A 57671-nucleotide genomic window follows, 5' to 3' on the forward strand; every position below is an offset into this window, starting at 1 on the left:
GATAGATCTAGCTTCAACATTATAGCTTCATATTCATAGGTTCATAGGATCAAAAATTCATAGATCAAACTTAAAGGTTAAAGTTCCAAGATTAGAATTAAAGCTTCAAGTTTGTAGCTCGTAGCTCGAAAATCATAGTGATAAGATCAGCGTTTCACGAAATTAGTAGTCCAACAAATGAGGTGAGATGGCAATGGCAAGCTCAGTGAAAAAAAACAAACAGACCGCCCCGCGGTATACAAGGGCAGAACTGATGAATCATGCAGAAGCCCTCTTTGCCGTTAAGGCAGAGGTGCTGTACGGTGCGCTGTACGAAGCGGCGCAAGAGACGTTTTCCATTGAAGAAACGCAAGAACAAATTAACCAATTTATGAAAGCGAAGGTGAAGGAATAATGGCAGGTGGAACTTGGGAACAAACGAATCGTCCGGTCCTTCCGGGCTTATATATGAATTTTCAGGCGGCAGCATCCTCAGCCATTCAAGCGGGTACGCGGGGAACGGTCGTTGTGCCAATCAAGGCCAACTGGGGTCCTGTAGGGACTTTTGTTGAAGTAGGGAGCGAAGCGGCGATTGAACGTATCTATGGGGCGAATGTGCTGGACAACGGTACGGCTTATACGTCCTTGAAGCTCGCCCTGTTGGGTGGGCCGAAGAAGTTGCTCGCTTATCGGGTAGCAAGTGCTGCGGCCAAAGCAGCTACGCTATCTTTGAAGGACAGCAGTGATGCCAATGTGCTGCAACTGGATGCGAAGTATCCGGGGGATCGTGCAAATGGATTCTACGTCACCATCCAGCCAGGTGTGATTGATAATACGAAACATGAAGTGCGCCTTTTTGAAGGTAACCGGATGTTGTATGCGCTCCTGACAGCGGATATTACAGCAGCTTCTCTGGCAAAAGAGATTAACGCGGATGAACGAAATGTCTGGGTGACAGCGCAGGCGATTGGCGATGGTGCAGGTGTAGTTGCAACTGTTGCGGGTGCGGCACTCAAAGGCGGCGTAAGTGGTAATGATGACCTAACCAATGCGGAATACATTGCTGTGCAGGGTGCACTGGAAGGGGAGCAATTCGACGTTTTGGCTTTGGATCAGGCGGCTGATGCACCTTTGCTTGCGAGCTTTGCGGCATGGGTGAAACGTGTGCGTGGTGAAGGCAAGCCGGTGATGGCTGTATTTGGCGGTTCCGCAGCGGATGATACCTCTGCTACAGCAGCACAAAAAGCAGCAGCGCGTTCACTTGCGCTCAACCATGAAGGTGTGATTAATGTCGGTACAGGCGTGCGCCTTGGAGATGCATTCTACAGTTCGGCGGAAACATCCGCCTATGTTGCAGGTCTCATCGCCGGACAACGTCTGAACCAATCCACCACCTATGCAGCTACGCCGTTCGATGATGTGACACGTCGCTGGACGCGTGCAGAACAGGAGCAGGCGGTACAGAACGGCGTATTTATTTTCTTCCATGATGGACGTCAGGTGAAAGCACTTCGCGGTGTAAACACACTCGTAACCCCGGCCGCTGGACAGAATAATGCTTGGAAAAAAATTCGTTCCATTCGTGTGTTGGACGCCATCAACACGGATCTGCAACGCTCCGCGGAAGATACGTATATCGGTAAAGTAAACAATACCGAAGAGGGACGTCAGGCACTGATTAGTGCCATGAAGGCCTATTTGGCGCTGCTCGCACAGAGCAATGTGATTGAAGCTGACGGTTATGATGTCATTCTTGACCCGGCGTATTATGGTGCTGCACCAGTTCTCAAACCGGAGGCAGATCAGGTATTCCTGCAATGGAATGTGAAGCTGACCGATGTAATGGAGCAGTTGTTTGGTACATTTTACGTGCAATAAGGTTGTGTGGAAGGAAAGAACTGTTCTTCTAAAATAATTACTATACGTTGAACTGATGCTTTACACGATAACAGCGATCGGAAGATTGTTCTGACTGCGGAGTTATACCGTGTAATATTTATTAGTTCAACCAACCCAAGGAGGAAAATATATGTTGGATGCGTCAAGAGTAATTCTCGGTACCCATGGTCAGCTGCATATCGATGGTGTGTGGCAGACAAACATTAACAAGCTGGAAGCGAGTGTGGAGATTGAAAAGCGTGAGCTGAACCTGGTCGGTAACGACTGGAAGGTGCACAAAAACGGCGCAAAAAAAGGAACAGGCACGATGACGGGCTACAAAGTCACTTCGGATATGATCCTGCGCGGCTTCACCAAATTCGAGATCATTTCGAAGCTGAACGACCCTGAATCATATGGACATGAGAGTGTACTGCTGAAAGGTTGCATGGTGGACAAAATTCAGCTTGCCAACTGGACAGCGGGTGAGGAAGTACCGGAGGAAACGGGCTTTACGTTTGAAGGATTTGAGTTACTGAATCCGATTGTGGCGAACTAAGTTTTGAAATAGACACGTGTTTGAGCTGGTTTGCTCAAGTGTGTTTGCATAGTTACTTCATATAGTATGAACACATTGCGGGCCGAGATGATCTCGGTCTCTTTGTTGTCTCTACAAGGCTTGGAAGATGGCATAGATGAACCCATTCGTGAAACAAGAAGGAGATAACCCCAGATGAGTATGAATGAAAATATGTCCGAAGAACAGATTTTGGATCAGTTGTTTGAAGCAGCAGAACGTTTGCCAGAGGAGAATGTGCGTATTCAGCGTCTGGATCTGCTGTTGACCTTGCGTGGATTGACATCCTCCAAAGTGGATCACATTCGCGAACGCTGTACCATTCGAAAAACGACCAAAGGCCGCACCGAGGAAAAGGTGGACACCGAAACGTTTAACGCACTGCTCATTTCTGAAGCAACGGTTAAATTGAAAGTTCGCAGCCTGGAATTGTCCGGCTGGGGGGACACCCGTATTACCGGCCGCATGAAGCTATCCGGTGGCGAACAGGCGGTACGTCGTATGTTGCTCGCTGGTGAATTGGATGCCGTAGGTGATAAAGTGCTGGAGCTGTCCGGCTTCGGTGTGGAGATTGAAGACCTAAAAAACTGATTCACTCCGGCGGGATGACTACGTTCCTGTATCACATGTGGGTACGTCATCATCTCCGGCCCGGAGAGTTCTGGTCTTTGCCACGCGGGGAGCGCTCGCTGTTAATTGCGTTCTCGGAAGAGGAGATGTCAGCGATAACTTCGCAAATGAATCGATAACGATATAAGACAGGAGGTGAAAAAATGGCAGAAATGATTGTAGGTCTATCCAAATCCAATGCGGAAATGCGGACAACCCTTCGATATCTGGATCAGATTCAGCGCTCAACGGAACGTCTGGGCAGAGTTCGTTATCAGAGTCTGATTAAGGTGAACAATGAATTGAGAACGACTGGACGCAGGTTGGAGCATATTTATAGTATGGCTGTGCGAATCAGCAGGCTGCGAATCACACCGACGATTGGGTTGATTGATAAGCTGAGTCCGGCACTGGATCGCGCATGGGCGAAACTGAACAGTTTCAGGGACCAGATGGTGACGGCTTCGGGAACAGTATCGCTTGAGGTTCGGCAGAAGATCGAAGTGGCGATGGGCAAAGTTGGGCCAACTGGCCCAACTATGGCTGTCATGATCCAGAACAACAAAAACATTACTAACAATACGAAGGAAGAAGAACCTAAAAAGTGGTGGGAAAACGTACTTGCAGCGGTCCAAGCATTCAATGATTTGAAGGATGCAGCCTTTAATGTAGGAGATATTTTTAAATTGTTCAAAAAGAAAAAAGAAGAAAGTCCTGCATCAGATCCAACCAGAAGTCCAGCATCCAAATGCTGCTGTTGCACAGGTGGAAAGATGGGCAAAAACCGTAGAGTTCGTTCACCGAATGCGGATGGTGGTGGATCAGATCGTGGAAGACGAAATTACCGAAGGGGTAGAATGTCTAGTAATCGTTCGAATCGGGGCCCATCTCCAGTACCCAATCCTGTACCTGATACTCCAACTCCTCCGGCCGATCGCAACCGTAATAGGGGAGGCGGTAGAAGAATACGAGGAAGCGGTAGATTAGGATTTGCGGATGGTGGATTGGGATCTTTAACCGACATGCTGGCTGGTAACGGATTGATGGATAATTTAAGTGGTGGCTTTGCGAAAGGTGCTAAAAGGCTACTCGGACCCATCAGCATGCTTGCTGATGTGGCAAATGTAGCGACAGCACCACCGGAAGAACGTGGCCGAGCTGTAGGTTCTATGATTGGCGGCACAGCAGGTACTGCGATTGGTAGCGCCATCGGTAGCGTTCTTTTGCCTGGCATCGGGACATGGGTTGGTGGTGCAGTAGGTGGTTGGGCCGGAAGTGCAGCAGGCGGCTGGATTGGAGACAAAGCGAAGGATATTGGAAACTTTATGTCTAGTGCTACCGAGGGTGTAGGTGATGCTTTATCGGGTGCAGCGGATTACGTCTCTGAGAAAACAAAAAAAATCACCGATGGCATATCCAGTTTCTTCGGCTTTGGTTCCAAAAAAGAAGAAAAGACGGTCTCGGCAGCAACAGTAGCTGCACCGTCGCAAGTACCAACAGGCCCGCAGATGGCACCTGCCTATATGCCACCTGCACTGACCATAACAGGCCCAGCCGCATATATGAACAGCAAGGTCGGTCAACCTACCTCTGCTGGATTCATGGGAACAAGCATGATGCAGAACCAAGCGATGGCGCTTGGTAACGGTGCGCAGACCAATGGAAAATCGTCCACGATGACCGTACAGATATCTGAAGATCAGATGAGCAGTCTGTCCGGATACTTGAAGGATTTCAAAACCGAAACTACCAATCAGATTGCGATAAATATTGCACCGGGAACGGTACAGGTGACGGTTCGTGAGAACGCAATTGATTATGACGCAGTTTCTCACCAGGTGGGGCAACGGATCTCTAACGAGTTCCGCCGCGCGATGCAAAATCGCAAAACGATTATGGCCTAAGCAGAAAGGAGGCCGCAGATATGTCTGTACTTGAAGATAAAGTTGGTCCTAACAAAATGTCATTTACGTTGAAGGATGGCAATACTCCATTTCAATTTCCGGTAAACCCTGAAGAAGTTAATATTTCCAGATCTAAGGGATATGAAACGGTCAATATGTTGGAGCATGGCGAGTTTGATTTTGCACAAGGGGAGAAGGTGAAGGAGATCACCTTCTCTTCTTTTTTTCCAAAACGATATGATCCGTCCTATTGCATGGATGAAAAATATTTTCTGGATCCACGCGTGGCGATGAATGTGTTGAACACTTTTCTCATATCCAAAAAGCCACTGCGTTTCATCATCTCCGAAACCGGAGTAAACGTTCCTGTATTTCTTGTTTCGCTTAATTCGAGCTTTCGCGGCGGGGAGACGGGAGATATTTATTTCGACCTGACCCTGCGAACCTGGCGGGATTCCAAAGTGGAAAAGGTGGGTTCAGGGGCAGCCGCAAGCAAGTCCGGTTCACGTACCGATCTGAAAAAAGGTAGCAAGACGTACACCGTCAAAGCCGGGGATTCTTTGTCCAAAATAGCTAAGCTTGAACTCGGAAATAGTTCCAAATGGAACGAGATTTACAAGCTCAATACGAAAATCATTGGCAGTGATCCAAACCGGATCAAGCCCGGACAAAAGCTGGTGATGCCATGACCTACAAGGTCATTGTCGATGACAAATATGACGTCACCAAGCTGGTGGAGACAATTACGCTGAAGGACTCGCTGGACCAGATTGCATATCAGGCCAACATCCGGTTGGCCGTATCTGCCTATTCCGGTTTGCCTTCGATTTCACCCGGCATGGCGGTGCGGATTAGCGGGGTTCCTTTTGGCGAAAAATCCATGGTTCACTTGCTGCATCCTGCGGTCATCTGGGAGGTGGAAAGCTCGAACAGCGGCACCAAGCGGCTGTCCCTCACGGTGTACGACCGGATGATCTATCTGGAGAAATCAGAGGACGAATTCCTACTGCCGAAGGATCAGACCGCTGTACAGCGGCTTAAAGCGTACGCCAAGGAATGGAAAATTCCTCTGGCTGCTCTGCCGGAGATCAAGACCAAGCTGGGTAAGGCGGTGTATCGGTCGCAGACCATATTTGCGATGATATTTGCCGATCTGAAAGAAACGGCCAAGTCCGGGGGAGACATGTATCATCCACGGATGACACCCGGCGGGTTGCAGCTCTTCCAGATCGGAAGTAATGCGAAGGTCTATGAGCTGGATCGACTGATTGATCTGACCCAGATGCGTACGCTTGAAGGAGCGATCACGAAAGTAAAAGTGATGGCAGCGTCTGAGTCCGGCGGTAGTGGCAAAGAGGTGCCTTCGAAAGTACTTGCGATTGAGCAAGGGGATACGGAGCAGCTAGGTACGTTGCAAAAACTGATCGAGGACGATCAGATAAAAACAGCTGCCGCCGCCAAGAAACTGGCAAAAAGCAAGCTGACAGGTATTCAGGAGACCTTTACAATATCCGCACCGGATGTGAATACGATCCGCGCTGGAGACGCAGTGTTGTTAAAAGGACTGAGGCTAATTGTCATGTCGGTCAGCCGTGATCTGTCTGCCGGGCCTGGAACGATGACGTTGGAACTGGGTACAGCTGAGATGGTGAAAAGGAGGTATTACCTTGAATAAAGATGATCCGTATGGGCATTTTGCCGACGTCATGCGGGGAGCGATGAGTACACATTCTCGTCAGGCCGTGAGCGGCATGGGCGCGGTATTGGGTACGATGACCTCATCCGGCGTGAAACTGGATGATTTCAAGCACGAGGTGCAGGATTATCTCGTGGCCGAGTTGCCGGGCACGCTTGGACTGCCGGAGCGCGAGACTGCTGGCGCGATCTCGGGTATACCTGACGTGGCAAATGGCGGTACGACGGGCACGGGACGGTTTCTTTTGCAAGAAGAGGAAGTGGAAGAAGCGGTGTGGTCTCTTGGTAAAGGATTAAAAGCGGGAGATCGCGTACTGGCGATGCGGGTGAATGGCGGTAATGACATTGTGGTGCTGTGTAAGGTGGTGAGTGCGCATGCCTAGTTTGTTCCCGGAAACGGGTGTGGTCTGGGGAGATGAAGAAGATCTGTCAGGGGCGGCATCGGAAGAGGTGCGCTTTGGACGAAGTTGGCGATTTGATTACGACGCAGGGGATTTTGTGCTGACCCCAAGTGGCAAAGTTGCCGGGGCTGGTGGACATGAAGCTTGGGTGCAGTGGTGCATTAAGGCTGTGAAAACGCCGCGGTACAGACATGTGATCTATTCCCGGAACTATGGTTCGGAGCTGGAGGATCTGGTGGGGCAGAGTGATAGCCGAGGTGTGATGGAAAGTGAGATTACTCGGATGGTGACGGAGACGTTGCTGGCTGATCCACGCACGGATTTGGTAGACCAGTTTGCGTTCGATTGGAATCGGGAACAGTGCATGTTCTCGTGCCGGGTGGCGAGTGTGCAGGAAGAGATGTTTATTCTGGAAAGTGAGGTGATCTGACGGGATGGCTGAGATTCCGCGTTATTTGGAGGACCAGACGGAGGAACAGATTATGCAGCGTATGCTGGATCGTCTGCCCGCGGATCTGGATAAGTCGGAAGGATCGTTTCTGTGGGATGCGGAGGCTCCGGTAGCGTTTATGCTGTCTGAAGCGGCTTTGTGGGCACAGGAATTACTTCGGCGGGGGTTTGCAAGTACGGCTGCGAGTAGTGATCCGAATTTTCGTTCGGAAGAGCTGGATCTGCGGGCGGGAGAGCACGGCATCACACGGCGAGCTGCGGTGGCGGCACAAGGTGCGGTGAGGTTTGTGGGTACTCCGGGTAAAGTGGTGCCTGCGGGTACGGTCGTGGCTACGCTCGCGGATGAAGTGTCTGCTGAAGCTTCGCTCGAATATGAGACAGTGGGACGTTTCGAACTGGATTCAGATGGTTCCGGGGTGGTAGGCGTGCGAGCACTTGTTGCCGGAAAAGACAGCAACGTGCCTGCGGGCACGGTAACTGTGCTCTCTACACCTGTAAGTGGCGTGACTTCTGTCACGAACGTTGAGGTGATTAAAGGCGGTGCGGATATTGAGGCCGATACGGCACTGCTGGAACGTTTTTATGCCAAAGTCCGCAACCAAGGAACCAGCGGCAACAAGTCGCAATATGTGCAATGGGCCAGTGAAGTACCAGGTGTAGGTGCAACGCGGGTTATTCCGTTATGGCAGGGGCCAGGCACGGTGGGATTGTATTTGCTGGACACGGACAAACGTGCGGCTGGCACAGATCTGGTAGCGGAAGTGCAGAAGTACGTTGACCCAACGCAGGATGGGCAAGGTGAAGGTGTTGCACCGGCGGGGCCAGTAGTGTCCGTGATGCCGGCCGAGGAAGTGCCGATGAACATTCAGGTGAAGCTGACGCTGGCAAGTGATGCGACACTCGCCGATGTTCGGACATTGATCGAACGCGGGGTGACCGCGTATTTGAAACAGCTGGCTTTTGCCGATCCACTCGTTCGTTACACCCGTATTGCCGCGATTCTATTGGACATTCCGCCCATTATCGACTATTCGGAGCTGACCGTGAACGGTGTGAGCGACCAGAATATCGAGATGACCGCGAGTCAGGTGGCCGTGTTGGGGGCGGTGGATGTGCATGAGTAGTGTTGGGCAGATGGTGGATGTAAGGTGCGGATGTGGAGACAGAGGCGGTGTAGGACAAGGTGGATGTGCTAGTTGTGTTGCTCCCGAGTGTGGAAGTGAAGAAAAAGGCGGGCAAAAAGGGCATTTGTATTGTTCAGAACGCCGCTTGGGAACGCAGTTGCATTTGAGCGAAGCTGTTCACGTTAATGTGAAAGGAAAGGAGGATGCGGGTCATGAGTGCTCCTTCTATTGTAGATGTTGGACTGACGAGTGAGAAAGGGCGGGAGTTGTTCTCGTATTTGCCCAGATATTACGAGACTTCACGCGTCATGCAGGCCGATATGCAGGCCAAAGGCACCGAAATAGATCTGCTGTACCAGGCGCTGGATGAGACATTGGAGCAGTTTTTTGTCCGTACAGCGACGTGGGGGCTGGACTTCTGGGAGCAGGAGCTCGGAATTGAGACGGATCGTCTTAAACCCGTGGAACAAAGACGTGCCGTGGTGGAATCGAAGCTGCGTGGTGCCGGGAAGTTCTCTGGCAGGCTCGTGGCGAATGTGGCTGAGGCGTATGCCGGGGGCAAGGTGGATGTAACTTTTCAGCCGGAAGCGTGGAGTTTTACGGTGAGTTTTGTGGATACGATGGGCATCCCGCCCAATATCGATGATCTCAAACGTGCGATTGAAGAATTGAAACCGGCCCATATGTCCGTGGAATATGAGTATCGCTATTTGGTCTGGGATGATCTGGACGACAAACAGAAGACATGGGACGAACTCGATGCCGCGTCCTTGACGTGGAATGAACTGGAGGTGTGGGCTTAATGCCACAGGAAACAGATCGACTAAAATTGCATCTTCCCTTGGGGAACGAAAGAGTGACCCGGGATAGTATTAATATGATTTTCGAAAAGATTGATGCTGGTGTTGCAACGCAAGCGGATTTGGATGCGCTTCGTGAAGCGGTGAGTCAGATGGAGATTCCTGATGCATCTTTGACGCAGAAAGGGAAAGTGCAGTTGTCCAGTAAGACGGACGGTACGTCCGAGACGGTGGCGGCGACGGAGAAGGCAGTGAAAGCGGCTGTGGACGGTGCCATTCCAAGACTGATTCCAGATACCCGTGGAGTAGCTACAAAGCCCAGCGATTATCGTAAAAACATCGCATACTCATTTAAATCAGGTTCAACGATTGGCTTACCCGCCGAACTCTATGTCGTATTACATGGATTGAAGGGCTGGAATGATGACAGCGGAGGCGTCACTCACGAATATGCTTCCGGCGGAACGACAGGAGGAATGTACCATCGTACTGGTACGACTGCTAACGATACCTGGGGGCCGTGGATGCAGATTGTTGATCAAGGTGCACCGTGGCAAAAGCGTAAGTTAACTGAAGATAATGGTCTTTCAATCAACGTCAGTAATGGGAATGCCAATAATTTAGTCGCTGCAGGGTTCTATGTTGGTGAGAATATTGCCCATGCACCAACAACCGCTAGTGGTGCATGGTGGTATATCGAAGTTCAGGCAATGTCTTCTGATAGTTGGGTTATTCAAAAAGCCTATGATTTATTTAGTGCAGGATCATTCAGAATGCGAATTAAAAGCAATGGAACTTGGACAGCATGGTCACAAGACCTTTTTCAATCTGTCCTTGATGCTAAGAACAGGCACATTATTTCATCTGCTGCACCTTCTGGCGGAAACGATGGCGACATCTGGTATCAATACTCATGATTAAAGGGGAGGAGAATAACGCATGGCTTTAGGCGCTAAGGTGGGTGGCACGTGGAAAATGCCCAATAGAGTGTCCGTCAAGGTTTCGGGGACTTGGCGGGGTGTCCAACAAATTTATGCGAGAGTCGGGGGAGTATGGCGCCCCATTTGGTCCACTGTACAGACTATGCGGAAAGGTTCCGTATGGGGCAGCAATTCATATGTGGCCAAACAATCGGACCATGTGGAATGTTACGCGTACAACCCAAGCACAGGAGGCGGTGAGGCGGCCGTAGTGACAAGCACACCAGTGGATCTGACCAACGTAACTAATGTTGTATTTGATTTTGCATTGGAAGGTTCATCCCACATCCAATCAGATGGGATTTTCATAGCGTCAACGGACCAAATGGGAGGCGGCGGTACATATAACGCCCGAACATATCGGGGTTCACTGACGACAAGGACCACAATCAGCTTGAGCGTTTCCAGCCTTTCCGGGTCCTACTATTTGCGGGCGCACGCTTCAAACAACAGCGGCGTATCCACATGGAAATGCGTTCGCCTTTACCGGATCTTGCTGGACAACAAAGAGATTTGGAACGCCAGTGTGGGAGGTTCTTACTTGTAATAAAGAGGCATGATCATGTACCTAAGACGGAGAAGTAAAGTCAGCGAGAAGTTCCATACACCGAAATTAATTGTATTTAATGGGACGGGGTTTGCGCCAATTACGTATTTCAAGTGGCAGGTCTGAACTTACCTCAATCTCACCAATAAAAAGGAGGTGAACCATGGCCACAAACCAACTAACCAGAGCCATCGCAATTACACTCACGCAACATTTCCCTAACATCCCGATCAATCCTACTAATAGCATCACCAGCCCCGTCCCGGAAACTATAGGCATCACCTACAGCTTGCTTTCCGCCCAACTCACCCGGGAACGCAGCGATCGCTTCGTGCAGTCCCATACCTTCGAAATCCGCTGGCTTGACGCAAACAATATCCCGGCAACACTGCCGGATGAGCTCTTCGAAGCCTTGGAAACCATCGACGTGGAGGGTACACCCTATCGCGCAACGGAGATGCGTTGGGAGACGGAGAACGACACACCACGAATGCTGGTGTACTACACCATGCGAACCACCAAAGTGTCGGAGTCCGCCTCTACCATGCAACAACTGGAGCAGCCACCTACCGCACTTAAAGCTACGAGAGAATAACTATATGATTTCAACGTAACGAACGTTGTTCTGACGTTGGAGTGGCTAGTGCCATTATTCTTTCTTAATTGAACTTAATCAATCAAATGAGGGGATATACATGAAAGGAATAGGAGGCGCATTGGCAATGTTTACGAAAAAAGAACCGGACCCTAAAAAAACGGAAACTCAACAGAAAAACAACCAGAAATACAGCAAAGCACAGTTCGCCGAATCCCGGCAACTCAGCCGGATCGAAAAAGATATTTTGGCAGCAGTGCTGCTGGAACAAGAAACATACACCTTGCAAGAAGCGCAAGAACACATCCAACAATTTATGAATGGGGAGGCACAATAATGGCTGGAGGAACATGGACGACACAAAACAAGGTACGCCCCGGCGTATATATGAATTTTGCATCGGAGGGCTCATTGCCGGGTACGGTAGGGGAACGGGGAACGGTGGCTTTGGCACTTCCATTGTCATGGGGACAAGCTAGCACAATCCTGACGGTACAAGCAGGTGAAGATGTACAAGCCAAGTTGGGCTATGACTGGACAGCACCTCAACTGCTCCTGATCCGCGAGGCATTGAAACGAGCACAGACATTGCTTCTGTATCGACTCAATGCAGGGACCAAAGCCAAGGCAACCTTGGACAAACTGACAGTGACAGCCCAACATGGCGGTGTGCGTGGTAATGATCTAGCTGTTGTAATCTCAGCAAATATCAATGACCCGGAACAATTGGATGTCTCGACTTTGCTTTCGGGTAAAGAAGTGGACAAACAAACTTCGTCCACCATCGAAGCTCTGGAATCCAACGCATACGTTACCTTTACTGGTGAAGGTGCTCTCACAGCTACAGCGTCACTTCCATTAACAGGTGGATTGGATGGTACAGTAACGAACCAAGAGCATGCTGATTTCCTCACCAAGCTAGAGGTGCTGGATTTTAACACGGTTGGTCTGATTTCAGACGATGCCACACTCAAGTCAGTCTACACAGCTTACATCAAGCGTTTGCGTGATACCGAGGGCAAGAAGGTGCAACTGGTTCTGTCCGATTATCCGGCAGCAGATCATGAAGGTATTATCAGTGTGAAAAATGGTGTTGTGCTTGCAGACGGTACCGTTCTTACGCCAAAACAAACGGTAGCTTGGACTGCTGGTGCAACAGCGGGGGCTAATCTGAATGAATCCCTGACGTTCCGTGCGTATGACGATGCCGTGGATGTGAATGGCAGATTGACACATACCGAGACAGAAGCAGCATTGCGTAATGGCGAGTTTGTCTTTACCGCGAGCAGCAACCGCGCAGTGGTAGAGCAGGATGTGAATACATTCCGTTCCGTAACACCGGATAAGGCACGTCATTTTGCCAAAAATCGTGTTGTCCGTGTTCTCGATGGCATCGCTAACGATATGAAACGGATTTTCGAGTCCTATTACATCGGTAAAGTGAACAACAATGAAGATGGACGCAGCCTATTCCGTTCCCAATGTGTTACTTACTTGAAGCAGCTTCAGGATATTGGGGCGATTCAAAATTTTGATTCCAAAACAGACATCACTGTTGCTCCGGGCAATGAAACCGACAGTATTCTGATCGAGATTCAGGTCCAACCTGTGGATTCCGTTGAAAAAGTATATATGAAAGTGAAGGTGGTTTAAGATGGCATTTTTGAAAGCAAGCGACACAATCTCCGGCCAGGAAGGCCGCGCATATGCAACGATTAACGGACAGACGGAAGAAATGTTCTATGTGAAGACGCTGGAAGCAACGGTGGAGAAACAAAAAGCAGAGGTCAAAACCTTGGGCCGCCGCGGTGTACAGCACAAAGCAACCGGTTGGTCCGGTTCAGGTTCCATGACGATCTTTTATACCACATCCCGTTTCCGCGAGCTTATGCTCCAGTACATGCAGAATGGGGTGGACACGTACTTCGACATTGAAGTGACCAACGAAGATCCTTCGTCCACAATTGGTAAACAGACCGTGACCCTCAAAGGCGTCAACCTCGACAGTGTGATCATGGCATCCCTCGATACCGAGGCGGAGGCGTTGGAGGAAGAAGTGAGCTTTACCTTTGAAGATGTCGATATGCCTGTATCATTCAATCTGCCGAAGTAATGTAGCGTGAAAGCATAATGATTTGAGATTTATAAAGCGTATTAATTAGCAGCGGGTTTGTAAAAGAAACCTGTTCAACATGCCTGTGTTACGGGCTATTTGGCGTGTCAAAATTCTGCTCTTCGCCGCTTCTTGCGGCGGGGAGCCTAACTTTAGAGGAGGAACAATACATGAGTGGATTGAGTATGTTTTTTGCCCAAAATGCAGCAACAGATACAACGGAGGAGTTTACCGTATCCCCCCGATTCAAAGATGAGAAAGGCGAGCCGGTTGCCTGGAAACTGCGCAGCATGACCGAGGACGAAAACCAGGAATGCCGCAAGGCAGCTACCCGCAAAATTAAGGGCAAGAATGGTGTCTACACACCCGACATTGATGCGAATGATTACATGGCTCGCCTGATGAGCGCAAGTGTAGTATTTCCCGATTTGAAAAACGCAGAACTCCAGCGTTCATATGGCGTGATGGGGGCGGAATCGCTTTTGCGGAAAATGCTGTTGCCTGGGGAATTTGCTTCGCTCGGTGAACAGGTTCAGAAGCTGAACGGTTTCAATCAGGACATGAACGAACTGGTGGATGACGTAAAAAACTAATTAAAGAGGGCGATTCCGAAGCGAATCTGGCTTATTACGCTCTCCATGAACTGAACATTTTGCCGCATGAGCTAATGGCCTTCTCCATGCGAGAACGAGCGGCCATCTATGCAATGATCTCCATCCGGGTGGAGGAAGAGAAGAAAGAACGGTCCAAGAGCCGCGCCCGGAAGAAATAAAAAGGAAAGGAGGGAGAAATGAATGTCCGATACAAGTATCAATGTAATCAATCCTCCATCCGTAAATAATTTAATCAATAACTTAAATCTAATTCAGGTAAAAACAACCGAAATTTTGAACAACTTCAATCAGATTAACCATGTTAATTTGAATCAATTTAACCAAACGAACATATCCAACCACTTTAATCAAATAAACCAGCAAATGAATGTAACGATTAATCTGATGGAAAAGTTGGAGGATACGGCTGATGATACAAGCAATGCTTTGGGTGATAATCTGAGTAAACTCTCTAAGTGGATGCAAATGGTAAAGTCCGCTGGAAGTGTTGTGTTAAAAGCTGCTGCTGAACAAGAAGACTTCAAATATCGTTACATGGTTGCCGCAGAAGATCCGGTGCTCGGGGAAAGCATCTATAATAAGTATCGAGATCAAGCCTCCAAGAGCGGTCAGGATGTCAATGATTCGCTTAAATCTTCTCTGGGCTTCTTGCCTTTGGCACAAAATACAGGGCAGGTAGATCAGTTAAATGAAATGACTCAACGACTGAGTATGTTGTCACCGGATAATAAAAGTCTGACCGATGCATCCAAGGCTATTGTTAGTGCCATGAATGGAAAAAATACAGACTTGGCTAGTCAATTTAACATCCCGGAGAGTGCATTGACCGGAGCTGGATTAGGTGAATTTATTCAGACGAAAGACCTTGACGGTTTTATACAGGGTTTGCAGACGGTTCTTGAAATGCAAGGTTACACACAAGAAGCCTTTGATACGATGCTGGATTCTCCATTGCAAAAATGGACGGCTCTCGTGAATCAGTTCAATGGGATACTATCTGAAATCGGGACAAGAGCTTTGGAAGTTTTATCTCCTGTGCTTGACCGATTAAACGAAGCCATAAGCTCAGGTCAGTTCAGTGCTTTCATCGAATGGATTGGTGGGGCCTTCGCAATTATTGCTCAAGTGGTGGCATTTATCGTGGATGGGTTCATCAATTTTGCTGCAGTTGTGCAGGAAAATTGGGCTATCATCGGACCTATATTAACAGCCATTGCTCTAGTGCTCCTAGCCAATATCATTATTACGCTCGGAGTTGTAATTGCTCAGGTTTATTCACTGGCTGTGGCATGGTTGGTAGCTAACTGGTCTATCTTGCTTGTCATTGGTGCTATTGCAGGACTCATCTTCATTTTGCAATTATGTGGCGTTACAGCTGGGGATATTGTGGGAGCGATTATAGGTTATTTTTATATGGTTTACGAGTATATGAAATCAATTTTTGCATCCATTCTGAATTATTTCATATCTTGGGCTGAATTTGTCATCAATGTATTCAGAGATCCAGTCTATGCATTCCAAAAGTTGTTTGTTGATATGGGACTCATTGTACTCCAAATTCTGTTCAACATTACAAAGGGAATTGAGGATTTCGCAGGTGGTTTCAAAGATCAAATCAACTGGATGATCGGAGGTATAAACAAATTAATACCCTATCTTAATAAGATTTTCGGGACCAATTGGGGCGGTATTAAACTAGTGGATGATGCTAACATTCATTCAATGAGCGGTAAGATACAGGGTTTAATGAGTGACCTTGAAGCGAGTGCTCCTGAGAGCCAGGAGGACGTTGTTAGCCTGTGGAGAATGGACGCTTCTGCGGACTATAAGGATGCATTTGATATGGGATTTGACAAGGGGCACGATTTGATGGATACCACCAAGGACCTATTCCCCAACGGCTCTGATAAATTACCCGGAAACTTCGGCGGCTCAACTCCCAAAACACCTTCTATGCCATCGATACCAACTGCACCTGCTCCCACCGTTGTTCCCAACAGCAACATGAGTAACATCAATAAAATCAACAATATCGGACAGGTGGACAAGATCGGTGACGTGGATGGCACAGTGGATGTAACTAGCGAAGACTTGAAACTGATGCGTGAGCTTGCAGAGATGCAGGCGATTCAGCGATTCGTCAGCCTTACTCCAACCGTTCAGGTCACCACAGGGGATATCAACAGCGGACATGATGTGGACAGCATCATCAGCAAAATTACCGATGGACTGAACAGTCAGATCGTCTCCAGTGCCCAGGGGGTGTATGGATAAGTGGAATATTATATTCAACTAAGCTTCAATAACCGCTCTGAATATATGTTTTTCCCGGTGACACCAGAGAGCATTGAGTTTTCGGATTCGGGAGACGGCAGTACGTTTAACGTTAGCGCTTTGGGTGAAATTAACGTGATCAAGTCGCCGAAGCTGCGTGAAGTCAGTTTCAGCGGGATTTTTCCGGCAGACTACAGCCCGTATCATCTGAACTATGATGCAAGACATCCGGCAATTCAGAAGCAGTTTTACCGTGATCCCTATGAATATGTGAAAAAGATCATCCGCTGGATGCAGACGGGCAGACCCGTCAGACTGTTCTTTTCCAGTGCAAGGTACACCATTAATATGGCGGTTTCCATTGAGAGCTTCGACTGGAAGGAGACAGCGGGTACGGTGGGGGATATCCAGTATGATATCAAGCTGAAGCAGTTCATTTTTTATGCCGCCAAAAAAGTAGTGCCACTCAAGGACAGCAAGGATACGGCTGCTTCGAAAACAAAAACCAAAGCCTCCCGGCCCAATGAAAAAATCCAGCCCAAGACCGTCACACTCAAAGCTGGAGACTCCTTGTGGTCTGTAGCCAAAGCCCATCTGGGAGATGGATCTCGCTGGAAAGAGCTGCAAAAGCTGAATGGCATCAAAGATGCACAACTGAAGAAGCTGCCGATTGGACTTGTGATCAAGCTTCCGTGAAAGGAGAGGGAATATGCAAGAGCAGATCAGGCTGGACGATAAGCTGGCAAACATGAAGGAACGGGTATTACTGGATGACAAGCAGGGCAACATCTGGGACATTAGCGAAATTGCCGGTGACATTACGTACAAAACCTCCCGCATCGGCAAGCCTTCCTCTCTGGAATTCACGTTGATCAAGGGCAGCCTGTACCAGAATAAGAAATTCACATATGAGAATGGATATGTTGTGAAATATATCAGCAACGAGGTAGGCATCTTTTACGGATATATCTTCTCAGTGGATAGTGGCAAGGACGAAAGTGTCAAAATCAAAGCCTACGACCAGATTCGTTATCTAACCGCGAATCAGACGTACAAGTTCGTTAACGCAACGGCTACGGATGTGATCAAACGAATTGCCAAAGACTTTCTGTTGAAAACAGGTGATCTGATCCAGCCAAAATACGTTATTCCGCGCATGGTATTTGATAACAAAAAGCTGATCGACATGATCTGTGAGGCGCTCGACCGAACGCTGATCTATGGTGGTAAAAACTATATCTTCTACGATGATTTTGGCAAGCTTGTGCTTCGGGATGTGGAAGAGATGCCTTACGGCTTTGTCATTGGGGATAACAGTCTGCTCACGGATTACAGCTATACAAGGTCGATTGACGACCAGACGTATAACAAGATCAAGCTGTATCGGGATAACAAGGATACGGGAAAAAGAGAAACGTTTGTTCATCAGGACTCAGGCAGCATCCGTCAATGGGGGCTGCTTTTTTTGTACCAAAAAGCGGATGATGGCCTGAACGAAGGTCAGATTGATGCCATGCTGAAGACCCTGATGACCCTCCGCAATCGCGAGACGCAGACGTTGAAAGTGGATGCGCTTGGTGATTTCAAGGTGAGGGCGGGTAGTTTTGTCAACATCCAGATCAATGAACTGAAGATTAATCAATATTTTCTGGTAGACGAATGTACGCATAAGGTACAGGGAGGCGTGCACACGATGTCGCTGGATTTGAAGGTGGTGTAACGATAAATGATGCTGGACGTGATTAAAAAGGCGGCGGTGGCCGCTGTAGATGCCAAGTCTCCCGTTCAGGTAATGTACGGAAGCGTGTCAAACACTCAGCCCTTGGAGATCACCGTTGAACAACGGCTGGCATTGGCTGAGCCTTTTCTGGTACTGCCAGAATCCGTAGTGAACAAAGCTTGGACCGTGGGTGACCATGTCTTGTTGTTACGTGTTCAAGGCGGAGACAGCTTTGTTGTGCTGGATCGGCTGGTGAATCCATGATTCCACAAGGTGCACAGATTAGTGCAGAAGATCAGGAAGAAACTGCTGTACTTCCAAGTCTGACGTATGTAATTCAAGCTTCGGGACAGCGAATTGGAAGACTGCAAATGGATGGAAAAGATGCGGTAAAACAGGCGGTGTATAAAGTGATGTCTACACGTCGCTACGAGCATCTAATCTATTCCGCGGATTACGGCATGGAATGGTCCTGGGAAGGAATGGCCGGGAGATCCATGGTTGAATCGGAACTGGAACGCTGGATTCGCGAAGCGTTGCTTCCGGATGATCGCATTTCCGATGTAACGGAGTTCGATTTTGTCCACGAGGCCGATGGAGTAAGGGTTTCGTTTACCGTGGAAACAGATTTTGGCAGCTTCAGGCAAGAAACGGAGGTGAACATGGATGTATGAAGAGCAGACGTTTGAAATTATTTTAAATCGAATGCTGGATAGGGTACCGGATGGTGTGGATAAACGTGAAGGCAGTATTATCTATGATGCGCTTGCCCCAGCAGCTGTGGAAATGGCTCAGATGTATATCGAGTTAGATGTGAACGCCAACCTGAAGTTTGCGGATACAGCTTCTGGAGAATATCTGGATCGCGCGGTGGCTTGGTCGGGCATTCAACGGAAAGCGGCCACGAAGGCACGTTGGGTTGGCAGTTTCCGGGATAATGAAGGTAAGCCTGTTGAGGTTCCTTTAGAGAGTCGTTTTTCCACGGGGGATCGGGTGTACGTTATAGTGGAGCGCATCGCGGCAGGACGATATGTGTTGGAGTGTGAAGTCGCGGGAGCGGAAGGAAATGAATATACGGGGGCGCTGCTGCCCATCGATTATATTACTGGCTTGACGACGGCTGAATTGACACAGTTGCTGGTTTCTGGCGAAGACGAGGAAACGGATCAGGCCTTGTATGATCGCTATCAGGACAAAGTTTCCCGTCCGGTCACGAGTGCGAACAAATATCAGTATGAGTTATGGGCACGGGAAAACTCTGGTGTGGGCAAAGCGAAGGCTTTTCCACTGTGGGATGGTCCAGGTACAGTCAAAGTGGCATTGCTGAATAATGAAATGAAAACACCTGCTGAGGCGGTTATTGAGGCGGTCCAGGAATATATCGACCCAACCCAGGACGGAATGGGCGAAGGTGCTGCTCCAATTGGCCCTGTGGTCACAGTAGTGGGAGCGGAAGAGGTTCCTATTGATGTGGAGGTACAGGTCACGCTTGCTTCTGGTTCAACGTATGAGGGTGTAAAGACACTGATTGAAACGGGAGTTACGGCATATCTGAAAGAACTTGCTTTTGCCGATCCGTTGGTTCGTTGGACACGGATTGCCAATGTCATTCTGGATATTCCGCCCGTAATCGATTATAGCGATCTGCTGGTGAATGGTGGGATGTCCAATCTGGAGATCGCCCCCGGTGCAGTAGCCGTTCTTGGGACGGTGAAGGTGACATGAGTAAAGCAGAGGCATTAATGACTCTTTTGCCCCCGTTATATGAAAATGTGCTGGAGATGCAGCTTCTTACGGAGACCGAAGGTGTTGAGCTGGACCAGCTTACGGTGGGTTTGGAAAGTGTGCTGGACCAATTCTACCCGGAGTCTGCGACCTGGGCATTGGAACATTACGAGCGGGATTTGCAGATTCAGACGAATCAAGCCAAGCCAGACGACCAGCGGAGATCCGTAATCATCTCCAAAATGCGCGGCAGTGGCAAAGTCTCTGGCTCCATGCTCAAGAACGTGGCGCAAGCCTACGAAAGTGGCGGGATTGATGTATCCGTATCGCCCGAGGAGTACTTGATCCGAATTCGTTTCATCGACACATGGGGCTTGCCGCCCAATCTGGACGATCTGAAGGCAGCGATTGAGGATATCAAACCGGCACATATGACCGTGGACTACCGTCTGCGGTATTTGACGATCTCGGAAGTTGAGAGCATGACGCTGGATGAAATTGAACAGACTCGACAGGATAAATTTGCAGGAGGTGGAGTATAGATGAATGAACCGAAAACACCGAATTTGGGATTGAATAAAATTGATCGTTCCTCGCCATCGACGACTTATTTTGATCTGGATAAGTATTTGGATCAGAACTGGGAGAAGGTTGACGAGGGTGTTGCAACACGAGATGAAGTTGAGGAACTTCGCCAATCGGTAAACGAGATGGACATTCCAGACGCATCGCTGACTCAAAAAGGTAAAGTGCAGTTATCAAGCAAAACAAACGGAATATCTGAAGAGTTTGCACCAACTGAAAAGGCGTTAAATGATGCAAGATTAGCTGCTCAAAAGTACACAGATGATAAGACATGGCAGAAGTACAAGCTTACACAGGATAATGGAGAACCAACCTTAATTGCCGCTAATTACGACCTAAACACTTTGAAAGCAACTGGCGTTTATGGTTGTCAAAATGCAGTGAATGCACCTTTGGTGAGTAGGGCATGGGAAATAAGGGTTGTTCGATCTGTATCATTAGATTCTATTATCCAGGAAGTCACTTCTTACACGACCGGAACAGATACCCAAGTGATGAAATATATTAGGAAAACGCAAAACGCAAGCGCTAATCCTTCTACTTGGACGGCGTGGCAATTGATGACACCACAACCAAACGTATGGGGGGCGTTATGATTGGCTGATGTACTCAAAAAAATGTATGGCGGTGTAGTTCCAACGGCAATTACTGATTTATACAAAGCTCCACCGGGAAAGAGGGCTGTTTTGAAATCCTTGATTCTTTGTAATCAAACTTCAAGTGACCAACTTTTTTGGATTGAATTGGGCGGATATTATTTTGTGCATATGCAGACTATCAAAGCAAACGACACTCTCGTTATTCCCGTTTTTGATCAAGTGTTAGCCGCGGGTACAAACATACGCATATGGTCACAAAACGCTAACTCAATTGTTGCGCGGTTGAGTGGATATGAAACAGATAGAATGGACTTGATATCAGTAAGAGCGAATTTGACCGCTACAGATACAACAATTCTAAGCAATACAGCGACACTGTTGATTAAATCGATTGTTATATGTTGCCGAACCACGGACCCGGTAAAATTAAACCTACTATTTGGGAGTGATTATATAATCTCAAATAGAGCACTTGGAAAGTTGGAAACGTTATTAGTCCCTGTAGCAGATCAATTTTTCCCAGCCGGGGAAGTAATAAAAAGCGGAGCGCCTGGCGTTACCGGGTCTGCTAATGTGGTAGTTCATATCAATGCAATGGTGGTGACCTAATGCCGACACTTGATAATTTCAAATTGAGCAATTACAGGTTGGGTGGGCCGGGTGGGGATGTTGAATCTGATTATTATCTGATTTATTCAAAAAATATAAATGTAAATAAAACCGGATCAACTCTTACGAAGATGTTTGAATTAGGATCAAACAAGGCGTTCATTCACCTCCATGATAGGGGCGCGATAATCTCCGGTGCCAACCCAACAACCGACATCACCACGAACATAGCTTTAACAACTACAGACCCAGACGGGACGGAAAGACATGTTTTTTCTCCTTCCAAGCTAGTAACGAGATTGAACAACGGGACAAGTTTCGCAACATCATCACGAAGATACGTTGTTTCCATGTACATTGACATAGTAAGCAAAGTTGTTACTTACTATTGGTCTGATAGCACAGCTAATAATTATGAGTATTCAGCCGAGGCTATATCTAGCGGTTTAACTTACAAATCTCTTAATCTTTCGTTGTACTCAGTCACAAACGCTTTGGGTCAAGGTGGTTATTCTGAATTCTCTGCAAGCCAAATTGTAGTAAGTCGCCTGAAATGATCCGTTTTCAGACTATCAACGGAGAAATAGAGAGATAGCAGGGGGAAAGGGTGTGACGTTGTGAACCGGGAAAGCTTATACCGCATACTCACAACATGAAGAGATATATAGCGTGGGGATCACATAGAGATAACCAGCGTACTTATATGGTAGCGTGCCTACATGGTACGCTATTTTTATGCCCTCTGAAGTGGTCAGAAAGAGTACTCAAAAATTACAAACACCCCACAATTATAGCTGGGGTGTTGTTCTTCTATGTGAACAGACTTTTTTTGCTAAGTAAAAGGCGCTGAGATTATTAGAACTTCACAGTGTAGTAGTTTCTGTCGCGAAGTATTGGATCAGAAATTTTAACATCAGAAACTTTTACGCCTGGCTTAATTAACTTACCAACAGATACACTTGACCACTCGTTTACAGTAATATTTCCCGAAGCGGTTGTTCCACCCATATACTCGACTCCAGTATCTAAAGTATAGATATCAATAAAATGGATGGAAGCCCATTTTGGAAATGTTGTTGGTTCTTTTTTAACTAACACATCGAATTCAACAATCGCGTATGTAGCACCTTCTCCTGCAGGTGAGTCATTGAAACTACTATCATATCTAACACCTGTAACTTTAATGTCAAAATAAGGTGTTTTGACAACATCGCCTACATTGTAAATCTTGCTTTGTGTTTGGCTTGTAGTGCTAGGGGAGTGGAGGAATTGTTGTTCAAAAACGATTCTCCTTTAGTTTCAAACTCAATTTTCTTTTGCTCTTTGTCATAAATTAATTTGTAACCAGTCATTTCTGCAACTTCACGAATAGGCAAGTATGTTTTTCCGTTATAAACCAGCGTGTCAGATTGCAAATTTTGTTCCTTGCCATCAACAGCGAATGAAAATTTGGTCAATATGGCATTAACCGTAGAGGGGGGCGGCTGCAGCAAGGGTTGCTGATCCGATCATCATGCCAATACCGAGAGTGGCCACTGTTTTAAATAATGATTTTTTCAAAGTGTGAGTCTCCTTTATAAATGGGGTATACACTTTATTTCGGTAAACACTGGAAATAGTTTATAGCACCTCTCCCAAAAAGACGGTACTTAATATGTTTGCCTAAATGAAATCACATCGATTTTCCCGGATGGGTCGAGGGCATAAAAATGAAGGAGGGAAGGCCATGTTTAATCGAGGGGGATTTAACCGCATGGCCTTTAACCGCCAAATATCCGTATTCGTGTTTGGTCGTGCTGTCGCAGACGTTTCCGGATCTGCGGCGGCGGTCGGCACGATGGAAATGACGGGTTCGGCGCGGTTATGGATGTGGCAACCAATGCTAAGGCGATTACATTTGAGAGGTTACGAAACGGGCTATCATGGATGTTAGTTTTGGTAAGGTCGCGAAAGATAGCCGATACCATGTTTAAATTTCTGTAATTCACAGGTCAGTTCAAACCAGGTGATCAAATTATCATAGATGCCAACACATTTAAAATCACACAAAACGGCATGACCGCTTCACATTTACTATTTTAGAAGGCGATTTTATTAATTGAAATTTAAATCTAAATCTTAGTGAAAACAATTTAACATGGACAGACCCTTGTTCAGGGAATAAACGAACTTGTATTAAGGACTACACGCAATCCACTAATTTTTTTTTTGTTTCTAAAACGATTATACGAATCACAAAGGAGGTGAAACCATGGAAAGATGGGATACCCTATGGAAATGGGGAATTGCGCTGATGAGCAGCTCGGCAACCTACTTCTTCGGAGGCTGGTCAGGAGTGCTCGGTGTATTGCTTGTATTCGTCATCCTCGACTACCTAACGGGCATCGCGGCGGCGGGCATGAGTGGCAAGTTAGAGAGTAATGTTGGCATGTTCGGCATCGCACGAAAGGTATTTATATTTGCAATGGTATCGGTGGCTCATCTGGTGGACGGTGTTCTGGGAGACGGACATTTGTTCAGGGATGCGGTCGCCTTTTTTTATATCGCAAATGAGTTGTTGTCCATCATCGAAAACGGGGGTAAGTTGGGCGCTCCAATTCCGCCAGTGATTCGGCAAGCTATTGAAGTGCTCAAGGGCAAAGGGGGGACCGGGGAACTCCCCGGTAACTTCTCCCCAAGTGCCAAAGACTCTTTTTCACAGCCAGATCCGGATGACATAGATTCACAGACTGGAGATAGCAAGAAGTAATGCGACTATAGCAAGCTAGCACGTGAAACTACACATAACTCAACACATTAGGGACACGCACACAAGCAACCCCTGATCCAACCGCATTAACTATAGGAGCATTTTGCATCAATCCAGAGAGTGACATCCAATCAGCAATTTATAGATCAGAATGCTCTAATCTGTCTATACTTGTACCCGGGAACGCTTGAATCGAATGGTGTAAAATGCTGAACAAACGGCAATTTGCCGCATAAAGGGTGTGAGAAACATGCAAACGAGAAGTTCGGGCAACACACAGGGCATTGACGTCTCCCGATACCAGAGCAATATTGACTGGGCGAAGGTGAAGGCAAGTGGCATGACATTTGTATTCATCAAGGCAACTGAGGGACAGACATATACCGATCCCAATTATCAGAACAATGTAACCGGTGCACTGGCGGCGGGCATGCTGGTGGGAACCTATCACTTCTTCCGCGCGACATCTACTGATGGTGCCAAAGCTGAAGCGGCACATTACGCCAATACGCTTAACAAAGTTGGAGGCGCCAAAGCGTTACAACTGCCACCCGTCATGGACTACGAGAACAACCCCGGCAACCTGAGCAAAGCGCAGATGAATACGGTTGCCAAAGCTTTTTTAACCGAACTACAACGTCTGACAGGTGTAAAACCGATCATATACACGGGCAATTCATTTGCCGGGAATTTTGACACATCACTCAGCTCATACGATCTGTGGATCGCGCGTTACAGCAACACCCGTGTACCGGAAGACCAACCGGCATGGAAGCGTTGGACGTTCTGGCAGTATACGGATTCAGGCAAGGTGAATGGCATTAGTGGCAACGTGGATATGAATGAATTCGAGGGAACAGCGGCACAGCTCAGAGCAAGATACGCAGCAGCCACTCCGAACCCCCCGGAGCCATCCAATCCGACGAATCCAAGTCATCCGAATCCACCAACCGAACCACCGAAAGGGGGCGAACCGATGACAGCCGAAGAGAAAGCAGCGTTTGATGCGCTCAAATCCCAGGTCGACAAACTGCAGGCGCGTCAGCAAATGGAAGTTCCAGTATGGGCAAAAGCAGCTGTGGATGCAGCACTGGCATATGACACCAAAAATCCATTGTTCAGCATCGATAATGGGGCGAGTTATGATTTTTACCGTTTTATTACCGTGATGCATCGCAGAGGTTTGTTTAAAAAGTTAGCTGATTCTTAGCAAATTAAAATTTTTATTTTATTTAAATGTGGATTGAGTGGAGAAGGAACACGGGACGTTTCTTGTCGAACTGTGTTCCTTTTTTGTGTTTTATGTAAGTAATATTAACGCATATAATAAAGTTGAAGACTTATGTCTGTAAATCTCTTGTCTAATTGATTAATGTGATGTAAAGTAAGTTACACGAAATTGTTTTTCACCACAGTTTATTTACACAATCCTCCTCATCATGACAAAACCATAACATATGAAGTTATTGTAATGTCTCTCTGTTGTACAATCCAACATCTCAAGATCTCGTTCATACGTTATACACATCCAATCTGCAAGAGATAACCACCCTAATAAACAACTCACACATCTAAACTACCTAGCCTATGTAGAGTTTCTTTCGTCCGTATTGCAAACGATACCTAGTCCAGCTCCCACACTGCATACTCAAAACGACCCGCACCCGCTCAAGGGATAGGTTTGATTGCAGAGCCAGCAGCGTAGTATCTATATGCCCATCTGTAATTTTAATCTACTGATTTGAACATGCTCTTATCGGTCTGTAACCGTTTGCTGTTGCTTATTGACCTAAGTTCAAATAAAACGCAACCATCATAAGCAGCAATCTCATTCAATTTCATAGATTCATCTCACAAGATACGTTGTTGAAGCTTTTTCTTTTTCTATAAAAGTATTTAACCGATGTCCTCAATCCTGTGCACGATCTGATATTTGCCTGTATTCCATACGTATCCCATGCTGTTTTTACATTTCACATACATGCCTTACTTTTCCCAGAACATTAATTCAGGTATCTCAGGCATTTAAAGCCTTTTATATGATACAGAGCACCAAACCGATTGCCAACATTGGAGATCTTTCGTGCCAGCATCACACACATTATGAGACAGGGAAGGGTGTTGTACGTATGCGAATGAGAAAGAAATGGATGTCCGGTTTTTTGACTCTTGCTTTGAGCACCGTCTTGGTGTTGTCAGGCTGTTCGAGCAATGAGGGGGCTGGGAATTCGCCTGCTCCGGCGGAAGGCAGCGAGCCACCAGCCGAAGTGACAGAAGCGCAAGATACGATGATCATGGGGCGTGGCGGGGATTCCGTTGCACTCGACCCGGCAATTGTGACCGATGGAGAGTCGCTGAAGATTGGACATCAGGTGTTTGATTCGTTGCTGGACTACAAGGAAGGCGGAACAGAGGTCGTTCCTGGGCTTGCAGAGAGTTGGGAGATTTCGGCGGATGGGCTCAAGTATGTGTTTAAGCTGAAGTCCGGTGTGAAATTCCATGATGGTACGGACTTCAACGCAGAGGCTGTTGTGTTCAACTTCAACCGCTGGGGCGACCCGGCGAGTGAATATAAATTCGAAGGAGATTCCTTCGATTATTATGATTCCATGTTTGGTCCAGAGGACGGACGTGTGATCAAGGAAGTGAAGGCGACGGACGAGACTACGGTGGAGTTCACATTGAACCAGCCACAAGCGCCTTTCCTGCAAAATATTGCGATGACGCCATTTGGCATTGCCAGCCCAAAAGCGATTCAGGAGAAAAAAGAAAACTTCAAGAGCGAGCCTGTGGGCACCGGCCCATTTGTATTCAAAGAGTGGAAGCGTAACGACTCCATCACCCTGGAGAAAAACGCGGATTATTGGAAAGAAGGACTACCGAAGCTGAACAAAGTAATCGTGCGTTCGATTCCGGATAACACCGCTCGCTTCAATGCCCTGCAAAACGGTGAGATTGATGTCATGGAAGACTTGAACCCAGACGATCTGTCCATCCTTGAAGGCAATAGCGAGTTGCAGAAGATTGAGCGTCCACCGTTCAACGTGGCGTATATCGGCTTTAACTTCAAGAAGAAACCATTTGATAATGTCAAAGTCAGACAAGCCCTCAACCATGCGGTGAACAAGCAGGCCCTTATTGATGCGTTCTTTGCTGGACAAGCTGAGCCTGCTGTCAACCCGATGCCGCCAACGCTGTGGGGGTACAACGATACGATTGAGGATTACCCATATGATCTGGAAAAAGCAAAAGCTCTATTGGCCGAGGCTGGCTTCCCTGATGGTTTGCCTGATCCGGTAACCTTCTATGCCATGCCGGTATCCCGCCCGTATATGCCTGATGGCAAGAAGGTTGCGGAAGCGATCCAGGCTGATTTTGAGAAAATTGGCGTGACCACAAACATTGAATCCCCAGAATGGGCGACGTATCTGGATGATGCCAAAGCCGGAGAGAAAGACGATATCTACATGCTCGGCTGGACGGGGGATAACGGGGACCCGGATAACTTCCTGTACACGTTGCTGGACAAAGACGCCATTCCGGGCAACAACCGTAGCTTCTATGTCAACGAAGAGTTGCATGTGCTGCTGACCGATGCGCAGAAAGAAACAGATCAGGAGAAACGTGCGGAGCTTTACAAACATGCGCAGGCAATTATCAAGGAAGACGCACCGTGGATTCCACTCGTGCACACCACGCCAATTCTGGCGGGTAAATCGAACCTGAAAGGTTTTGTACCATCTCCGCTGGGCAGTGAATCCTATGCTGGTGCCTACTTCGAATAATACAGACATAAGCTGAATTTATCCATTTCAGGATAACGGAGAGTGGAGAATCACTCTGAAGAGGGCACTGCACCTCGGAGTGAGTAGGTGTAAGTTTTCTCTATTAAAGCGCTGGTGAGACGCAATGCTTGGCAGAACCCACATCCGGACGTAACTATCCAAAGCATACGTGTCTGCCAGCGCTTTTTATTTTGCACGATATGTCGAAGGCAGGTGAGCAGGATTGAACAGCTATATTGTCAAACGTGTGCTTGTGTTGCTGCCCGTACTGCTGGGCATGACCCTGATTGTCTTTTCCATCATCCATGCCATTCCGGGTGACCCGGCCGAGACCATACTTGGGCAAAAGGCAACCGAACAATCCAAGCAGGCCCTTCGTGACCAGCTCGGTCTGGATAAACCCTGGTTCCAGCAGTATTTCGCCTACTTGGGCGATTTGCTCAAAGGCGACCTTGGAACATCTATCCGCACTAAGGTGCCTATTGCCCAGGAAATTGTGCCTTATCTGACAGCTACCCTCGAATTAACGATGGCAAGTATGTTGTTTGCTGTCATTATTGGGGTGAATGCCGGGATTGTCAGTGCATGGAAGCACAACTCCTGGTTTGATTATTGCTGTATGGTCATTGCTCTAGTGGGTGTATCCATGCCGATCTTCTGGCTCGGTCTCATGGAACAATGGTTGTTTGCGAACAAGTTACAGTGGCTGCCGTCCATTGGACGCATGAATGCACGTGATCCGGTGGAAGCCATTACGGGCTTGTATGTGTTGGATACGATGATCGCTGGACAATGGAATCAGTTGTGGACCGTAACGAAACATCTAATTCTGCCAAGTGTGGCACTGGGTACGATCCCGATGGCTGTTATTGCCCGGATGACTCGTTCCAGCATGCTGGAAGTGATGAGTTCCGATTACATTCGTACAGCAAAGGCGAAGGGACTGGGTCCGTTTTTTGTCGTATATGGACATGCACTCAAAAATGCGTTTATCCCTGTGCTTACGGTTATCGGTATCCAGACCGGATCGTTGCTCGGGGGTGCAGTGCTGACCGAGACGATCTTTGCTTGGCCAGGCGTGGGACGTTATATATATGAAGCGATTAGTTCGCGGGACTATCCGGTGATCCAGAGTGGCATTCTGATCGTGGCGTTCTTTTTCGTGGTGATCAATCTGATTGTGGACTTGCTCTACGCCGTGTTTGATCCTCGGATTAGTTATAAATAGGGAATTCATCAATCATTCATATCCATGAAAGGAGACGCCGCATGGCCAAATTATCGACCAATACCGGACCATCCATTGATGCTGCGTCGGCGAGCACATCCGGTCCCTGGCGGGAAGCGTGGAGAACGTTTCGGAGAAATCGGCTTGCGCTTGCAGGCCTGATTATTATCGTTTTTTTTATCCTGTTGGCCTTCCTCGCGCCATACATTGCACCTTACGATTACAAGGAACAGGTGCTGGTGGATCGGCTTCAGGCCCCTTCGGCAGAGCATTGGTTTGGTACCGATGATCTGGGGCGTGACGTATTTTCCAGAGTGCTGCATGGGGCGCGTATTTCCTTGTGGGTAGGGTTCTTCTCCGTCATTGGTTCCATTATCGCGGGTACGCTGCTTGGTTTGATTGCCGGATTTTATGGAAAATGGGCGGACATGCTTATCTCGCGTTTATTTGATATCTTGCTCGCCTTTCCGGGGATTTTGCTGGCCATCGCCATTGTGGCGATATTGGGCCCGTCGTTGCAGAATGCACTGCTCGCCATCGCCATCGTGAACATCCCGACCTATGGAAGGTTGGTGCGTTCACGGGTACTCAGCTTGAGACAGGAGGAATTCATTACGTCGGCACGGACACTTGGAGCGGGCAACGGTCGAATCTTGTTTCGCCACATCTTGCCCAACAGCCTTACTCCTCTGATCGTGCAAGGTACACTCGGAATTGGGACTGCGATCATCGAAGCTGCTGCACTCGGATTTCTAGGTATGGGCGCACAACCACCCGATCCCGAATGGGGTAAAATGCTGTCAGACTCCCGTCAGTTTATACAAAAAGCACCGTGGACACTGATCTTCCCCGGCGTTTCCATTATGTTGACCGTTCTCGGCTTCAACCTAATGGGTGATGGACTGCGCGATACGCTTGATCCGAAAATGGCGAAAAAGTAGAAGTTTCTAATTCTAACCGTAATTGTTTCTTCTATGCCGGTTCGAACTTTGGTTCGAGGCGGCTTTTGTTTTACCTACGGGATTACGTTAAAATGATTGGTGATGTGCAAAAGTAGAGGGGTTATTCGATCTTTTAGTTAAAATAACCGCCTGCGTATTGACACCCAATTTTCCCATATGTTATATAAAAGGAAGGGTTTAGCACTCCGATCATTAGAGTGCTAACAAATGATGTTTTTACTATACGCCTACATATGGAATGATTCTGTTTTTGAAAATAGATATTGAACCTGAGTAGGACATGCGAAGCCGAGGGGCACACAGACCTGAAGAAGCGAAATGTTTGCTTAATCAACAGACTCCATCTAAATAGAAGGCTCTAATCCTCATACAAGTTCCTGATTAAATGCAAAAGTAGTGCAGGGGACGAAATCGATTTGGAGGAAGCGAAGCGTTCGCCTAAAAGCTTTCTGAAAGAAAGCTGCTTCGGAAGCATACGCTATCACCGGATTTCTCCTTTTTTAAAAGGGAATCAAAGAAATCTGGGGATAACAGCGATCCGAAAAACGATTCGTAACCGGAACGGCGACATGGCAAAACGTCATGCATTTTGAAGATTAGCAATCTATTGGATCTAATGATCAAGCGTTTAAGCTTCGAATGATGTTCTGGTACCCGTAAGTTCTGCATGAAACACTCAAGGATTTACTTTCTATTTTCAATCAAATCATTCGATATCCAAATTTGAAAGGAGTCCAACCACTCATGGCTAAAAAAGAATTCCAGGCAGAATCCAAACGTTTGCTGGATATGATGATCAACTCCATTTATACCCAAAGAGAAATCTTTTTGAGAGAATTGATCTCCAACTCCAGTGACGCCATTGATAAAATTTATTACAGAGCACTGACAGACGATACGCTCGTTTTCAACAAAGAGGACTACTTCATCAAGCTTACGATCGACAAAGAAAATCGCACGCTCACACTGACGGATACCGGTATCGGGATGACGCAGGAAGAGCTGGAGAACAATCTGGGCGTTATCGCGAAGAGTGGTTCCCTGGCGTTCAAGAAGGAAAATGAAGCCAAAGACGGCCATAATATCATCGGACAATTCGGGGTTGGTTTCTACTCGGCATTTATGGTGGCGGACAAGCTGGCCGTAACGAGTAAAACGCTGGGCAGCGACGAAGCTTGGAAATGGGAATCCGAAGGCGCGGATGGTTACACGATCACACCAGCTGAGAAAGATTCCGTAGGTACAGAGATCGTGCTGACGATCAAAGAGAATACCGAAGAAGATTCGTATGACGAGTTTTTGGAAGAGTACCGCCTGAGATCCATCATCAAGAAATACTCCGACTTCATTCGCTACCCGATCAAGATGGATGTGACGGGTCAACGTCCGAAAGAGGGCACAGAGAACGAGTTCGAAGAGTACCAAGAAGAACAAACCGTGAACAGCATGGTGCCGATCTGGCGTAAAAATAAAAGCGAACTGACCGAAGAAGACTACAATAACTTCTATATGGAAAAACGCTACGGTTTTGACAAACCGCTCAAACACCTGCACATCAGCGCAGATGGCGCAGTGGTATACAATGCAATCCTGTTCATTCCGGAGAACACGCCGTTTGACTACTATACTAAAGAGTATGAAAAAGGCCTTGAACTCTACTCCAACGGTGTATTGATCATGGATAAATGCGGGGATCTGTTGCCAGATTACTTTGGATTTGTCAAAGGTATGGTGGATTCGGAAGACCTGTCCCTGAACATCTCCCGTGAGATGTTGCAACATGACCGTCAGCTTAGCCTGATCGCGAAGAACATTAAGAACAAAATCAAGAGTCAACTGCAAAGCCTGCTGAAGGACGAGCGTGAGAACTACGAGAAGTTCTACCAAGCGTTTGGTCGTCAATTGAAATACGGTGTATACAGCGACTATGGTGTGAATAAGGATACATTGCAGGATCTGCTGTTGTTCACGTCTTCCAAAGAGAGCAAACTCGTGAGCTTGGACGAATACGTCTCCAGAATGCCGGAAGATCAGAAGTACATCTACTATGCATCTGGTGAATCGATTAGCCGTATTGAGAAGCTGCCACAGATCGAGGGTGTTCTTGAGAAAGGGTACGAAGTATTGTACTTTACTGATGACATCGACGAGTTTGCAATCAAGATGATCACGAACTACAAGGAGAAAGAATTCAAATCCATCTCCAGTGGTGACCTGGGGATCGAAGATAGCGCGGACAAAGAAGAAACGGACGCACAGGACAACGACAACAAAGAGTTGTTTGAAGCGATGAAAGCTCAATTGGCGGGTAAAGTCAAAGCCGTTAAAGCTTCCAAACGTCTCAGAAGCCACCCGGTATGTTTGTCTACTGAAGGTGAGCTGACGATTGAAATGGAGAAAATCCTGAAAGCTATGCCGAACAGTGAAAACGTACAAGCCGACAAAGTACTTGAAATCAACGTAAATCACGATGTATTCAAATCGTTGAAAGACGCTTTCGCACAGGATCAGGAAAAACTGAACCTCTACACAAGCCTGCTGTACCATCAGGCATTGCTGATCGAGGGATTGCCAATTCAGGACCCAGTAGAGTTCACTAACGATATCTGTAAGGTTATGGTGTAAACTACCGCAATAACGTAGTGATGTCACAACGGCGCACTGAATCAAAAGTAATGGAATGTTCCATGCAGTTTACAGGTGAAAGGCTCAGAGCTTATATAGCCTGGAAACTACAAGATATCTTTGAATTCACCATCTCCACCCCGACAGGGCGTTTCAGTCCTGTCGTTTTTTTTGTTTTTACCCACAACGGGTAGGAGTGGGGGAGACAGACCATCATTGCAGCGATGATGAAAATCGTAATGAAATTCTTTAGCCTTTCAAAATTTTGAAGAATTCTCCCTTTATAGGGAATGTAATGACATTTAAATTGGGAGTGAATCAAACAGCAAAAGTAGTGAAGGGGACGGAATTGATTCTGAAGAAGCGGAGTGGTCGCCTTTGTCTCAGGGTTTTCCCCTTAATATAGGGGATTCAGAAAACCCGGAGACAACAGCGATCATAAGAACGATCCGTAACCGGAACGGCCACCTGCTGGCACCGTGAATACTTAGGGTTGTTCTGCCATGTGAGCAAGCATATGTGAATAATGAGTTCAATATGAATCATTGTCATTTAGATGCACGGATGATAGTCTGGCAGGGTATAATAAGAGAGGATGACTGTTCATTACAAGTTGATGTAAGAAGAGATGACAATCGCAGACAGGTTTTACTTTTCGAAACCACAGATGTTGTGTATAATCACTCAAAATAGAGACAGTCGGCTAGGAGTGATCCCCATGCAATGGAACGATCTGAGAGAACATAGACAATATCCTGAATTAACCAAATTGGATGGATCTCGTGCAGCGTATGAACGGGACTATTCGAGACTCATTCATTCACCGACCTTCCGTCGGTTACAGGGCAAATCGCAGGTGTTTGGCGCAGGAACGGGCGATTATTATCGTACTCGCTTGACCCATTCCCTGGAGGTGGCACAGATTGCACGAGAGGCTGCCCGAAGTTTGATTCGCCGTTTTCCTGAGGTAGACTGGGACCGCGCGGACAACCCCGGCCTTATTATTGATTCAGAAGTGGTGGAGTGCGCTGCAATCGCACATGACTTCGGTCACCCGCCGTTTGGACATAAAGGTGAAGAAGTATTGGATGGTATTCTGGATGACCTCATTAACACCGAGGCTAAGAAAATCATGAAAAAAAGCCGCAGCGCCAAAGTTCCCAAGGTGGAGTCTGAAGTCCGTGCCGAGCTAAAACGGAAATACGAGCATTTTGAAGGCAATGCACACAATTTCCGTCTCATTATGCACTTGGAGAAGCGTGAAGATATCGACGGACTGAACCTGTCTGATGCGGTATTACTAGGAATCAACAAGTATCCGTACCCCGGGACAGAGAGCAAGAAAGGCATGTATCATCATGAGTGGCAATATATTCGGGAGATCCGTGAACGCTGGAACGTGCCGGCAGGCAAGAAGACGCTGGAAGCACAGTTGATGGACCTTTGCGACGATATTGCGTACTCTTCACATGACCTGGAGGATGGCATCAAAGCAGGCAAAATTGAAGTACATGAGCATTTCCTGCAAGATCCGCATGTGAATCGACTGATTGTGGATAAGATTACAACGCTGGAGGATCTGTTCTGGAACGGATGGACCCGAGAAGCGATTGGGCAAAAGGTAGAAGAGGTCCTCGCTTCGTTCCTGCGCATCTGGAATGAGAAGATGCCGTTCTGCGAGCATGATTACTCGCGTACCCGTCGTGAAGTGAAAGCGTATTGGGTGAGCTTTTTTGTAGGTAGCCTGGGCGTTATTGACGACGGCGACTGGAAGAAGGTAACTTTTGTCCGTGAAGGGGCTGAAGACCTCGATATGTTGCGTACGGTGAGTGTGCTCAAGAGTTTTGCCTGGGTAACCATGATTCGTGACCTGCGTGTGCAGCGGCTACAGAAGCGAAGTGAATGGATGATTAAGCGATTATGGGATGCATTTCTTGATCCAGAAACGTCCAAATCCATTATTCCATCCGACTGGCTGCAGCGTTATGAGAAGGATCAGGCAAAAGCCCAGCCGATCTGGACTTGGGAACACATGGTGATCGATTATATCGCAGGAATGACGGATGCATTTGCCGAGAAAATATATAATGAACTCTACGGTCTGAAGGTGGGTTCGATCTACGATCTGGATTAAAATGAACCGATATAAAGGGAGATGAGACGCGTGGCTAAGCGAATGAGTGAGACGTTCAGTCTGGGCGTACTTGACCTTGTTCCAAGGTTAAACGATGCCACAGCGGAACAGGCACTTCAACAATCGGTTACACTTGCGCAACATGCCGAGTCTTGGGGATACACCCGATACTGGACATCAGAGCATCATGATATGGCTGAACTGGCATCGGCCTCTCCCGAAGTACTGCTATCCCACATCGGAGCAAGAACGACAACGATCCAGCTTGGCTCTGGAGCGGTCCTGTTGCCACACTACAGTCCGCTCAAGGTTGCAGAGTCGTTCCGTCTCCTGGCTACCCTCTATCCGGGGCGCATTGAGCTTGGGCTCGGACGTGCTCCTGGCGGTGGTCCTCATGCGACGATGGCACTCAGTGGCAATTACTTGCAACATGTGTCCAAGCTGCCCGAATCACTTGCAGCACTGACGGAACTGCTTGAAGATCGATATACCTACGAGGATCATCCTGTGACGGCTCGTCCGATTCCCAAGCTTCCGTTATCACTCTGGATGTTGGGAACTAACGTGAAGAGTGCAGAATTTGCGGCACGGTTTGGCATGGGATATGTATTTGGTCAATTCATGAGTGATGCCGATGGTACAGAGGCTGTAAAGCGATACCGGGAAGGATTTATTCCTAGTGCAACGATGAAGGAGCCTGAGGTTATGGTGGCAGTCAGCGTATTGTGTGCCGAGTCGGAGACGGATGCTATGGCCTGGAGTCGTGACATGATGGAGAGACGCGAGGCAAATGGGAAAGAACGTTCAACTGAGCCGAATTCAAGTGGTATCACGGTCTCTAACACGAATGATGCAGCCGTTATTGATCATAAAGAATCGGTGCGGCACTATGCAGGTACACCTGAACAGGTATGGGCTCGATTGCAACAGGTGAGTAGCAGGTTGGATACGGAGAGGTTGCTTCTGGTTACGGCAGGACCAGATTATGAGCGCAGGTTGGATTCATATCGATTGCTGGCTGAGCATAAGACGGCAATACTGAACTAGGCTGATCGCTTTATGATGTTAGCCGTTGAAATCCGAACAAACCGAAGAGCTGCAGCTCTTCGGTTTGAACTTTGTCAAGATTCAACAATCTTTTACAAAACCAAGCATCTTAATGACAAAATAATGTTATAATACTTTACGTCTATTTTCCTATCGATATAATATAGATAAGTTCTTTTGACAAGAGGTCAAAAGAAGGGGAAAACAATGACAAACGCACCTGCATTCGGGATGACCGAAGAGGTCAAGGGGGAAATCATATGTTCAGCAGATTCAAGATCAAGAGTATCGGTCTGCGTATCAGCATCGCGTTCTACTTGTTAATCCTCTGTTTAATTGTTTTGAGTGTCACGATTGTCACCCGGATGAATTCAATTGAAACCAATACTAATGAAATTACGAACAATTGGATGCCATCAATCCAGCAAATTAATCGGTTAAACTATACCACAGAGCATGTCCTGTCACTAAGTTATCGTCACTTTGACGCGGAAGAAACAGACAAGGCATTTTTGTCAGAAGAGCGTACCAAGTATATTCGTGAGACGACGCAGGCGATTAAAATCTATGATCAGCAGGAGAAGTACGCGGAAGAGCTCGAACACTGGACTGCGTTCAAGAACAAATGGGAAGCATATCTCAAGATTAATACGCAATCGATCAAGCTGAGTGATGAGGGTCAGACACAGCTGGCGAAGGAAGTAGCTGATAAAGGTGCTGATTCCTTTGACACTATGCAAGTCGATCTCGATTATCTCGTGGAGTACAATCAGGAACAGTCCAATCTGGCGGCGGCCCAAACGATCCGATCGGTGCAGGATGGTAGGTTAATCATCATTATCGGTGTTCTTGTCATGATTGTCATTACAGCGATCAGCATTCCGATTATTCGTTCACAGGTCGTGAAACCACTGCTACGTGTCATTAGTGCGGTGAAACTGATTGCAGAAGGCCAACTGAATGTTCAGGACATACATACCAAACATGAGGATGAAGTTGGTGTTCTGGCCAAAGCGGTGAATGACATGAAAGGTAACCTGACTTCCATGGTTCTGAGCGTCAGACGAATTGCGCAAGCTGTCAATCTGCAAAGTGGAGAACTGGCAATATCCTCAGAAGAGGTTAAGATTGGTAGTCGCCAAATTGCTGTGACCATGGAAGAGTCAGCCAAGGCCGCGGAGAGCCAGGCAGAGACAGCCGTGGAATCAGCTCGTACGGTTGAAGTGTTGAATGATCACATTCAGAGTCATACGGAACAAGGTAGCCAGCTGCGCGTCATGTCGGATCTTGTACTGGAGCAAGGGCTGAATGGTCGCAAGGCGATGGAACAGTCGGTGCAGCAGATGCAACAGATTTCCGGTTCGGTCTCGGCTTCCATGAACAAGATGGAACGGTTGAATCGTAAAAATGAAGATATCTCCAAGCTGGTTCAGGTCATTCATGACATTGCACGTCAAACCAATCTGCTGGCATTGAATGCCTCCATTGAGGCAGCACGTGCGGGAGAGAGTGGACGCGGATTCGCTGTAGTTGCATCAGAAGTGCGGAAGTTATCTGAGGCTGTGCAGACTTCGGTCGAAGAGATCACAGCGATTACCGAGGATATTCAGCAGGAGTCACAAGGGGTAGTTGCGGAATTACGTACGGGCGTTCAGGAGACCGAACTGGGTCAGGAACATGTGCTTGCTTCAGGTCAACTCTTCCGTACAATTAACGAATCGGTGGAAGGCATGGTTGGTGTCATCAGCACAATGACAGATGGTCTCGCAGGCATGCAGGAGGCAAGCGGACGAATGAATGATTTCAGTCAGCAGATTTCCGCTGTTTCGGAACAATCGGCAGCGAGTGTGGAAGAAGTTTCTGCATCGGCGGAAGAGCAGGTAAGTTCCATGGAAACGATTAGCGGCAACATTCAAAGTCTGAAAGAATTATCGGAAGATTTGCTTACATCCATTGAAAAATTAAAAATATAACCTTCTTCTTATAATAGAAGAAGCTGGAATTAAGCAGGCGGCGATTGGTGAGAAATCAGTATGATATATGAGCTGTTGGCCTATAACGTTTGCCAGCAAGAATGATTAGGTTTCCAATGTTATAATCTCAAAATAAAGTAAGGCGTTCCTAAACAATGGGAACACCTTATTTTTTTCTTTCCAAATAGATACGTGCAAGGAAATGGATAGTTGTCTAGGGGCCTAACATTGTATACAATGACTACCTGAAGCAAACGTATGAGTCGTATTTGATATGTCTTCAATGAGCTTACTATTTATATAGAAGAAACATGATTAATGAAGGAAGGAGAGGGGGATTTTGCCTGATGAAACACTTGGTATTTACGCTACTTCTGGAAAACACCTCTACACCTTTGCTTGCCACGAGAACGAGCAAGAATTATGCATGCTGGAGCTGAATACGCTGCTTGAACCGAGTTCGGAGATCCCTATGGATATGGGGTCGTATGTGTGGTCTGAACGATGTATTCCACCTGGACGTAGTCCTTTTATCCATGGCAGACTTGACGTGATCGGCGAAGGGGATGCCGTGACTGATTTGCTTCCTCTTGCCAGAGATATTCATCTGTTGCCTGAAGAGACATTTAAGGTGGTTTGTCTGAAAGAAGGGGACCATACACCTGATTATGCACAGTCTCGTCAACTGGAAAAAGAAATCGGCATGTGCATTAAGGGCAAGGCACAGATGAAACAACCTAAGGTGACTTTCGGCCTAATCCAAACAGGAGAAAAATGGATCTTGGGCCAGTGGACAGAAGCGGATCGATCATGGCAGATTCACCGGCAGAAGCCGCAAAATTACTCGACTGGATTTGGCATCACGCTCGCCAGAGCGCTGGTTAATATTGCTGTTCCGAGAGTAGAAAACCATCTCTTGCTTGATCCATGCTGCGGTATGGGAACGGTTGTAATTGAGGCTTTATCCATGGGAATTGATGCAAAAGGTAACGATCTCAATCCGCTGGCTGTCCGAGGTGCACGTATCAATCTGCCGCATTATGGGTATGATTCGGATCGAATCACACTGGGGGATATGAATGAGCTGCAAGATTTGTATGATGCAGCAATTCTGGACATGCCCTATAACCTCTGCTCTGTACTTCCGGATGCTGAGCAACGAGCCATGCTGGAGAGTTTGCGCAGATTGGCAAAACGGGCAGTGATTGTTTCCACAGAGTGGGTAGAAGAGCACTTGTTGGAAGTGGGATGGGCTGTAAAAGAGTACCGAACAGTACACAAAGGCACGTTTATACGTCATATTTGGCTTTGTATGTAAGCGTAAAAAAACAAAAACTCTACCTCTAGGGAAATTTCCAGAGGTAGAGTTTTTTTACTGTGTACATTTCAATTGAACTAATGATTTACACGAGAACGTAGAGGACAGAAATAACCTGAAGAAGCGGAGCGTTCACCTTTATTCACAGATTTTAACCTTTCTACAAGTCAATTAAAAAAATCTGGGAATAACAGTGATCGGAAGGTTGTTCTGTCATCGAAGTTGCAAGTGTAAATATTTTTTAGTTCTATTGATATTGTCGATCTGATTTGCACAATATTGCATGGGAACGGGTGTTTGTGTTAATATTTATGACTATAATCCACAAGGTTCACCGGCAGGGTATCGCCAGCGACGTAAGCTTCCAGATTTTTGACGAAAATATCGACTGCTCGATCCGCGTATTGCTCTGTACTTCCTGCGATATGGGGCGTAATTAACACGTTATCCATGCTCCATAGCGGGTGCTCTGCAGGAAGAGGTTCTTCTTCGAACACGTCCAGTGCAGCGAAAGCAACTTGACCATTTTGGAGTGCATTCAGCAACGCTTCCGTTTTCACACTGGGGCCACGGCCCACATTGACGAAGCAGGCACCGGATCGGAACTGCTCAAATGCAGTTTGATCATATATATGTTTGGTTTCATCAGTTAGCGGTAAAATGTTAATTACATAATCGCCTTGGCTCAAGGCTTCATGTAAACCGGTCATGTCGTACATTTGGTCCACATTGGGGACATCCTTACCTGAGCGGCGAACTCCGATTGTGTGCATGCCGAGTGCTTTGAGAATACGGGCTGTTTCCGTACCGATCTCACCTACACCAACGATGACCGCTGTTTTGCCATGCAGTTCCGGTAGTGGTTTGGCAGGAGCTTTCCATTTGGCCTGTTGTTGATGCAGCATAGCTTGTCTCAGCCAGCGACTGTGGGATAACATCATGCCCAGAATAATTTCGGTGATAGGAATCGCGTGAACTCCATTTGCACTGGTGACCTGAATGTTCTTTTGTTGCAAATCTGCGAAGGGGAGATTGTCTACACCAGCAGACCAGACCTGAACCCACTTCAACAGGCTGTCCTGTTTCAATGCATGCTCTGTGACGAGTGGGGACCAACCTAAAATAACCTCAGCTTCTTTCAACTCAGCGGGATCCAATTCCTTGGCTTTTCCGAATTTCAGGGTGTATCCCGGTGCAGCATTCTGAATGCGCTCTTGCTGTTCTTCGGATAGAGATGGAAAACATACAATTTTACCCATAATGTGTGGTCCTCCTGAGATAAATAGTTTGATGAGTTTGATAATTAAAGTGTATCAGATTTGGTGTTGGATGTGCATTAAGGTGGGAAATGCAGGAATCTAGCCTTATTTGCAAATGGTTATATTTGTGTCACTCTATACTTACCCAACTTGAAACGATATGTATAGTTATGAAATAATAGAGCGAACTTTAGAGAGGTGTATGCAATGAATAACCAATCACATCAGGATCATTCCTCCCGACGGGAAAGATTGTTTGTAGCCATTCGTCTTCCTGTTGCTGTTCAGCAGTCTCTTCAGATGGATGCGAGGCTTGTACAGAACAAGCTGGATTTTCGTAAATGGACAGATCATAGAGATTATCATATAACCTTGCAATTTCTGGGGGATACGTTAGTTAGTGACATCGGACACCTGCGAAAAGCATTGCGCTCAGCAGCAAGCGGATTTGAGCCGTTTGAACTTCAGCTGTCCGACTGGGGCACATTTGGTCTTGAAGAAGCACCTAAGGTGCTTTGGAAAGGTGTTAGCGGAGAAATGGGGCGCTTGTTTTCATTGCAAAAACAAATCGTGCAGACGACTTCGCCGCTGGGGTTTGAAGCTGAATTAAGACCCTATGCTCCCCACATTACCATAGCCAGAAAATATCTGGGACAGCTTCCAGGTAATGAAAATAAAGGGATATCTGGAGTGCTTCCGGAACATTCCACAGGTGTTAATTCATGGATGGTGGAGGACATTGTACTTTATGTGACAAGGCTTGGCCAATCGCCAATGTATGAGGTAGTGGACACGTTCACTTTTTCCTGATAATCATTTTTATGCCATAAAATCACATTGACATAACGTTTATCCCTATGTAATATTAGCCATCGTTATTCAAATTCTTTTTTTTGGGTTACTTAGTTAAGGGAATTGTTTCGACAGGAGGAATCTTCGAATGAACATTATAAACAAAAATCGTTGGGTAGCACCGATGTTATCAGTGCTGCTTGTATGTATAGTGGGGGTAAATGTCGTTCAGGCGACGGGGAAGTGGAATGAAGCTAGTGATAGTAAACAGATGACCGAACTTGCGGCTTCTGGGCAAAATAATCAAACATCTACGCAAGAAGAGAGGCGCATGATGGAAGATGGGACAAGTCTGTCCTCTAATCTGTCTGCCCAAACTGTAGCGTGGACTGAATCTCTGCCAGCGAAGAACTGGCTTACAACTGCTCAAGAAGAGCAGGAATTGCAAGAAGCCAAGGCCAAGAACAAAGCTAGAGCGGTAGCTGCGGCCAAAGCCAAAAAAGAAGCTGCACTGAAATTGGCCAAAGTGAAACGTGCCAAAGAAGTCGCTGCTGTAACAACTCCCCCCCAAAAACTATACTTTACACGGACCAAACTTCTGAACCAGGAAGACTCGAAACTTGCAACCTGGTCATACAGTGTGTCCGATAAAGAACTGCATCTGCTGCAAAAAATCGTCATGGCAGAAGCGGAAGGTGAACCGTACGAAGGCAAAGTGGCAGTTGCCAATGTTGTCTTAAACCGGCTGCGGTCAGCCAATTTTCCCGATACCATTTACAAGGTCATCTATCAGAAATCCCAGTTTAGTCCTGTAGCGAACGGACGCATGAAACGTGTGGTTCCCAACGAGGACAGCATCAAAGCAGTGAATGCTGCGTTGAACGGGAAGAAGGAAGTTGCCGATGATACGTATTATTTCTTATCATTGACGCTTGCCGACGATCTGACAGTTGCTCGTTCGCAGAAAAAAGTAAAAACGATCGGTCATCATACTTTTTACAAGTAATCGACCCGTAAATTCTGCAAACAGGCAGGGTAGTTAACTGTGTGTGCATCACACGGCCCTTGAAAAAGCCTGAATCGTAGTTTTATTTCGTTATTTAAAATATCGTTATACTCTAAATTACCCTTTTTTCTGCCAAATCATACGGTGGAATTCGTGAAAATAAAAGAAGGTTCCCTTCCAAAAATGCGGAAGGGAACCTTCTTTGTATATCGTGAGCAATTGTCTTGTCCCCTATAACACCTTGTGAGAGCTATTCTATAGGTCCGTAGAGGCGTCAGAATGGTATTCTGGTACCTGACAAGGACGTGGCAGTAATTCCGGCTGTGAAGCGCTCCAAGGAGGTTGTTGTGACATCGGCTGTCGTCGGAAACAATAAGTCATGAACAGCTTGAGCACAGCACTTCGGATCATAGACCGAATGGTTACCTGAATGATGCGCTACGTTCAGCGGGCTTTCAGTTTGAGTAGATGCCTGCTCAACTAGTTGTCTGAAACGATTGGTGATCACGTCGGCAGAGTGAATGACCTGGCCGTATCCGGCTTGTACAAAGTATTCACAGTTCTCTTCCTCTTGACCTGCAATTGGAGGAATGAACAACATCGGTAGACCCTTGGCCAACGCTTCAGTGCATGTCATGCCACCTGGCTTCGTAATCAGCACATCGGATAAATCCATCAGTTTGCTTACTTCCCGTGTATATCCCAAAATACGAATATTCGGATGCTGGAAGCAAGGCATTTCCTTCATTTTTGCAATCATCTTTTCATTACTTCCTAGACAGAAGACCAATTGAACACGATCTGCCCAAGACGTGAGAGCTTTCATATGATCCTCATCAAACGAAAGTCCCCATCCGCCACCCATAAGTAGCGCCGTAGGCATGTTCTGAAGCCCCATCTCTTCCCGTAGCTTCACCTTATCTCCTGCTTCCCAGAAGTCTGGATGCACAGGAATTCCCGTGATCTGAATATGGGAGGGATCGACACCCCGGATCTCAAGCAATGCTTTGACCTGAGGGGTAGAGACCAGATATTTGTTCACTTCCGGATTAATCCATGTTCCGTGCACGTCATAATCCGTCACGACCGTATAGAGCGGGATATTCAGACCCTGGCGTTTGAGCCGGGAGATGACAGCATTCGGAAAAGGATGGGTACAGATCACTGCATCGGGTTTCAGTTGGGATACGACCTGTGCCGTCTGTGTATAGAAAATTCGGTGCAACGCCAGCTTGGTAAAACCATTTAATGATTTATTGTACTGTGTGCGGTACAACAGGCTGACCAGTTTGGGTTGAACCGATAGTGTCTTTCGATATGCAGAGAAAATTAGTGGAGCTACCGTTGGGTTCAAAAATTTGCCTAGTTCAATGACACGACTGTGAACATGTGGACTGACTTTTTTGATGCCATGTGCCAGCGCATGAGCGGCCTGAGTGTGACCGGTACCGAAACCTTCCGATAATAAGAGCACTCTTGGTTTTCGCATGAGTTCACCTTTATTCATAAGTTTTAATTCAAAAAGAAGATATTCATTGTTTATTCTAGCTATGGAATGCGTTACTACATGAATATACATTGAAGCACAAAATCATGTTTCTTCTATGAATATTTACACCATATATCTTACAATGAGACAAACTAAACTTCATTATATACACGTATTATCTGAGTCATCTTACACTATAGACGACGACAGAAGGAGTTTCCACTGCATTTAGGTTAAAAAATATTAACACAATTTTTAAAATGTTAGGGTTGCAATCTGTTTTTGAAGGTGGTATTGTAGTTTTTGACCGAATGACTGAATTGTATTTTTGGTCATTTATGTAGAGCGATTGAACAATGAACGTGATTAAAGGAGGGATACGATGGCTCCGATTGACAGGAGACAGCAGGTTATTCATGCAGCAGCCCAGTCGTTTGCCATGTTTGGATATAAAGCAACGACGATGGATCAGGTCGCCAAGATTGCGAACGTTGGCAAAGGAACGATCTATACGTTTTTCACCAATAAGGAACAATTGTTTGATCAGATCCTGGTAGAAGTGATTCAGGAAATGAAAAACATCGCGCATCGTGAAGTACATCAGGAAAGTGCATTTTTCGATAATCTGTTTCGGGTACTGGATGCATTGTTAGAGTTTCGTCGTGATCACGATCTGCTCGTTAAGTTATCTCAGGAGCTGAAGGACTTTGGAACGCTGCAGGCCAAGGAAGGATTGGACAAGGTGGAGAAAGTAATCTCCGACTTTCTGGCTAAGGAGCTTGAGAAAGCAAAAGACAATGGAGAGATTCGAGATTGTGATCCGCAAGTCGTCGCATTTATGATGATTCGCCTGTACATTGCACTCACTTCAGACTGGAGCAAACAACATCAACCGCTGAGCAAAGAGGAAATTAAGACTTACTTTCGCCTTTTCTTAATGGAAGGAATTGCTGCTGTAACGTAATCCGAATTTAATCTACTATAATATAAGGATTTTTACGCGTATCAAGCAGGGAGGCTTGTCGGAAGACAGGTTGTTTTTTTGTCCTAAAGTGACCGTTTGAGGAAAGTGGTCACTTCGTGTTTCAGTATGTTTTCTGGAATGCGACATTGTATTTCATTATGGTTATTCCTGCTCATGGAGCAGAGAGATTAAGGGGAGAAAATGACATGAAATCTTTATCCGTGTTTTTCAAGGATGTGGGATCGGCCGTGAGAAACCCGAAGGTGTTGATCCCTGTTATTGCAATAATGTTCATACCGATCCTATATAGTGGCATCTATCTGGCAGCCTATTGGGACCCGTATGGTCATGTGGATGAGATGCCGGTTGCCGTTGTCAATCTGGATAAAGGCGCTGAGCTGGAGGGCAAATCCCTCCATGTGGGTAGTGATCTGGTGGATGAACTGAAGAAAAATGCCGATTTCAAATGGGATTTTGTCAGTGCGAGTCAAGCCAAAGAAGGCATGAGTAATGACAAATATTATATGCAAATTACGATTCCGGAGAACTTCTCATCCCAAGCAACAACATTGCTCGATGACAAGCCGGAGCCGGCTGATCTGATCTATGAACCAAACGGCAATTACAGTTTTGTCGGTGCACAGATCGGTAAGACCGCTATTAAGGACCTGAAAGCAAAAGTCTCAGCCAAAGTAACGGAATCCTATGCAGAAACATTGCTCGACAAGTTCTCCGAAGTATCGGATGGCTTGGCTGAGGCAGGTGATGGGGCGGGTGAACTGAATACCGGCGCAGGCAAACTGGATGATGGTGCTGTTAAGCTTAAGGATAACCTGGCGAAGCTTGCATCAGGAACGCTTGAACTTCAGGAAGGACTTTCTCCATTAAGTGATGGTGTTAACGCGCTGCATACAGGGGCAACCAAGCTTGAAAGTGGAACATCGAATCTTGTATCCGGTCTGCAACAGCTTCAGGCAGCTGCTTCGAGCCAGCTTCAGAGCGGAGCAGATCAGTTGAAGGATGGCAGCGCCAAGTTGGAAACCGGACTCCAGTCTTCACTGGATGGCACAAGTAAGCTGCAGGCTGGCCTGAAATCGTCAGAACAGGGCAGTGCGAAGCTGTCGGATGGTCTGCAAAGTGCCGTTCAGGGCAGCGGGACACTGGCAACAGGCTTGCAATCGGCTGTAGATGGCAGCTCCAAGGTTGCTGATGGTGCACAGGGCGTAGCCGTCGGATTGAAACAGCTTGCTGCATCGAACCCCGAACTGGCCGAAAATGCGGATGTACAGAAACTGCTTGCGGCAAGTGAAGCTGTTGCGGATGGCAGTGCACAACTGCATGAAAGCGAGCAGAAACTTGCGCAGGGTGCAGATCAGCTGCATCAGGGTAACCAGCAACTGGCTGCGGGCGCAACCGAGCTTCATGGAGGTCAGGAGCAACTTCTGGCTGGTGCGAACCAACTGGTAGATGGTCAGCAGCAATTACTAGCTGGTGCCGGACAGCTTAGTCAAGGAGGAGCGAAGCTCTCCGATGGTCTGAAGCAGTTCAGCGGCAAATTGGGTGATGCTGCAAGTGGCGGTACATTGCTTGCAGATGGTGCCAAGCAGCTGGGCTCAGGGACAACGGCTTTGCAAACGGGTGTAGGTAAACTCAGTGGTGGCGTTAATTCACTAACCGATGGTTCCAAGCAACTGGGTGATGGCGCTGGCAAACTGGCTGACGGTCTTACCGAGCTAAAAGATGGCTCAGGTGAACTGGCAACCAAGCTGAATGATGCCGCTCAGAAAACATCTGAAGTTAAGAAAACGGATGATGTGGTGAACATGTTCGCTGAACCTGTAAACTCCTCGGAGAACACAGCAGAGAACGTGAGCAATTATGGTACAGGATTGACACCGTTCTTCCTGTCGATTGGTCTGTTTGTGGGATCATTGATTTCCACGATTGTATTGAAAATGCGGGAAACGTCCGTACCGGGTGCAACAGGCTGGAATCGTTTTGTCAGCCGGACACTGGTATTTGGCTCCGTGAGTATTTTCCAATCGGTTATTGTGGCAAGTTTCATGTTATATGGTCTTGGACTGGAGACGCACAGCGTAGGGCTGTTCTATCTGTTTACCATTATTACAGGGCTGACCTTCATGTTGATCGTTCAGGCACTTGTAACCTGGCTGGATCTGCCTGGACGTTATGTTGTCATTCTGCTTCTGGTCTTCCAGCTTGCGGCTAGTGCAGGGACCTTCCCGGTAGAACTGATTCCATCATGGCTTCAAGCATTTAGCCCTTGGTTGCCAATGACACACAGCATTATGGGCTTCAAAGCCGTGGTATCGAGTGGTAATCTAGATGTGATGTGGCATCAGGCAGGAATTCTTAGCATCTATGCAGGTGTATCCATCCTGCTGACGCTTGCTTACTTCCTTTGGAATGGCAGACGTCCGAAAAAAGAAGTCGAACAGGCTGATTCTGGTCAAGTTGTGACGGCATAAGTCGAACCTGATCTTCAGCAGGGTCATATTTTTGAAAAAAAACTTTATTTTCTTGTAGTGAAATTATGCAATATAGTAGTCAAATAGTGCAAATAGCCTGTGACCCCAAAAAGGGGTTGCAGGCTATTTTGTATACAAATGCATAGAGAAGTAAAGTTTCGCTGGCTTAAGCAGTGAAAATTTGGTGGGATTATGGATAAACCTAGGCTGTACATGGAACGATTTTCTTCTGTCAGCAATTTAATTCAGTTGTACTCTGGCTTAAAAAGTGTATAATTATTCGAAAAAGAGATGAATTTAAACGTCACTACTGTAAAGCTGTACTGCAAAACATTTCTTATCAGAGGTATTAAAAAGTTTAAATTGCGCTGATGTTAGGTCGGTGTTAAAATAATAGAACTATATCAAAAAAACGTCGCTCCATTTCAGTAGTCGTGCCAGCGGCTGCGTGTTGATTTATACAGGCTGTTTGCCGGATCGTCCGGATCAGCTCATCTCATTTAATGGCTTCTGCCCAATAGCAGGCATTATTTTTGACAGTCTCATGCTGTCCCCTCTTCTATCTAGCAGGCTCTATCGCAAGCGAAAGGCCAGCTCCTCCCGTTTCATTGTTGCCTGTTGCCTATGTTCTTGATCTTTCCGAAATACTTCATTATAGAAAGGTTGCGTTCCATGAGACACATCGGATTACCTCCAAAACAGGGTCTGTATGACCCGCAGTTCGAAAAAGACGCATGCGGAATGGGTTTTGTTGCCAACATCAAAGGAGTACCTTCACACGATATCGTTAGTCAGGCACTGACCATGCTCAGTAACATGGAGCACCGTGGAGGACAGGGAAGTGAACCAAATTCCGGTGACGGAGCAGGTATCCTGATTCAGATCCCACATCGCTATTTTGCACAGGAAGCGGAACGTCTTGGTTTTGCATTGCCTGAACAGGGTTTCTATGGCGTAGGGATGTTGTTCATGTCCCAAGACCCTGCCATCCGTAGTGCACATGAAGAGAGCCTTAAGAAGATTATTGAAGAAGAAGGACAGACGTTCCTGGGTTTCCGGGATGTTCCTACTTTTGATGAAATGCTTGGCCGTTCTGCACTTGCAGCGAAACCTTATGTACGTCAGGTGTTCATTGGAAGATCAGCAGATGTGAAGGATGAGCTTGGATTCGAGCGTAAGCTGTATGTTATTCGCAGACGTGCTGAGCTGGCTATTCGTTATTCGGCAGATGAAGCAGAAGGCGGTTCATTCTACCTTCCAAGCTTGTCTTGTCGCAAAATTGTATATAAAGGCATGCTGACAACGGAACAGGTGGGAGAGTTCTATTTGGATCTGCAGCAAGACCTTGTTGAATCGGCTATTGCACTTGTGCATTCCCGTTTCAGTACAAACACCTTCCCGAGCTGGGAACGTGCCCACCCGTATCGCTTCATGATCCACAACGGTGAGATCAACACGATGCGTGGTAACGTGAACTGGATGCATGCTAGACAGTCCTTGTTCGAGAGCGAGTTGTTCGGTAACGACATCGCGAAAGTAAAACCGGTCATCAATCCAGACGGTTCGGATACAGCCATGTTTGATAACACACTGGAGTTCCTGTATCTGAGCGGCCGTTCTCTGCCACACGTGGCCATGATGATGGTTCCTGAACCTTGGAGCACGGATGAGGGAATGGACCCTGCCAAAAAGGCATTTTATGAATATCACAGCACGATGATGGAGCCTTGGGATGGACCAGCAGCAATGGCCTTTACAGATGGTTTGCAAATTGGTGCAACACTTGACCGTAACGGCTTGCGTCCAGCTCGTTATTATGTAACCAAGGATGACCGTATTATCCTGTCCTCAGAAGTTGGGGTACTTGATATCGCACCGGAAGAGATCCTGTACAAAGATCGTCTGCGCCCAGGTCGGATGTTGCTTGTGGATACACAAGAAGGCCGCATCATCGCGGATGAGGAAGTAAAAGCAATCATTGCAGCCGAGAATCCGTATCAGGATTGGCTTGATGAGCATTTGATGGATCTGAGCGAGTTGCCGGAAGCACCGGAACTTCCTGATCCAAAACATGATAACGTGACCCAGCTTCAGCTGGCATATGGTTATACATTTGAAGAACTGCGTAAAATCCTGGAGCCCATGGCAACAACAGGTATGGAAGCTACGGGTTCGATGGGTTATGATGCACCGCTGGCTGTGCTGTCGGATCGTCCGCAGCGTCTGTACAACTACTTTAAACAGATGTTCGCCCAGGTAACCAATCCGCCAATCGATGCAATCCGTGAAGAGATTGTAACGTCTACGGCAACAACCATTGGACCTGAGCGCAACTTGTTGAATCCAGAACCGGAGAGCTGTCGCCAGATCCGTCTGGATACACCGGTATTGTCGAATGAAGACTTTGCGAAGATTCGCCATGTGCGTCGCCCAGGCTTCCGCTCCATGACGATTCCAATCTTCTTCACCGCTGCGGAAGGAGCAGAAGGACTTCGCAAAGCGATGGATTTGCTCTTCGAAGCTGCGGACCGTGTCATCGACAAAGGTCATAACATTCTGATCCTGTCTGACCGCGGTGTGGACGCAGAGAATGCTGCCATTCCTGCATTGCTTGCTGTAGCAGGTCTGCATCACCATCTGATTCGCCAGGGAACCAGAACAAAAGTCAGCATTATGCTCGAATCGGCAGAACCGCGTGATATTCACCACTACGCGTTGTTGCTGGGTTACGGTGTAAGTGCGGTGAACCCTTATCTGGCCTTTGAAACGCTGGATGACATGATTCAGCAAGGGTTGCTGCGTGGTATCTCGCATGAGAAAGCAGTGAAAAACTACATTAAAGCAGCTACCAAAGGCGTTACTAAAGTGTTGTCCAAAATGGGGATTTCTACGATTCAATCGTATCGTGGAGCTCAAATCTTTGAAGCGGTAGGTCTGAAATCAGACTTCGTTGACCGTTACTTTACCTGGACACCTTCCCGTATCGGTGGAATTGGGTTGGAAGAAGTGGCAGCCGAAGCGTTGACACATCATAACCGTGCCTTTACGGAAAAAGACGGTAACGATAAAGTATTGGATTCCGGTGGGGATTATCAATGGCGTAACGACGGAGAAGAGCATCTGTTCAATCCGCAAACCATTCATACCCTGCAACATGCGGTACGCACTGGGGATTACAAGCTGTATAAAAAATATTCCAAACTTGTACAAGGTGAGAATGATCAACTGTTGACCATTCGCTCCATGCTGAAACTGAAACCAGTTGGAGATTCCATTCCACTCGAAGAAGTTGAATCCGTAGAAGATATCATGCGTCGTTTCAAAACAGGTGCAATGTCCTTCGGTTCGATCAGTAAAGAGGCGCATGAAGATCTTGCCATTGCTATGAACCGTGTTGGAGGTAAATCCAATACCGGTGAAGGTGGAGAAGATCCGGCTCGCTTCATTAAAGATAGCAACGGGGATTCCCGTCGCAGTGCGATTAAACAGGTCGCATCCGGACGTTTTGGTGTTACTTCCAACTATCTGGTTAATGCCGACGAGATTCAGATCAAAATGGCACAGGGAGCTAAACCAGGTGAAGGCGGACAACTGCCAGGACGTAAAGTGTATCCTTGGGTTGCTGAAGTCCGTGGTTCAACACCAGGTGTAGGTCTGATCTCGCCTCCACCGCATCACGATATCTACTCGATCGAAGATCTGGCAGAGTTGATCTATGACTTGAAAAATGCCAATCCGCGTGCTGAGATTAACGTGAAGCTTGTATCGGAAGTGGGCGTGGGTACCATCGCAGCTGGTGTAGCCAAAGGCCGTGCCGATATCATCCTCGTCAGCGGATATGACGGTGGTACAGGTGCATCACCGCAAGGTTCGATTCGCCACGCAGGTATGCCTTGGGAACTAGGTCTTGCAGAGACACATCAAACGCTGATGCTGAACAATCTCCGTGACCGTGTTGTCCTCGAAACAGACGGTAAAATGCTTAACGGCCGTGACTTGGCGATTGCAGCCTTGCTTGGAGCAGAAGAGTATGGTTTCTCTACAGCACCGCTCGTTGCACTTGGCTGTATCATGATGCGTGTCTGTCAAATGGATACCTGTCCGGTTGGTGTAGCGACACAGAATCCGGAATTGCGTAAAAATTATATGGGTGATCCAGCTCATGTGGTTAACTTCATGCGATTTGTTGCTGAAGATGTGCGTGAGATCATGGCTGATCTTGGTTTCCGTACGATTCAGGAGATGGTCGGACGTACAGATTGCCTCGAAACGGTAGAAGCCGTAGATCACTGGAAGAAAAAAGGTGTGGATCTGTCTGTATTGCTGCACGTGCCTGAAATGCCGGAAGGCTCTGCACGTTACCGCACACAGCATCAGAATCACCAATTGGAAGAAACGCTGGATATGCAACAATTGCTGCCACTGGCACAGTCTGCTATTGAATCCGGTCAACCGGTTGAAGCGGTGCTTCCAATTACAAACGTTAACCGTGCAGTAGGTACCATTTTGGGTAGTGAGATCACACGCAAATATGGACTCGCAGGATTGCCTGAAGATACGGTTAAATTCAAATTTGTCGGCTCTGCCGGACAAAGCTTTGGGGCCTTTGTACCTAAAGGTATGACCTTGACCGTTGAAGGGGATTCCAATGACTACGTAGGTAAAGGACTGTCCGGAGGTAAACTGATCGTGATGCCTTCTCCGAAAGCAACGTTTGAGGCGGAAGATAATATCATTATCGGTAACACGGCTCTCTACGGAGCAACAAGCGGCGAAGCGTATATCCGTGGTATTGCGGGTGAGCGATTTGCTGTACGTAACTCGGGCGCCAAAGTAGTCGTTGAAGGGGTAGGCGACCATGGTTGTGAGTATATGACAGGTGGACGTGTCGTTGTACTGGGCGATACAGGTCGTAACTTTGCAGCAGGGATGTCCGGAGGTATTGCCTATGTGTATGATCCGGAAGGCACATTCCTGAAACGTTGTAATCTGGAAATGGTTCTTTTGGAGCGTATCGAAGATGTGGCAGAAAGTGCAGATCTGCGAGGCATGATTCAACGTCATGTTGCCAATACAGGAAGTGCTGTCGGTCAGCGCGTTCTGGATAACTGGCAAGATGCGCTGAATCAGTTCGTTCGGGTTATTCCGAAGGACTTCAAACGTATGACAGAACAGATCGAACGGATTCAGGCAACAGGTTTGACTGGAGACGCAGCGCTGCTTGCAGCGTTTGAAGCGAATATGCGTGAACTTGCACGTGCTGGAGGTTAATAACTTCCTTGTTCAAACGTATAAGTGCATGAACAGGTTGTATTAAGAATAATAGGAGCAATATGGTTGCCATCCCGGCACCATATTGCTCCTATTTTGCTTTCGACAAAATTAGAACCCCTTCAAAAAACGTTATCGCCATGAGACGACAACATCAAGGAACTTTCTCAAGTATAATAAGGCTAGTTTTGGAGGGCAGGGAAAGTATAAAGATAAGAGAGGTTAGCGGAATGAATATGAAGCATCCAAACAGGGACGATCGTAGGCCGACAGGTAAACAAGTCGAAGCAACCCAGATGGACATCATGAAGGTTTTACTGCAATGCGGAATCGACCCGGAGCGTTGGAACCATTTCGTATCCTCCGTCAACAACAAGCGTCCTTGACACAATAGACAAGCATGGAATGAAAGGGAATTAAGACACAAAAAAAGCCCAGAAGCCAGAGATGTTATCTCTCGGGAACTGGGTCCTCTTTTCGGGTTTAGTCCATACTGCGTTCCATTCGGACAAACGCAATAAAACGACGTGCCTCTTCTTCTGTTAAAGACTTCCCATCAATCATCAGATCGAAGCGTTCCAACACTTCCTTATCCGACAACTCCAAGGTATCAACGAATTCACGTACATCTTCATCCATCACAACATCGCTTTGCTTTGTACGTCCTATAAGATAATCAATAGACACCTCAAAGATGTCAGCAAGTCTCGTTAACACTTCGAAATCCGGTTTACGACGGTTCTTCTCGTAGTGGGAGAGAGCAGCTCTGGTAATATGAATGGAGCTCGCAAGTTCTTCTTGAGTAAGTCCCCGCTGTTCCCGTAATTCAGCAATGCGATTTCCGTAGCTCATAAGCTATTTCCCCCTGAACGACATCAAATATATATTGAAACAATCCTGAGCCAAGTGTTTGATCAGGGCAGCTTTCCTGCAAAAGAGTAACTCCTCATGTGTTTCCTTTAACTCATTTCCATTTGTAAATAGGTCTGTCTAAGGACATCTCAAATTGTCGTAAATCAAAAGAACCATGTCCAAATACCGCTTGACATGATACGTATTGTATCGTAAATTGGACGTATGGAGTTACAAAATGTATCATTTGGAATATTTTAAGTATCTCCTTGTTGCCTGAACCATATACCTGTGAGAAGGAAGTGGAGGCAGTCCATGTAGGCTAATCCATTCTAAAGGAATGAAACCATGTATTCAATAATTCAGGAATGGGCTGATATGAAATTAAATGTCCATATGTACATTCAGGAGTTTCAAGGGAAAATGGTAGACCGCAAAAGACGCCCTGTTCTGTTACTTGGAATGGACACTCAAGCAATCACCTTCCTGAGCGACCTGAACTTGCCGGTATCATCAGAAATGCTCATTGGTTTGGATGTTGAAGATCAACATGTATGTGTACGACTTCACGCAAGGTTGCAATGGAAACAGCCCTTCGGAGAGCTCACAATGTATCATTCAAACTTGCATATTCAGCACGAACAGAAACTATATATAACTGGACAGTTAAACACAATGCTTACTGAAGTTCAGTTTCCCACGGTTTCCCGTTTTCAGTATGAAAAGGCAACAGAACAAAAGGCTCTGCAGGAACCCTATCATTACATTGATTTCACCATATAATTCCAAGTCGATTCTTAACATTTTCTGAACAAAACATGTACTTAACGCCATTTTACTATATTTCATAGCGTTATGCATTAGTTCTTTAACACCAAAAGCATTTGCGCAATGAATAAAGGGGCGAGGGGGCTCATACTATTTCAGGAAGTTTGGATATGGTTGAAATGCACTGCCACATATTATCCGGCCTGGATGATGGTCCTGTTCGAATGGAGCAGTCCGTTGCGATGGCTGAGAAGGCGGCAGCCTCAGGAATTACCTCCATTATTGCTACTCCGCATCACCTGAACGGGCAATACAACAATGAACCGATGGTGGTCAATCAGGCCGTGAACCTGCTTCACGCAGAACTTCGCAAACGCAACATTCGCCTGGAGATCCGTCCCGGACAGGAGATCAGGGTGCATGACAACCTGATTGGAGACTTATATGCAGGAAAGTGCTGCACACTCGCCGGAAGTCGTTACATGTTGCTGGAACTGCCCTTTGGTCATATTCCCTCACAGTTCCCCAGGATACTGCATGAATTACGAATAGCGGGAATTACCCCTATTATTGCTCATCCGGAACGTAATCGTGTCATTTTGAAGAAGCCAAGGTTGTTGGCTGATTACTTGAGTCAAGGCGGACTATGTCAGCTCACAGCTCAATCTTTCACTGGGCTTTTCGGACGGAAAGTTCGGCAGTGGTGTTTTCATTTTTGCAAAGAAAACGGGTTTCATTTCATTTCATCAGATGCACATGATACGTGCAAAAGGACATTTGCCATAAGTGAAGGAGAGCGGGCTATCGAGCGTCGATTTGGAGCTGAAGCCGTTAAGCGGCTGGCAGAGAATGCGTCGCACATTCTATCGAATTCGTGTCTGGTCACAGAACGCTGGAAACCTCGCAAATGGCTACTGTCCATCTGGTAGTTACATAGGATAGATCACAACGTATAGGAGGAATGAAAGTGGAACTGAAAGGATATTTTCGACTCTTACAAAAGAAACTGTGGTTGATTGTTGCAATTGCTTTGATAGCCGGTGTGGGTGCAGGGGTCAAAAGCATTTTCTTCACCCAGCCCATCTATGAAGCAAGTTCCAAACTGATCGTGAACCAGACTTCTAACGTTCAAGGCCAGGCGATGATGGACTTCAGCATGATCCAAACCAATATCAAACTCATTAACTCATACAGAGAAATTATTAAATCTTCCGCCATTATGGATAAAGTCGCTACTACGTATCCAGACCTGGGCTTAACCTCTGCTCAGCTCATGAACAGCACCTCCGTCTCTACAGCCAGCGAATCCCAAGTGATGAGCATAACTGTACAAGGGACTACCTACGAAAAAGCCGCCAAAACGGTCAATGCCATCTCCAACGTGTTCCAATCTCAAATCCCCCTAATCATGAAAATCGATAATGTGGCTATCCTCAGTGAAGCAAAAGTGGATAGTAACGCATCTCCAATCAATATGAAAACCACATTAAGCATCATTGTCAGTCTGTTCGCAGGTCTTGTGCTCGCGATTGCACTTGTATTCCTGATGGATTATCTGGATGACACATTCAAATCCGAAAGCGAACTTGAAAAAGAACTGGGCCTGCCTGTGCTTACGGTTATATCCAAAATGAAAAAAGATGATCTGAAAAATACGAAAAATTACGTATCTCAACAGAAAGTGGGGGATGGCAAATATGTCGCGGCTAACCAATGAAAATAACAGTCTGGTGACCTATTTTAACTCCAAATCTCAAATCTCGGAGGGATACCGTAAATTACGGACCAATATTCAGTTCTCCTCAATCGATAGTCATATCAAAAAGATCATGGTGGCTTCAGCCGAAGCCGGCGAAGGCAAGACCACAACCATTAGCAACCTGGCGGTAACCTATGCCCAGGAAGGCAAAAAGGTTCTGCTGATCGATGCGGATCTGCGTAATCCTTCCTTGCACCAGGTATTTTCCGTACCGAATCATATCGGTCTGAGTAGTGTGCTGTCTAATCAGTACAGTGTGGAAGACGTGCTTAGAGAGAGCTATATCGATAATCTCCAATTATTCACTTCTGGCCCAATTCCGCCGAACCCTTCCGAGATGATTGGTTCCAACCGGATGAAAAGGCTCATTGAGAAGTTAGAGGATCAATATGATGTCATCATGTTTGATACACCGCCAGTGCTCGCGGTAACGGATGCACTCATTGTGAGTTCGCTGTGTGATGGCGTGCTGCTGGTCGTGAACTCGGGCAAGGTCAAGAAGGAACTGGTGAAGAAAACCAAGGCTGCTCTGGAGCATGTGAATGCACGAATCCTGGGCGCAATCCTGAACAATATCAAAAACGTTGCAGTTCCGGTGGGCTACGGAGAGAAGTAAACCTTCCATCCAATGCTCCCAAGTAAACAGGTAATGTCTACTGTACCTTTATCACTGTAGGCACTCGGTCATGCTGTGGGTTCAGTTCAATGAACCTTAGACGTTAATCGTCGAAGGTATGACGTGAGGACGGGTTAGATGCCCTGGTTCAACTTTTATCAAACTAAAAAAAAGAGGATAGGGTGGTATTTATGAAAAAAGTGAGAAAAGCAATCATTCCTGCAGCTGGACTAGGTACACGATTTTTGCCAGCCACAAAAGCGATGCCCAAAGAAATGCTCCCTATTGTGGACAAACCAACCATACAGTATATCGTTGAGGAAGCCATTGCCTCTGGAATTGAAGACATCATTATCGTAACCGGTAAAGGGAAACGGGCAATTGAAGATCATTTCGACAACGCTTTTGAATTGGAACATAACTTGCTGGAAAAAGGGAAGCTGGGCCTGCTTGAAGAGGTTCGCAAATCCTCTAACGTGGATATCCACTACATAAGACAAAAAGAGGCCAAAGGACTTGGTCATGCTGTCTGGTGTGCACGTAACTTTATCGGTGACGAACCTTTTGCCGTGTTGCTCGGAGATGACATCGTCGTATCGGAAGTTCCATGCACCAAACAATTGATTGATCAATATGATCAGGTTCAACATTCCATTGTTGGCGTACAAACCGTACTTGCTGAACAAACAGACAGATACGGCATTGTGGACCCGCTTCAATCGGATGGCCGTTTGACAGAGGTTCTCAGGTTCGTAGAGAAACCTGCCCAAGGCACAGCGCCTTCCAACCTGGCGATTATGGGGAGAT

At 46.9% G+C, this 57671-nt stretch carries 55 protein-coding genes (1 of these 55 only partly in view); 50 read left to right on the forward strand and 5 right to left on the reverse strand.

Going from position 1 to position 57671, the window contains the following annotated elements; translation table 11 throughout:
- The first annotated feature begins 193 nt into the window (after positions 1–193).
- From F0220_RS06315 to F0220_RS06455, 28 genes are all read left to right on the forward strand, one after another.
- Complete coding sequence (locus tag F0220_RS06315; RefSeq protein WP_105600734.1) at positions 194–394, forward strand: YqzN/YkzM domain-containing protein; 201 nt, start codon at positions 194–196, stop codon at positions 392–394.
- Positions 394–1857: a phage tail sheath subtilisin-like domain-containing protein gene (locus F0220_RS06320; protein WP_105600733.1), complete on the forward strand. Its 1464-nt coding sequence runs from the start codon at positions 394–396 to the stop codon at positions 1855–1857. The genes F0220_RS06315 and F0220_RS06320 overlap by 1 nt, the downstream gene beginning before the upstream one ends.
- A gap of 151 nt (positions 1858–2008) precedes the next feature.
- On the forward strand, positions 2009–2416 hold the full coding sequence (locus tag F0220_RS06325) for a phage tail tube protein (protein WP_105600731.1): 408 nt from the start codon (positions 2009–2011) through the stop codon (positions 2414–2416).
- 174 nt (positions 2417–2590) lie between these two features.
- Positions 2591–3025 carry a phage tail assembly chaperone gene (locus F0220_RS06330; RefSeq protein ID WP_017690174.1) on the forward strand — a complete coding sequence of 145 codons (435 nt, stop codon included), beginning with the start codon at positions 2591–2593 and terminating at the stop codon, positions 3023–3025.
- Between the two features lie 182 nt (positions 3026–3207).
- A complete protein-coding gene (locus F0220_RS06335; RefSeq protein ID WP_105600729.1) occupies positions 3208–4947 on the forward strand; it encodes a hypothetical protein in 1740 nt (579 codons plus the stop codon).
- 56 nt (positions 4948–5003) lie between these two features.
- The gene (locus F0220_RS06340; protein WP_105601088.1) at positions 5004–5636 is read left to right on the forward strand and encodes a LysM peptidoglycan-binding domain-containing protein; all 633 of its coding nucleotides are present in this window, start codon (positions 5004–5006) and stop codon (positions 5634–5636) included.
- The gene (locus F0220_RS06345; RefSeq protein ID WP_105600728.1) at positions 5633–6622 is read left to right on the forward strand and encodes an XkdQ/YqbQ family protein; all 990 of its coding nucleotides are present in this window, start codon (positions 5633–5635) and stop codon (positions 6620–6622) included. Before F0220_RS06340 ends, F0220_RS06345 begins: the two co-directional genes overlap by 4 nt.
- Positions 6615–7025 (forward strand): hypothetical protein, encoded by a 411-nt coding sequence (locus F0220_RS06350; protein WP_105600726.1) that lies wholly within the window; start codon positions 6615–6617, stop codon positions 7023–7025. The genes F0220_RS06345 and F0220_RS06350 overlap by 8 nt, the downstream gene beginning before the upstream one ends.
- On the forward strand, positions 7018–7473 hold the full coding sequence (locus tag F0220_RS06355; RefSeq protein ID WP_105600724.1) for a DUF2634 domain-containing protein: 456 nt from the start codon (positions 7018–7020) through the stop codon (positions 7471–7473). Before F0220_RS06350 ends, F0220_RS06355 begins: the two co-directional genes overlap by 8 nt.
- 4 nt (positions 7474–7477) lie before the next feature.
- Positions 7478–8617, forward strand: coding sequence for a baseplate J/gp47 family protein (locus tag F0220_RS06360; protein WP_105600722.1), 1140 nt, complete (start codon positions 7478–7480; stop codon positions 8615–8617).
- Positions 8618–8829: 212 nt separating this feature from the next.
- Entirely contained in the window at positions 8830–9420 is a 591-nt protein-coding gene (locus F0220_RS06365) for a YmfQ family protein (RefSeq protein ID WP_105600721.1), read from the forward strand.
- 53 nt (positions 9421–9473) lie between these two features.
- A complete protein-coding gene (locus tag F0220_RS06370; RefSeq protein ID WP_223199863.1) occupies positions 9474–10334 on the forward strand; it encodes a pyocin knob domain-containing protein in 861 nt (286 codons plus the stop codon).
- A 22-nt stretch (positions 10335–10356) separates the two neighbouring features.
- Positions 10357–10944 carry a hypothetical protein gene (locus F0220_RS06375; protein ID WP_105600717.1) on the forward strand — a complete coding sequence of 196 codons (588 nt, stop codon included), beginning with the start codon at positions 10357–10359 and terminating at the stop codon, positions 10942–10944.
- A 163-nt stretch (positions 10945–11107) separates the two neighbouring features.
- Positions 11108–11539, forward strand: coding sequence for a phage tail terminator family protein (locus F0220_RS32800; RefSeq protein ID WP_105600716.1), 432 nt, complete (start codon positions 11108–11110; stop codon positions 11537–11539).
- Positions 11540–11666: 127 nt separating this feature from the next.
- The gene (locus tag F0220_RS06390) at positions 11667–11876 is read left to right on the forward strand and encodes a YqzN/YkzM domain-containing protein (RefSeq protein WP_105600714.1); all 210 of its coding nucleotides are present in this window, start codon (positions 11667–11669) and stop codon (positions 11874–11876) included.
- Positions 11876–13192 (forward strand): phage tail sheath family protein, encoded by a 1317-nt coding sequence (locus tag F0220_RS06395; RefSeq protein ID WP_105600713.1) that lies wholly within the window; start codon positions 11876–11878, stop codon positions 13190–13192. Before F0220_RS06390 ends, F0220_RS06395 begins: the two co-directional genes overlap by 1 nt.
- A 1-nt stretch (position 13193) precedes the next feature.
- On the forward strand, positions 13194–13652 hold the full coding sequence (locus F0220_RS06400; RefSeq protein ID WP_017690162.1) for a phage tail tube protein: 459 nt from the start codon (positions 13194–13196) through the stop codon (positions 13650–13652).
- A 170-nt stretch (positions 13653–13822) separates the two neighbouring features.
- On the forward strand, positions 13823–14245 hold the full coding sequence (locus F0220_RS06405) for a phage tail assembly chaperone (RefSeq protein ID WP_105600712.1): 423 nt from the start codon (positions 13823–13825) through the stop codon (positions 14243–14245).
- A 201-nt stretch (positions 14246–14446) separates the two neighbouring features.
- Positions 14447–16540 carry a phage tail tape measure protein gene (locus tag F0220_RS06410; protein ID WP_105600710.1) on the forward strand — a complete coding sequence of 698 codons (2094 nt, stop codon included), beginning with the start codon at positions 14447–14449 and terminating at the stop codon, positions 16538–16540.
- Entirely contained in the window at positions 16541–17236 is a 696-nt protein-coding gene (locus tag F0220_RS06415; protein WP_074093888.1) for a LysM peptidoglycan-binding domain-containing protein, read from the forward strand. It begins immediately after the preceding gene.
- A gap of 13 nt (positions 17237–17249) precedes the next feature.
- Positions 17250–18260: an XkdQ/YqbQ family protein gene (locus F0220_RS06420; RefSeq protein ID WP_105600709.1), complete on the forward strand. Its 1011-nt coding sequence runs from the start codon at positions 17250–17252 to the stop codon at positions 18258–18260.
- A 9-nt stretch (positions 18261–18269) separates the two neighbouring features.
- The gene (locus F0220_RS06425) at positions 18270–18524 is read left to right on the forward strand and encodes a DUF2577 family protein (protein ID WP_223199971.1); all 255 of its coding nucleotides are present in this window, start codon (positions 18270–18272) and stop codon (positions 18522–18524) included.
- Complete coding sequence (locus tag F0220_RS06430) at positions 18521–18934, forward strand: DUF2634 domain-containing protein (protein ID WP_105600706.1); 414 nt, start codon at positions 18521–18523, stop codon at positions 18932–18934. The genes F0220_RS06425 and F0220_RS06430 overlap by 4 nt, the downstream gene beginning before the upstream one ends.
- A complete protein-coding gene (locus F0220_RS06435) occupies positions 18927–19985 on the forward strand; it encodes a baseplate J/gp47 family protein (protein WP_105600704.1) in 1059 nt (352 codons plus the stop codon). Before F0220_RS06430 ends, F0220_RS06435 begins: the two co-directional genes overlap by 8 nt.
- The gene (locus tag F0220_RS06440; protein ID WP_105600702.1) at positions 19982–20527 is read left to right on the forward strand and encodes a putative phage tail protein; all 546 of its coding nucleotides are present in this window, start codon (positions 19982–19984) and stop codon (positions 20525–20527) included. Before F0220_RS06435 ends, F0220_RS06440 begins: the two co-directional genes overlap by 4 nt.
- A complete protein-coding gene (locus F0220_RS06445) occupies positions 20528–21166 on the forward strand; it encodes a pyocin knob domain-containing protein (protein WP_105600700.1) in 639 nt (212 codons plus the stop codon).
- Complete coding sequence (locus F0220_RS06450) at positions 21167–21778, forward strand: hypothetical protein (protein ID WP_105600699.1); 612 nt, start codon at positions 21167–21169, stop codon at positions 21776–21778.
- Positions 21778–22335: a hypothetical protein gene (locus tag F0220_RS06455; protein WP_149846360.1), complete on the forward strand. Its 558-nt coding sequence runs from the start codon at positions 21778–21780 to the stop codon at positions 22333–22335. Before F0220_RS06450 ends, F0220_RS06455 begins: the two co-directional genes overlap by 1 nt.
- Positions 22336–22633: 298 nt before the next feature.
- On the opposite strand, the gene F0220_RS06460 is transcribed toward F0220_RS06455, so the two are convergent.
- A complete protein-coding gene (locus tag F0220_RS06460; RefSeq protein ID WP_105597642.1) occupies positions 22634–22876 on the reverse strand; it encodes a hypothetical protein in 243 nt (80 codons plus the stop codon).
- Between the two features lie 116 nt (positions 22877–22992).
- The gene (locus tag F0220_RS06465; RefSeq protein ID WP_181155313.1) at positions 22993–23235 is read right to left on the reverse strand and encodes a stalk domain-containing protein; all 243 of its coding nucleotides are present in this window, start codon (positions 23233–23235) and stop codon (positions 22993–22995) included.
- A gap of 269 nt (positions 23236–23504) precedes the next feature.
- Between F0220_RS06465 and F0220_RS06470 the strand changes: the two genes are divergently transcribed.
- From F0220_RS06470 to F0220_RS06520, 11 genes are all read left to right on the forward strand, one after another.
- Positions 23505–23711 (forward strand): hypothetical protein, encoded by a 207-nt coding sequence (locus F0220_RS06470; RefSeq protein ID WP_105597644.1) that lies wholly within the window; start codon positions 23505–23507, stop codon positions 23709–23711.
- A gap of 318 nt (positions 23712–24029) precedes the next feature.
- Positions 24030–24527 carry a phage holin family protein gene (locus tag F0220_RS06475; protein ID WP_105597645.1) on the forward strand — a complete coding sequence of 166 codons (498 nt, stop codon included), beginning with the start codon at positions 24030–24032 and terminating at the stop codon, positions 24525–24527.
- 250 nt (positions 24528–24777) lie between these two features.
- Positions 24778–25737 (forward strand): glycoside hydrolase family 25 protein, encoded by a 960-nt coding sequence (locus F0220_RS06480; RefSeq protein WP_105597646.1) that lies wholly within the window; start codon positions 24778–24780, stop codon positions 25735–25737.
- A 925-nt stretch (positions 25738–26662) separates the two neighbouring features.
- The gene (locus tag F0220_RS06485; RefSeq protein ID WP_105598417.1) at positions 26663–28312 is read left to right on the forward strand and encodes an ABC transporter substrate-binding protein; all 1650 of its coding nucleotides are present in this window, start codon (positions 26663–26665) and stop codon (positions 28310–28312) included.
- Between the two features lie 223 nt (positions 28313–28535).
- Positions 28536–29540, forward strand: coding sequence for an ABC transporter permease (locus F0220_RS06490; protein WP_017690144.1), 1005 nt, complete (start codon positions 28536–28538; stop codon positions 29538–29540).
- Between the two features lie 41 nt (positions 29541–29581).
- The gene (nikC, locus tag F0220_RS06495) at positions 29582–30481 is read left to right on the forward strand and encodes a nickel transporter permease (RefSeq protein ID WP_074093899.1); all 900 of its coding nucleotides are present in this window, start codon (positions 29582–29584) and stop codon (positions 30479–30481) included.
- A gap of 765 nt (positions 30482–31246) precedes the next feature.
- Positions 31247–33127 (forward strand): molecular chaperone HtpG, encoded by a 1881-nt coding sequence (gene htpG / locus F0220_RS06500; RefSeq protein ID WP_105597647.1) that lies wholly within the window; start codon positions 31247–31249, stop codon positions 33125–33127.
- A gap of 718 nt (positions 33128–33845) precedes the next feature.
- Positions 33846–35261 (forward strand): deoxyguanosinetriphosphate triphosphohydrolase family protein, encoded by a 1416-nt coding sequence (locus F0220_RS06505; protein WP_105597648.1) that lies wholly within the window; start codon positions 33846–33848, stop codon positions 35259–35261.
- 21 nt (positions 35262–35282) lie between these two features.
- Positions 35283–36308, forward strand: a complete 1026-nt coding sequence (locus tag F0220_RS06510) for an MsnO8 family LLM class oxidoreductase (RefSeq protein ID WP_181155314.1) — start codon at positions 35283–35285, stop codon at positions 36306–36308.
- A gap of 260 nt (positions 36309–36568) precedes the next feature.
- A complete protein-coding gene (locus tag F0220_RS06515) occupies positions 36569–38281 on the forward strand; it encodes a methyl-accepting chemotaxis protein (protein WP_105597649.1) in 1713 nt (570 codons plus the stop codon).
- A 340-nt stretch (positions 38282–38621) separates the two neighbouring features.
- Entirely contained in the window at positions 38622–39599 is a 978-nt protein-coding gene (locus F0220_RS06520; protein WP_091015459.1) for a TRM11 family SAM-dependent methyltransferase, read from the forward strand.
- A 302-nt stretch (positions 39600–39901) separates the two neighbouring features.
- Here F0220_RS06520 and F0220_RS06525 read toward each other — a convergent pair whose 3' ends face one another.
- The gene (locus tag F0220_RS06525; protein ID WP_105597650.1) at positions 39902–40858 is read right to left on the reverse strand and encodes a D-2-hydroxyacid dehydrogenase; all 957 of its coding nucleotides are present in this window, start codon (positions 40856–40858) and stop codon (positions 39902–39904) included.
- A gap of 207 nt (positions 40859–41065) precedes the next feature.
- Between F0220_RS06525 and thpR the strand changes: the two genes are divergently transcribed.
- A complete protein-coding gene (gene thpR / locus F0220_RS06530) occupies positions 41066–41668 on the forward strand; it encodes an RNA 2',3'-cyclic phosphodiesterase (protein ID WP_105597651.1) in 603 nt (200 codons plus the stop codon).
- A gap of 130 nt (positions 41669–41798) precedes the next feature.
- Complete coding sequence (locus tag F0220_RS06535) at positions 41799–42656, forward strand: cell wall hydrolase (RefSeq protein ID WP_105597652.1); 858 nt, start codon at positions 41799–41801, stop codon at positions 42654–42656.
- Between the two features lie 274 nt (positions 42657–42930).
- On the opposite strand, the gene F0220_RS06540 is transcribed toward F0220_RS06535, so the two are convergent.
- Positions 42931–44145: an MGDG synthase family glycosyltransferase gene (locus tag F0220_RS06540; RefSeq protein ID WP_091015453.1), complete on the reverse strand. Its 1215-nt coding sequence runs from the start codon at positions 44143–44145 to the stop codon at positions 42931–42933.
- A 382-nt stretch (positions 44146–44527) separates the two neighbouring features.
- Between F0220_RS06540 and F0220_RS06545 the strand changes: the two genes are divergently transcribed.
- The 4 genes from F0220_RS06545 to F0220_RS32410 all read left to right on the forward strand — a co-directional run bounded on the left by F0220_RS06545 (position 44528) and on the right by F0220_RS32410 (position 53255).
- Positions 44528–45109, forward strand: coding sequence for a TetR/AcrR family transcriptional regulator (locus F0220_RS06545; RefSeq protein ID WP_036611349.1), 582 nt, complete (start codon positions 44528–44530; stop codon positions 45107–45109).
- 206 nt (positions 45110–45315) lie between these two features.
- Complete coding sequence (locus F0220_RS06550) at positions 45316–47598, forward strand: YhgE/Pip family protein (RefSeq protein WP_105598419.1); 2283 nt, start codon at positions 45316–45318, stop codon at positions 47596–47598.
- A 672-nt stretch (positions 47599–48270) separates the two neighbouring features.
- Entirely contained in the window at positions 48271–52869 is a 4599-nt protein-coding gene (gene gltB / locus F0220_RS06555; RefSeq protein WP_091015451.1) for a glutamate synthase large subunit, read from the forward strand.
- A gap of 230 nt (positions 52870–53099) precedes the next feature.
- Complete coding sequence (locus F0220_RS32410) at positions 53100–53255, forward strand: hypothetical protein (protein WP_017690128.1); 156 nt, start codon at positions 53100–53102, stop codon at positions 53253–53255.
- 97 nt (positions 53256–53352) lie between these two features.
- Here the strand turns inward: F0220_RS32410 and F0220_RS06560 are convergent, their stop codons facing one another.
- Entirely contained in the window at positions 53353–53721 is a 369-nt protein-coding gene (locus tag F0220_RS06560; RefSeq protein WP_017690127.1) for a helix-turn-helix domain-containing protein, read from the reverse strand.
- A 378-nt stretch (positions 53722–54099) separates the two neighbouring features.
- Between F0220_RS06560 and F0220_RS06565 the strand changes: the two genes are divergently transcribed.
- The 5 genes from F0220_RS06565 to galU all read left to right on the forward strand — a co-directional run.
- Entirely contained in the window at positions 54100–54504 is a 405-nt protein-coding gene (locus tag F0220_RS06565) for a hypothetical protein (RefSeq protein WP_146117129.1), read from the forward strand.
- 155 nt (positions 54505–54659) lie between these two features.
- A complete protein-coding gene (locus F0220_RS06570) occupies positions 54660–55418 on the forward strand; it encodes a tyrosine-protein phosphatase (RefSeq protein ID WP_105597655.1) in 759 nt (252 codons plus the stop codon).
- Between the two features lie 32 nt (positions 55419–55450).
- Positions 55451–56206, forward strand: a complete 756-nt coding sequence (locus F0220_RS06575) for a YveK family protein (RefSeq protein WP_197997772.1) — start codon at positions 55451–55453, stop codon at positions 56204–56206.
- A complete protein-coding gene (locus F0220_RS06580) occupies positions 56187–56864 on the forward strand; it encodes a CpsD/CapB family tyrosine-protein kinase (RefSeq protein ID WP_091015443.1) in 678 nt (225 codons plus the stop codon). The genes F0220_RS06575 and F0220_RS06580 overlap by 20 nt, the downstream gene beginning before the upstream one ends.
- Before the next feature lie 191 nt (positions 56865–57055).
- A protein-coding gene (gene galU, locus F0220_RS06585; RefSeq protein ID WP_036611572.1) for a UTP--glucose-1-phosphate uridylyltransferase GalU crosses the window boundary here: on the forward strand, positions 57056–57671 show its 5' portion. Its footprint extends 287 nt past the window's final position; only the first 616 of its 903 coding nucleotides appear in the window; the start codon lies at positions 57056–57058; the stop codon falls past the right edge of the window.

The sequence above is a fragment of the Paenibacillus sp. 37 genome (assembly GCF_008386395.1).
Taxonomy (GTDB): domain Bacteria; phylum Bacillota; class Bacilli; order Paenibacillales; family Paenibacillaceae; genus Paenibacillus; species Paenibacillus amylolyticus_B.

What these genes read in the sequence shown, in the direction of transcription:
- F0220_RS06315 (WP_105600734.1), top strand. Translation starts at nt 194, where the DNA reads ATGGCAAGCTCAGTGAAAAAAAACAAACAGACCGCCCCGCGGTATACA.
- F0220_RS06320 (WP_105600733.1), top strand. Translation starts at nt 394, where the DNA reads ATGGCAGGTGGAACTTGGGAACAAACGAATCGTCCGGTCCTTCCGGGC.
- F0220_RS06325 (WP_105600731.1), top strand. Translation starts at nt 2,009, where the DNA reads ATGTTGGATGCGTCAAGAGTAATTCTCGGTACCCATGGTCAGCTGCAT.
- F0220_RS06330 (WP_017690174.1), top strand. Translation starts at nt 2,591, where the DNA reads ATGAGTATGAATGAAAATATGTCCGAAGAACAGATTTTGGATCAGTTG.
- F0220_RS06335 (WP_105600729.1), top strand. Translation starts at nt 3,208, where the DNA reads ATGGCAGAAATGATTGTAGGTCTATCCAAATCCAATGCGGAAATGCGG.
- F0220_RS06340 (WP_105601088.1), top strand. Translation starts at nt 5,004, where the DNA reads ATGTCATTTACGTTGAAGGATGGCAATACTCCATTTCAATTTCCGGTA.
- F0220_RS06345 (WP_105600728.1), top strand. Translation starts at nt 5,633, where the DNA reads ATGACCTACAAGGTCATTGTCGATGACAAATATGACGTCACCAAGCTG.
- F0220_RS06355 (WP_105600724.1), top strand. Translation starts at nt 7,018, where the DNA reads ATGCCTAGTTTGTTCCCGGAAACGGGTGTGGTCTGGGGAGATGAAGAA.
- F0220_RS06360 (WP_105600722.1), top strand. Translation starts at nt 7,478, where the DNA reads ATGGCTGAGATTCCGCGTTATTTGGAGGACCAGACGGAGGAACAGATT.
- F0220_RS06365 (WP_105600721.1), top strand. Translation starts at nt 8,830, where the DNA reads ATGAGTGCTCCTTCTATTGTAGATGTTGGACTGACGAGTGAGAAAGGG.
- F0220_RS06375 (WP_105600717.1), top strand. Translation starts at nt 10,357, where the DNA reads ATGGCTTTAGGCGCTAAGGTGGGTGGCACGTGGAAAATGCCCAATAGA.
- F0220_RS32800 (WP_105600716.1), top strand. Translation starts at nt 11,108, where the DNA reads ATGGCCACAAACCAACTAACCAGAGCCATCGCAATTACACTCACGCAA.
- F0220_RS06390 (WP_105600714.1), top strand. Translation starts at nt 11,667, where the DNA reads ATGTTTACGAAAAAAGAACCGGACCCTAAAAAAACGGAAACTCAACAG.
- F0220_RS06395 (WP_105600713.1), top strand. Translation starts at nt 11,876, where the DNA reads ATGGCTGGAGGAACATGGACGACACAAAACAAGGTACGCCCCGGCGTA.
- F0220_RS06400 (WP_017690162.1), top strand. Translation starts at nt 13,194, where the DNA reads ATGGCATTTTTGAAAGCAAGCGACACAATCTCCGGCCAGGAAGGCCGC.
- F0220_RS06405 (WP_105600712.1), top strand. Translation starts at nt 13,823, where the DNA reads ATGAGTGGATTGAGTATGTTTTTTGCCCAAAATGCAGCAACAGATACA.
- F0220_RS06410 (WP_105600710.1), top strand. Translation starts at nt 14,447, where the DNA reads ATGTCCGATACAAGTATCAATGTAATCAATCCTCCATCCGTAAATAAT.
- F0220_RS06420 (WP_105600709.1), top strand. Translation starts at nt 17,250, where the DNA reads ATGCAAGAGCAGATCAGGCTGGACGATAAGCTGGCAAACATGAAGGAA.
- F0220_RS06425 (WP_223199971.1), top strand. Translation starts at nt 18,270, where the DNA reads ATGCTGGACGTGATTAAAAAGGCGGCGGTGGCCGCTGTAGATGCCAAG.
- F0220_RS06430 (WP_105600706.1), top strand. Translation starts at nt 18,521, where the DNA reads ATGATTCCACAAGGTGCACAGATTAGTGCAGAAGATCAGGAAGAAACT.
- F0220_RS06435 (WP_105600704.1), top strand. Translation starts at nt 18,927, where the DNA reads ATGTATGAAGAGCAGACGTTTGAAATTATTTTAAATCGAATGCTGGAT.
- F0220_RS06440 (WP_105600702.1), top strand. Translation starts at nt 19,982, where the DNA reads ATGAGTAAAGCAGAGGCATTAATGACTCTTTTGCCCCCGTTATATGAA.
- F0220_RS06445 (WP_105600700.1), top strand. Translation starts at nt 20,528, where the DNA reads ATGAATGAACCGAAAACACCGAATTTGGGATTGAATAAAATTGATCGT.
- F0220_RS06455 (WP_149846360.1), top strand. Translation starts at nt 21,778, where the DNA reads ATGCCGACACTTGATAATTTCAAATTGAGCAATTACAGGTTGGGTGGG.
- F0220_RS06470 (WP_105597644.1), top strand. Translation starts at nt 23,505, where the DNA reads ATGTTTAATCGAGGGGGATTTAACCGCATGGCCTTTAACCGCCAAATA.
- F0220_RS06475 (WP_105597645.1), top strand. Translation starts at nt 24,030, where the DNA reads ATGGAAAGATGGGATACCCTATGGAAATGGGGAATTGCGCTGATGAGC.
- F0220_RS06480 (WP_105597646.1), top strand. Translation starts at nt 24,778, where the DNA reads ATGCAAACGAGAAGTTCGGGCAACACACAGGGCATTGACGTCTCCCGA.
- F0220_RS06485 (WP_105598417.1), top strand. Translation starts at nt 26,663, where the DNA reads ATGAGAAAGAAATGGATGTCCGGTTTTTTGACTCTTGCTTTGAGCACC.
- nikC (WP_074093899.1), top strand. Translation starts at nt 29,582, where the DNA reads ATGGCCAAATTATCGACCAATACCGGACCATCCATTGATGCTGCGTCG.
- htpG (WP_105597647.1), top strand. Translation starts at nt 31,247, where the DNA reads ATGGCTAAAAAAGAATTCCAGGCAGAATCCAAACGTTTGCTGGATATG.
- F0220_RS06505 (WP_105597648.1), top strand. Translation starts at nt 33,846, where the DNA reads ATGCAATGGAACGATCTGAGAGAACATAGACAATATCCTGAATTAACC.
- F0220_RS06510 (WP_181155314.1), top strand. Translation starts at nt 35,283, where the DNA reads ATGAGACGCGTGGCTAAGCGAATGAGTGAGACGTTCAGTCTGGGCGTA.
- F0220_RS06515 (WP_105597649.1), top strand. Translation starts at nt 36,569, where the DNA reads ATGTTCAGCAGATTCAAGATCAAGAGTATCGGTCTGCGTATCAGCATC.
- F0220_RS06525 (WP_105597650.1), bottom strand. Translation starts at nt 40,858, where the DNA reads ATGGGTAAAATTGTATGTTTTCCATCTCTATCCGAAGAACAGCAAGAG.
- thpR (WP_105597651.1), top strand. Translation starts at nt 41,066, where the DNA reads ATGAATAACCAATCACATCAGGATCATTCCTCCCGACGGGAAAGATTG.
- F0220_RS06535 (WP_105597652.1), top strand. Translation starts at nt 41,799, where the DNA reads ATGAACATTATAAACAAAAATCGTTGGGTAGCACCGATGTTATCAGTG.
- F0220_RS06540 (WP_091015453.1), bottom strand. Translation starts at nt 44,145, where the DNA reads ATGCGAAAACCAAGAGTGCTCTTATTATCGGAAGGTTTCGGTACCGGT.
- F0220_RS06545 (WP_036611349.1), top strand. Translation starts at nt 44,528, where the DNA reads ATGGCTCCGATTGACAGGAGACAGCAGGTTATTCATGCAGCAGCCCAG.
- F0220_RS06550 (WP_105598419.1), top strand. Translation starts at nt 45,316, where the DNA reads ATGAAATCTTTATCCGTGTTTTTCAAGGATGTGGGATCGGCCGTGAGA.
- gltB (WP_091015451.1), top strand. Translation starts at nt 48,271, where the DNA reads ATGAGACACATCGGATTACCTCCAAAACAGGGTCTGTATGACCCGCAG.
- F0220_RS32410 (WP_017690128.1), top strand. Translation starts at nt 53,100, where the DNA reads ATGAATATGAAGCATCCAAACAGGGACGATCGTAGGCCGACAGGTAAA.
- F0220_RS06560 (WP_017690127.1), bottom strand. Translation starts at nt 53,721, where the DNA reads ATGAGCTACGGAAATCGCATTGCTGAATTACGGGAACAGCGGGGACTT.
- F0220_RS06565 (WP_146117129.1), top strand. Translation starts at nt 54,100, where the DNA reads ATGAAATTAAATGTCCATATGTACATTCAGGAGTTTCAAGGGAAAATG.
- F0220_RS06570 (WP_105597655.1), top strand. Translation starts at nt 54,660, where the DNA reads ATGGTTGAAATGCACTGCCACATATTATCCGGCCTGGATGATGGTCCT.
- F0220_RS06575 (WP_197997772.1), top strand. Translation starts at nt 55,451, where the DNA reads ATGAAAGTGGAACTGAAAGGATATTTTCGACTCTTACAAAAGAAACTG.
- F0220_RS06580 (WP_091015443.1), top strand. Translation starts at nt 56,187, where the DNA reads ATGTCGCGGCTAACCAATGAAAATAACAGTCTGGTGACCTATTTTAAC.